At 36.8% G+C, this 57,671-nt stretch carries 52 protein-coding genes (2 of these 52 cut by a window edge); 29 read left to right on the top strand and 23 right to left on the bottom strand.

The window, feature by feature from the left end:
• The 18 genes from IEV85_RS00520 to IEV85_RS00435 form a co-directional block, all read right to left on the bottom strand.
• Positions 1–440, bottom strand: partial view of a bifunctional riboflavin kinase/FAD synthetase gene (locus tag IEV85_RS00520; RefSeq protein ID WP_188459843.1) — the 5' portion only. 490 nt of this gene lie to the left of the window's left edge; 440 of the gene's 930 nt are visible here — the first part of the coding sequence; its start codon is at positions 438–440; its stop codon lies beyond the left edge, outside the window.
• Entirely contained in the window at positions 437–1,126 is a 690-nt protein-coding gene (gene truB / locus IEV85_RS00515) for a tRNA pseudouridine(55) synthase TruB (RefSeq protein WP_188459842.1), read from the bottom strand. Before truB ends, IEV85_RS00520 begins: the two co-directional genes overlap by 4 nt.
• Entirely contained in the window at positions 1,123–1,920 is a 798-nt protein-coding gene (locus tag IEV85_RS00510; protein WP_188459841.1) for an undecaprenyl-diphosphate phosphatase, read from the bottom strand. Before IEV85_RS00510 ends, truB begins: the two co-directional genes overlap by 4 nt.
• 2 nt (positions 1,921–1,922) lie before the next feature.
• Positions 1,923–2,132, bottom strand: a complete 210-nt coding sequence (locus tag IEV85_RS00505) for a DUF3098 domain-containing protein (RefSeq protein WP_188459840.1) — start codon at positions 2,130–2,132, stop codon at positions 1,923–1,925.
• Positions 2,133–2,142: 10 nt separating this feature from the next.
• Positions 2,143–3,039 (bottom strand): cell division protein FtsX, encoded by an 897-nt coding sequence (locus IEV85_RS00500; RefSeq protein WP_188459839.1) that lies wholly within the window; start codon positions 3,037–3,039, stop codon positions 2,143–2,145.
• Positions 3,040–3,178: 139 nt separating this feature from the next.
• Positions 3,179–4,078, bottom strand: coding sequence for a hypothetical protein (locus IEV85_RS00495; protein ID WP_188459838.1), 900 nt, complete (start codon positions 4,076–4,078; stop codon positions 3,179–3,181).
• A gap of 5 nt (positions 4,079–4,083) precedes the next feature.
• Positions 4,084–4,629: an RNA polymerase sigma factor gene (locus IEV85_RS00490; protein WP_345259211.1), complete on the bottom strand. Its 546-nt coding sequence runs from the start codon at positions 4,627–4,629 to the stop codon at positions 4,084–4,086.
• A 212-nt stretch (positions 4,630–4,841) separates the two neighbouring features.
• Entirely contained in the window at positions 4,842–5,498 is a 657-nt protein-coding gene (gene pdeM / locus IEV85_RS00485; RefSeq protein WP_188459837.1) for a ligase-associated DNA damage response endonuclease PdeM, read from the bottom strand.
• A gap of 4 nt (positions 5,499–5,502) precedes the next feature.
• Positions 5,503–5,934 (bottom strand): DUF2147 domain-containing protein, encoded by a 432-nt coding sequence (locus IEV85_RS00480; protein WP_188459836.1) that lies wholly within the window; start codon positions 5,932–5,934, stop codon positions 5,503–5,505.
• Between the two features lie 38 nt (positions 5,935–5,972).
• A complete protein-coding gene (locus IEV85_RS00475; protein ID WP_188459835.1) occupies positions 5,973–8,420 on the bottom strand; it encodes a ligase-associated DNA damage response DEXH box helicase in 2,448 nt (815 codons plus the stop codon).
• Positions 8,413–10,011, bottom strand: a complete 1,599-nt coding sequence (locus IEV85_RS00470) for an ATP-dependent DNA ligase (protein WP_188459834.1) — start codon at positions 10,009–10,011, stop codon at positions 8,413–8,415. The genes IEV85_RS00475 and IEV85_RS00470 overlap by 8 nt, the downstream gene beginning before the upstream one ends.
• A 91-nt stretch (positions 10,012–10,102) precedes the next feature.
• The gene (locus IEV85_RS00465) at positions 10,103–12,088 is read right to left on the bottom strand and encodes a GAF domain-containing protein (RefSeq protein ID WP_188459833.1); all 1,986 of its coding nucleotides are present in this window, start codon (positions 12,086–12,088) and stop codon (positions 10,103–10,105) included.
• 87 nt (positions 12,089–12,175) lie between these two features.
• Positions 12,176–14,389 (bottom strand): sodium-translocating pyrophosphatase, encoded by a 2,214-nt coding sequence (locus IEV85_RS00460; protein WP_188459832.1) that lies wholly within the window; start codon positions 14,387–14,389, stop codon positions 12,176–12,178.
• 476 nt (positions 14,390–14,865) lie between these two features.
• Positions 14,866–16,254, bottom strand: a complete 1,389-nt coding sequence (locus tag IEV85_RS00455) for a TolC family protein (protein ID WP_425562873.1) — start codon at positions 16,252–16,254, stop codon at positions 14,866–14,868.
• 34 nt (positions 16,255–16,288) lie between these two features.
• Entirely contained in the window at positions 16,289–19,453 is a 3,165-nt protein-coding gene (locus tag IEV85_RS00450) for an efflux RND transporter permease subunit (RefSeq protein WP_188459830.1), read from the bottom strand.
• Positions 19,454–19,479: 26 nt separating this feature from the next.
• Positions 19,480–20,562: an efflux RND transporter periplasmic adaptor subunit gene (locus IEV85_RS00445; protein ID WP_188459829.1), complete on the bottom strand. Its 1,083-nt coding sequence runs from the start codon at positions 20,560–20,562 to the stop codon at positions 19,480–19,482.
• A 175-nt stretch (positions 20,563–20,737) separates the two neighbouring features.
• Positions 20,738–21,166 (bottom strand): hypothetical protein, encoded by a 429-nt coding sequence (locus tag IEV85_RS00440; protein ID WP_188459828.1) that lies wholly within the window; start codon positions 21,164–21,166, stop codon positions 20,738–20,740.
• Between the two features lie 174 nt (positions 21,167–21,340).
• Positions 21,341–21,763, bottom strand: coding sequence for a secondary thiamine-phosphate synthase enzyme YjbQ (locus IEV85_RS00435; protein WP_188459827.1), 423 nt, complete (start codon positions 21,761–21,763; stop codon positions 21,341–21,343).
• A 353-nt stretch (positions 21,764–22,116) separates the two neighbouring features.
• Between IEV85_RS00435 and IEV85_RS00430 the strand changes: the two genes are divergently transcribed.
• The 19 genes from IEV85_RS00430 to IEV85_RS00340 all read left to right on the top strand — a co-directional run bounded on the left by IEV85_RS00430 (position 22,117) and on the right by IEV85_RS00340 (position 41,894).
• Positions 22,117–24,261: a penicillin acylase family protein gene (locus tag IEV85_RS00430; protein ID WP_188459826.1), complete on the top strand. Its 2,145-nt coding sequence runs from the start codon at positions 22,117–22,119 to the stop codon at positions 24,259–24,261.
• Between the two features lie 27 nt (positions 24,262–24,288).
• Positions 24,289–25,278 carry a hypothetical protein gene (locus IEV85_RS00425; RefSeq protein WP_188459825.1) on the top strand — a complete coding sequence of 330 codons (990 nt, stop codon included), beginning with the start codon at positions 24,289–24,291 and terminating at the stop codon, positions 25,276–25,278.
• 28 nt (positions 25,279–25,306) lie between these two features.
• Positions 25,307–26,110, top strand: a complete 804-nt coding sequence (locus IEV85_RS00420) for a hypothetical protein (protein WP_188459824.1) — start codon at positions 25,307–25,309, stop codon at positions 26,108–26,110.
• A gap of 314 nt (positions 26,111–26,424) precedes the next feature.
• Complete coding sequence (locus tag IEV85_RS00415) at positions 26,425–26,769, top strand: ArsR/SmtB family transcription factor (RefSeq protein WP_188459823.1); 345 nt, start codon at positions 26,425–26,427, stop codon at positions 26,767–26,769.
• Positions 26,753–27,220 (top strand): SRPBCC family protein, encoded by a 468-nt coding sequence (locus IEV85_RS00410; protein ID WP_188459822.1) that lies wholly within the window; start codon positions 26,753–26,755, stop codon positions 27,218–27,220. Before IEV85_RS00415 ends, IEV85_RS00410 begins: the two co-directional genes overlap by 17 nt.
• Before the next feature lie 6 nt (positions 27,221–27,226).
• Positions 27,227–27,619, top strand: a complete 393-nt coding sequence (locus tag IEV85_RS00405; protein WP_188459821.1) for a DoxX family protein — start codon at positions 27,227–27,229, stop codon at positions 27,617–27,619.
• A gap of 5 nt (positions 27,620–27,624) precedes the next feature.
• Positions 27,625–27,885, top strand: a complete 261-nt coding sequence (locus IEV85_RS00400; protein WP_188459820.1) for a DUF1801 domain-containing protein — start codon at positions 27,625–27,627, stop codon at positions 27,883–27,885.
• Positions 27,886–27,990: 105 nt separating this feature from the next.
• Positions 27,991–28,353: a DUF4180 domain-containing protein gene (locus IEV85_RS00395; protein ID WP_188459819.1), complete on the top strand. Its 363-nt coding sequence runs from the start codon at positions 27,991–27,993 to the stop codon at positions 28,351–28,353.
• A 127-nt stretch (positions 28,354–28,480) separates the two neighbouring features.
• Positions 28,481–28,969, top strand: coding sequence for a DUF4199 domain-containing protein (locus tag IEV85_RS00390; protein WP_188459818.1), 489 nt, complete (start codon positions 28,481–28,483; stop codon positions 28,967–28,969).
• A gap of 247 nt (positions 28,970–29,216) precedes the next feature.
• The gene (locus tag IEV85_RS00385) at positions 29,217–31,061 is read left to right on the top strand and encodes a PLP-dependent transferase (protein WP_188459817.1); all 1,845 of its coding nucleotides are present in this window, start codon (positions 29,217–29,219) and stop codon (positions 31,059–31,061) included.
• A 247-nt stretch (positions 31,062–31,308) separates the two neighbouring features.
• Positions 31,309–32,184: a DUF5694 domain-containing protein gene (locus tag IEV85_RS00380; protein ID WP_188459816.1), complete on the top strand. Its 876-nt coding sequence runs from the start codon at positions 31,309–31,311 to the stop codon at positions 32,182–32,184.
• Between the two features lie 108 nt (positions 32,185–32,292).
• A complete protein-coding gene (locus tag IEV85_RS00375) occupies positions 32,293–32,886 on the top strand; it encodes a Crp/Fnr family transcriptional regulator (protein WP_188459815.1) in 594 nt (197 codons plus the stop codon).
• A gap of 78 nt (positions 32,887–32,964) precedes the next feature.
• Positions 32,965–34,263, top strand: a complete 1,299-nt coding sequence (locus IEV85_RS00370; RefSeq protein ID WP_188459814.1) for a M20 metallopeptidase family protein — start codon at positions 32,965–32,967, stop codon at positions 34,261–34,263.
• Between the two features lie 833 nt (positions 34,264–35,096).
• Positions 35,097–35,660 carry a hypothetical protein gene (locus IEV85_RS00365; protein WP_188459813.1) on the top strand — a complete coding sequence of 188 codons (564 nt, stop codon included), beginning with the start codon at positions 35,097–35,099 and terminating at the stop codon, positions 35,658–35,660.
• 158 nt (positions 35,661–35,818) lie between these two features.
• Positions 35,819–36,676: a hypothetical protein gene (locus tag IEV85_RS00360; RefSeq protein WP_188459812.1), complete on the top strand. Its 858-nt coding sequence runs from the start codon at positions 35,819–35,821 to the stop codon at positions 36,674–36,676.
• 236 nt (positions 36,677–36,912) lie between these two features.
• Positions 36,913–38,046: a helix-turn-helix domain-containing protein gene (locus tag IEV85_RS00355; protein WP_188459811.1), complete on the top strand. Its 1,134-nt coding sequence runs from the start codon at positions 36,913–36,915 to the stop codon at positions 38,044–38,046.
• Between the two features lie 128 nt (positions 38,047–38,174).
• Complete coding sequence (locus IEV85_RS00350) at positions 38,175–39,233, top strand: serine hydrolase (protein WP_188459810.1); 1,059 nt, start codon at positions 38,175–38,177, stop codon at positions 39,231–39,233.
• 261 nt (positions 39,234–39,494) lie between these two features.
• Positions 39,495–40,868 (top strand): carboxylesterase family protein, encoded by a 1,374-nt coding sequence (locus IEV85_RS00345; RefSeq protein ID WP_188459809.1) that lies wholly within the window; start codon positions 39,495–39,497, stop codon positions 40,866–40,868.
• Positions 40,869–40,928: 60 nt separating this feature from the next.
• A complete protein-coding gene (locus tag IEV85_RS00340; RefSeq protein ID WP_188459808.1) occupies positions 40,929–41,894 on the top strand; it encodes an ankyrin repeat domain-containing protein in 966 nt (321 codons plus the stop codon).
• Between the two features lie 119 nt (positions 41,895–42,013).
• Here the strand turns inward: IEV85_RS00340 and IEV85_RS00335 are convergent, their stop codons facing one another.
• The 3 genes from IEV85_RS00335 to IEV85_RS00325 all read right to left on the bottom strand — a co-directional run bounded on the left by IEV85_RS00335 (position 42,014) and on the right by IEV85_RS00325 (position 46,183).
• Entirely contained in the window at positions 42,014–43,399 is a 1,386-nt protein-coding gene (locus tag IEV85_RS00335) for a T9SS type A sorting domain-containing protein (RefSeq protein ID WP_188459807.1), read from the bottom strand.
• Between the two features lie 91 nt (positions 43,400–43,490).
• Complete coding sequence (locus IEV85_RS00330) at positions 43,491–43,988, bottom strand: hypothetical protein (RefSeq protein ID WP_188459806.1); 498 nt, start codon at positions 43,986–43,988, stop codon at positions 43,491–43,493.
• 83 nt (positions 43,989–44,071) lie between these two features.
• On the bottom strand, positions 44,072–46,183 hold the full coding sequence (locus tag IEV85_RS00325) for an ankyrin repeat domain-containing protein (protein ID WP_188459805.1): 2,112 nt from the start codon (positions 46,181–46,183) through the stop codon (positions 44,072–44,074).
• Positions 46,184–46,822: 639 nt separating this feature from the next.
• Here IEV85_RS00325 and IEV85_RS00320 point away from each other — a divergent pair.
• The 10 genes from IEV85_RS00320 (at position 46,823) to IEV85_RS00275 (ending at position 55,752) form a co-directional block, all read left to right on the top strand.
• A complete protein-coding gene (locus tag IEV85_RS00320; RefSeq protein ID WP_188459804.1) occupies positions 46,823–48,196 on the top strand; it encodes an alpha/beta hydrolase-fold protein in 1,374 nt (457 codons plus the stop codon).
• A gap of 184 nt (positions 48,197–48,380) precedes the next feature.
• Complete coding sequence (locus IEV85_RS00315) at positions 48,381–48,770, top strand: hypothetical protein (protein ID WP_188459803.1); 390 nt, start codon at positions 48,381–48,383, stop codon at positions 48,768–48,770.
• 268 nt (positions 48,771–49,038) lie between these two features.
• The gene (locus IEV85_RS00310; protein ID WP_188459802.1) at positions 49,039–50,079 is read left to right on the top strand and encodes a hypothetical protein; all 1,041 of its coding nucleotides are present in this window, start codon (positions 49,039–49,041) and stop codon (positions 50,077–50,079) included.
• A 297-nt stretch (positions 50,080–50,376) separates the two neighbouring features.
• Complete coding sequence (locus IEV85_RS00305; protein WP_188459801.1) at positions 50,377–52,227, top strand: tetratricopeptide repeat-containing sensor histidine kinase; 1,851 nt, start codon at positions 50,377–50,379, stop codon at positions 52,225–52,227.
• A 79-nt stretch (positions 52,228–52,306) separates the two neighbouring features.
• Positions 52,307–52,948, top strand: coding sequence for a response regulator (locus tag IEV85_RS00300; protein ID WP_229712458.1), 642 nt, complete (start codon positions 52,307–52,309; stop codon positions 52,946–52,948).
• 135 nt (positions 52,949–53,083) lie between these two features.
• Positions 53,084–53,335 carry a carboxymuconolactone decarboxylase family protein gene (locus IEV85_RS00295; RefSeq protein WP_188459800.1) on the top strand — a complete coding sequence of 84 codons (252 nt, stop codon included), beginning with the start codon at positions 53,084–53,086 and terminating at the stop codon, positions 53,333–53,335.
• Positions 53,336–53,558: 223 nt separating this feature from the next.
• Entirely contained in the window at positions 53,559–53,870 is a 312-nt protein-coding gene (locus tag IEV85_RS00290; RefSeq protein WP_188459799.1) for an antibiotic biosynthesis monooxygenase family protein, read from the top strand.
• A 57-nt stretch (positions 53,871–53,927) separates the two neighbouring features.
• Positions 53,928–54,254 carry a bleomycin resistance protein gene (locus IEV85_RS00285; RefSeq protein WP_229712457.1) on the top strand — a complete coding sequence of 109 codons (327 nt, stop codon included), beginning with the start codon at positions 53,928–53,930 and terminating at the stop codon, positions 54,252–54,254.
• 163 nt (positions 54,255–54,417) lie between these two features.
• Positions 54,418–55,206 carry a subclass B1 metallo-beta-lactamase gene (gene bla / locus IEV85_RS00280; protein WP_188459797.1) on the top strand — a complete coding sequence of 263 codons (789 nt, stop codon included), beginning with the start codon at positions 54,418–54,420 and terminating at the stop codon, positions 55,204–55,206.
• A 30-nt stretch (positions 55,207–55,236) separates the two neighbouring features.
• Entirely contained in the window at positions 55,237–55,752 is a 516-nt protein-coding gene (locus tag IEV85_RS00275; RefSeq protein WP_188459796.1) for a hypothetical protein, read from the top strand.
• A 403-nt stretch (positions 55,753–56,155) separates the two neighbouring features.
• On the opposite strand, the gene IEV85_RS00270 is transcribed toward IEV85_RS00275, so the two are convergent.
• Positions 56,156–56,740, bottom strand: a complete 585-nt coding sequence (locus IEV85_RS00270; RefSeq protein WP_188459795.1) for a T9SS type A sorting domain-containing protein — start codon at positions 56,738–56,740, stop codon at positions 56,156–56,158.
• A 550-nt stretch (positions 56,741–57,290) separates the two neighbouring features.
• Positions 57,291–57,671, bottom strand: partial view of a purple acid phosphatase family protein gene (locus IEV85_RS00265; protein WP_188459794.1) — the end only. The gene runs 858 nt beyond the window's last position; 381 of the gene's 1,239 nt are visible here — the last part of the coding sequence; its start codon lies off the right edge, out of view — the gene reads right to left on this strand; the stop codon is at positions 57,291–57,293.

The raw sequence follows: 57,671 nt of genomic DNA, 5'->3' as shown, positions 1-57,671 counted from the left end.
CCGTATTTTGCTGAATTTGCTTTCAGGTTTTCAAAACTTCCTTCTCTATCCCTGCCGAAATGGTGGTCGTAGCCAATTACAAGTTTTTGAGTATGTAATGCCCCGATAATTACTTCACGGATAAATTTATCTGAACTCCACTGAGAGAATTCCTTAGTAAATTTAATTTTGATCAAATGATCTATTCCTATAGATTCCAGAATGGTAGCTTTTTCTTCAAAAGTAGAAAGTAATTTTAGGCTATCATCTTCAGGTTTCAAAACGAATCGGGGATGGGGCCAAAAAGTAACTAATGCTGTTTCTCCATCGTTAATTTTTGCTAATTCAATAATTCTCCTTAAGATTTCCTGATGTCCCAAATGTACACCATCGAATGTGCCTATAGTGACAACAGCATTTTTAATGCCTTTTAAAGATTGGATACCATCATGAACGATCATACATTGTCCCTTTTGTTTTTCTCTACTAATTCTAACAAATCTTCAGCGTTTTCAACTGAGAATTCGCCAATTTTTGTTCTTCTAAGGGAAGAAAGGTAGGCACCTACTTTTAGCTTCTCGCCATAATCATTTGCTATACTTCTGATATAAGTCCCTTTAGAGCAGACAATTCTAAAAGAAACTTTTGGAGGATCAAACGCTGTAATATCAAAAGCCTCTATTATTACCTTCCTTTTTTTAAGTTCAAATTTTTCACCAGCTCTTGCCAGCTCATAAGCTCGCTTCCCATCCTTCTTAACGGCTGAATAGATGGGTGGGGTTTGGGTAATTTCACCAATAAATTGCTGAGCTGCTGATAGGCAGTCTTCTTTGGTAATATGATTGATCTCATTTTGAAACTCAGGTTCTGTTTCCAAATCATAAGAAGCTGTGGTATAACCTAAGGTAAAATCACCGGTATACTCTTTTTTTTGAGCCTGAAATTTCTCAATTGATTTGGTCATTTTGCCGGTGCAGAGAATCAGCAGACCGGTAGCAAGTGGGTCTAGTGTGCCTGCATGACCTATTTTTTTTATTTTGAGCGCGTACTTTAATTTTTTTACTACATCAAAAGAAGTCCAGTTTAATGGCTTGTCAATAAGAATTACCTGGCCTTCTAAAGGGGTTTCATTTGGTTTTTCACTCATATTAACTGACTTACAATGGCAATTAGGCCTACTGCGGCACAGTAGATAGCAAAATAGATGAGTTTACCTTTTTTAACAATATTTATCATCAATTTACAGGCAATTAAGCCGGCAATAAATGCCATGAGAAACCCCATAAAAAGTACCAATCCACTGGTTTCATTTTCTACCGCGGGTTGCTCCATATAATCCAGTAGCTTAAGGAGTGATGCACCTAAAATTGGTACAAGCACCATGAGAAAGGAAAACCTGGCAGCTCTTTCTTTATTTACGCCTATAAGTAAGGCTGTGGCAATAGTAGCTCCTGATCGTGAAATACCGGGTAAAATAGCAATAGCCTGAGCTATCCCAATTACAATAGCTTGCCAATATTTTACGGCTGTACCTTCCCGATGCCTTACCAGATGGGTAAAGGCAAGCAGTATAGCTGTTAATAATAACATTGAACCTACAAGCATGAGGTTGCCAGTGAAAAGACGCTCTACTTCTTCCTCAAAAAACACCCCTACAATACCGATAGGAATCATTGAGATGATCACTTTGAGTACGAAATCTACCGATTCATTCCATTTAAATTTAAAAAATTCTGTAATGAGGGAGACCAGATCTTTTCTGAAAACTATAATTGTAGAAAGAGCGGTTGCGGCATGCACTACAACAGTAAATAGAAGACCATCTGAAGTATGGATATTCAAAAGTACACTTCCAATTTCAAGATGCCCACTACTGCTTACAGGCAGAAATTCTGTTAATCCTTGGATAATACCCAGGATTATTGCTTCCAGAAGACCCATGCTTATTTTTTAGATTTAAAAAGGATAGCAACTATTTCAATGATAAAACCAAGCATTACAATAATAGGTCCTAAGGTTAAACCCAAAAACCCAAATCCATACTGTTCCTTATCCAGAGTCATTATTATAAATCCTATGGTTAAGGTAACCATGCCCGCAATCATTAAAATATAATTGGTCCTTCCGAATGCTAACTTACTTTTATCTGACATATGTGTTTTATTAATATAATTCATCTAAAGACATAGCTAAGTACTTTTGCATAGCACGCCATGTACTTAAAACAGCTATAAATATTCCTACAATAACCAGCCCCACGAATATTGAAATAAGCACTTCAGTATTTTGAAGCGCCATTAAATCCTCAACTTTAGTATCTCCATATACCAGAAGACCATATAGCGCAGCTGAAGCGAGTGTGCCTGCAATAATACCGTGGAGAACCGATCTGTAAATAAAAGGCTGGCGAATAAAACTTTTCGTGGCCCCTACTAATTGCATGCTTCTGATCAGAAATCTTTGTGAAAATAAGGCTAATTTGATGGTGTTATTGATGAGTATGCTTATTACTATAAAAAGGATAACAGCTACTCCCAGTAACACGAGGCTTATTCTGGTAATATTCTCATTAATGCTTTGGATCATGTTATTGGTGTACACTACTTCAAAAACGCCTGCCATTTTTTCTATCTCATTTTTAATCTCAAGCATGGCTTCATTAGAATGAAATTCGGGATTTATTTTTATAACAAAGGCGTCTTTCAAAGGATTTTCGCCAAGAAATTTCATAAAATCTTCTCCTGTGTCTTCTATAAAAGCTTTAGCGGCTACTTCCCTGGATATAAAAGTGATGGCTGGAGTCTGCTCATCTTTAAGCATAAACTCTTTGGATGATAAAGATTTGTTAATTCTGGCAACTTCAGGCTCTGAGAGTTCAGCATTTAAATAAACCTGCATCTCTACATTTTTGCGAATGATACTTGTGAGGGTGTTAGTAGTGGAAAGCAACAAAGCAAATAGCCCTAATACAAATAAGGCGAGAGTCATGCTAAAAATGACACTGAAAAAAGGGTAGTTACCCAGTTTCTTCTTTTTACGGTATTTTCTTTCTTTACTCATGGTTTAAAGTTCAAAAATAGTAATTTATTTATGCTTCGCTTATTATTTCGTATATAAAATAAAAGGCTTTCCGTTTTTCAACAGAAAGCCTTTAATAATATTATATTTCAAAATGAGTTTTCTTAAAATCTCATTCTAATTATTTTTCGTCAATAATTAATTTAAGCTCCATAATTAACATTTCGTCTTCCACTTTTTGAAGAGGAGTAATGTTAGTCATATTATTTTTAATGCTGTAGATATCATTTTGATAGCTTAAGAATAATTGTTTATGTCCTTTATTATGCAATTCAATTATTTCATAAGGCTCATTTTCAAATTCACCATACAGGTACAACTTATTGTTAAAATATCTGTAATGATAGCTGTCGGATTTCACACTGCTTAAAAACTCTATTTCCGTCTCAGCAGATACATTTCTACTAATATCTCTTTCAATTGTTTTGCTGAATTCTTTGTCTTTGTAAGGAGCGAAGTTAATATCATCCTTAAAAGTAACTAACTCCTGAGGCTTGGCTTTTGCTGATTTCTCAGTTCTGTTCTCTCGGACATTTTTTGCTACTGTATTAAATTTCTCAGATGAGTCTTCCTTTTTAACTGTATTATTAACAGTAGACTCGGCTAAGGCATCATCATCGGAAGTAACTGTTGGAGTTGGTATGGGTAAAGTAAAAGCTTCTTCCTTAAAAGATACCATGTTCTCAGCACTTAATTCTAATGGTCTGTCTTCCAAATTGCTCATATACCAATAAAGGAAGGTACTGAAAATTGTTACCATAGCTAAAGTACCTGCAAGCCATTTTACACTGGAGCCGAAGAGCATACTTCCTGAACCACTAACATCAACTGATGACAGGCGCGCTTTAAGTTGTTGCCTGCGAATATCACCAATGCCATTAATGATGTTCTGTTGCAAATTGAATTCAGCCTTAAGTAAAGGATCTGTTTCAATTTTGCTTTCAAGCATGAGTTTTTGCTCAGGTTTGATTGAACCATCAAAGTATGCTTCTATTAAGCGAAAATAATTGGTTTCACTCATAATTTTCAATCTAAAAAGTCGCTGGAAGTATACCTTGACCTAATTAATTCATCCAGCCTTTTTTTACATTTATATCTTTTTGTCTTTGCCGTATCACTGTTAGCTAAGCCCATCTTTTCTGCTATCTTCTCCATTGACATCCCATCAAAGTAGTGATAAGTAAGAATTTGCTTACATGATTCACCTAATTCATTGATGCAGTCATGAATAATTTTAATCATTTCCTGCTGCTCAAAGTTGTTTTCTTCACTATCTTCTTTGTCGCTTTCCTCAAACTTTCTCTTTCTATCCAACTCTTTTCGCCAGAGGTTTTGACATACACTAAATAAATAAGTGCTTATTTTAGAGGTTAGTTTAAAGTCATCACTTTTAGCTTTCTGCCAGAATACGATTAGTGCATCCTGAAATATGTCCAGTGCCTCTTGCTCTGTACCGTTATTTCTTAAAATCATGCTTACCATCATCCTGTAATGTTTCTTATATAGGAAATCAAGGGCGGTTTCATCGCCATTCCTGATTTTTTCAATGATGTCAGCATCGCTCAGCTTCATGGGTATATACTTTAAAACTTAAATAAGTAACCCTTACTCATATAAATAGTCATATAAAAATACTAAAAAATATCAATAAATAGAGGAATTGTATCTTCTATGTATGTTTATTCTAGCTTTTAATGTTTTCTAAATTCTAATAGGTAAGGGTAAATAAACTAAAATAGTAACTTTAAAGTGTTTCACTTTAGTATCTGAAGTAGCAATCTATTTTATTGTTTTATTTCAATCACCTTATCGTTTGCGATAGCATAAATAGCATCGCTCTTTTTAGGCCGGATTTTAGCCAGTCCGGTAAATCTACCAAAAGCTGGCAGAATAAGTTGATTGGCAGATACGGCAAAGCATGGTAGCGATAAATTGTTTCTTCCTTTTCCTGAGATATGGATTCCCGGATGTAGGTGTCCTGCTAAATTGGTTGTATCAGGGTATTTCTTTAATTCATCAGGTATAAGCGGATGGTGCGAAAGGAGGAACTTTTCTAATAGATAAGGTTCCTTTTCACATGTAAAGTTTTGGATTTGATAACTGGATTCAGGAAGTATATCGTGATTGCCTTTTATCAATATGAAATTGTGAGAGGGGTAACTTTTGACAAAATTCACAAACAGCTGCCACTCAACATTTAAATGGCTATGAAATAAATCTCCTAAAAAGTAGATGTGCTGAGGGCGAAATTCATCAATTAATGCTTTCAACCTATCTATTTCTGAAAAAACCAGCCTGCTAGGAACAGCGATTCCTGCTTTTCTGAAATGTGTGGATTTTCCTAAATGGGCATCTGCAAGAAAAAGAGCTGATTTGCTTTCCCAAAAGATTATTTTCTCAGAGGAAAGCAAAAGCTTTTCATTTTGAATAGTTATTTGCAATGATTTAATCTGCTTTTTCCCAGGTTTGGGTACGGTAAAAGAAAGCTACATAGCCTCTTACTTTCAACTTGTCACCTTCTTTCCATATAACACAATCGTAAATTTTACCGCTTTGCGGATCAAGTATTTCACCGTCATCCCATTCATTATCAGCTTTGTCCAGCTCCATTCCTCTAATAATTTCCAGACCTATGATTTTTTTGTTCTTTCTATCTCCGGGGCATACTTCACAAATAGGATCCTGCTCTTCACCGGCAGCGCGAAATATTTTAACTACTTTACCGTAAGCCTTTCCATCTTTCTGATAGATTTCAACTATACTTTTTACTTTTCCGGTTTCATCATCAATAGTTTTCCATTTACCGAAAATATCTGTTTGAGCCAATAAGCTAAATTGAATACTAAGTAATAGTAATAGAATAAATGCTTTCTTCATCTCTTAATTAAATGTTGGTTTCAAATGTAAAGTTAAAATTATAAACTTTCTAGCTGAGCCTGAATTTTTGCAACTCTTTCCTCTAATGTTTCTGTTGAGAAGCTTTGCCTGTTAAGCCTGTCCACCATGATGGGAAACGAGAAGGGGGTAGGCTTGCTTATTTTTCTTAATATAATTTCTTGTTTGCTAATGTTTTCCATAGCAGATAGCAGTCTTTCCTGCTCCAATTGCTGTTGGATTACTTCATTGTGTGCCTGCACTAATAATAGGTTTTCCGGTTCATATTCCTCAAAAACACCAAACATGATGCCAGCAGAAGATTGTAAATGTCTTTCTTTGATGGGTTTGCCCGGAAATCCCCTGAATGTGAGACCGGAAATAGCAGCAATGTCCCGGAATTTCCGTTTAGCCATTTCCGTTTCATTTAGGGCTTTCATCATGTCTTCCTCCAGGTTTTGGGCGGATAACAAATCCATGGATAATAGTTCTTCTATATCCACAGGTTCATCTGTAAGAAGCTCAAAACCATAATCGTTCATGGCTATATTAAAGCTGATGGGTTGAGACATACTTATTCTATAAGCAATTAAACCTGCTAAAACTTCATGAATGAACCTTCCTTCAAATGGGTAAAAGTAAATATGAAAACCTTCCTTACTCTGCAAGTATTCTACCAGGAGTTGATTTTTTCCAGGCAATAGGGAAAGCCTCTGCTGCCTTTCCAACAAGGGTTTGATAGTTTCAATTTCTATATCCTCAATGTTACCGTTAATAAAGTCGTCCAGTTTTTGGCGAATATGTGTTGCCAACTGAGAAGAAAGAGGCATTCTTCCACCCATCCATTGAGGTACTACTCCGCTTTTTTTCTTACTTAGCTTCACCTGAACTGTCATATCCTTCAGGCGAACAAATTCCAGGTTTCTACCTGAAAACCAGAATACGTCACCGGGTTTTAGTTTGCTGATAAAATATTCTTCAATAGTACCGAGGTGGCCACCTTTTACATACTTTACACTTAATACCTGATCTCCCACAATAGTACCTATAGATAGTCTGTGCCGCATGGCTATTTTTCTATTCACTACCTTCCAGACTTCATTCTCTGCTATCACCTTATGGTATTCATCATAAGCGGATAAGCTTTTTCCTCCCAGCTGAATGAAATTTAATAGCCATTGCCATTCCTCCATTGTAATGTTTCTGTAGCAGTAGGTGCTCTTGATTTGCTTGAATAGTATATCAGGAAGAAAGCCGTCTCCTACAGCTAAAGTAACCATAAACTGTATAAGCACATCAAAAGCTTTTTGTACTGGAATTCTTGCTTCAAAACTTTTATCAGCAATGGCCTGCCGAAGTGCAGCACCTTCAATTAGTTCAAGCGAGTGAGTGGGAAGAAAATAAATCTTACTCTTTTCTCCCGGTCGGTGCCCGCTTCTTCCTGCCCGCTGGGCAAAACGAGAAACCCCTTTGGGGCCACCCACCTGGATGATGGTATCTACAGGACGGAAGTCAACTCCCAGATCCAGGCTGGAGGTACAAACAACTACTTTCACCTGCCCGGAATGCAAGGCTTCTTCTACCCAAATGCGAATTTGATTGTTAAGTGAACCGTGATGCATAGCAATAGCTCCTGCCAGGTCAGGAGAAGTTTCCAATATTTTTTGGTACCAAATCTCTGTTTGCGATCTGGTATTAGTAAAGATGAGGGTGGTTTTATTTTGCTGGATGATGGGGATTACCTTATCTATTAGCTTTATTCCTAAATGCCCTGCCCACGGATATTTTTCCACCTCATCTGGTAAAATAGATTCTATGTCTATGAATTTGTCAATATTGGCTTTAATAAAATCACCTTCTTCCGCATCTGCGCCTAGTAGAACCTTCCTGGCTTCGTCCAGGTTGCCAATGGTAGCCGAGATAGCCCAGATTTTAAGTTTTTGTAGAGATAAATCCTTGAGAATGGCAAGTGCCAATTCTACCTGAACCCCTCTTTTACTGCCTAATAGTTCATGCCACTCATCAATAATAATAGCTTCTAAGTTTTTAAAATATTCACCACTTTTTTTCTGACTGAGTAATAAATGCAAGCTTTCAGGTGTGGTGATTAAGCAATCCGGTGGACTCTTCTTTTGTTTTTGTCTCTCTGCAGTAGATGTATCTCCCGTTCGGGTTTCTATTCTCCAGTTTAAACCAAAATCATCTACGGCTGTTTGCATAGCTGACTGGATATCTTTTGACAAGGCACGAAGAGGTAAAATCCAAAGGAATTTTAAACCTTTCTTAGCTTTTAGAGGCTTTTTGCTTTGCGAAAAATGATCCAACATGCAGGCCATCCATAAAGCATAGGTTTTACCACTTCCCGTGGGGGCATTTAGCAATCCGGAGTTTCCGGATAGGTAGCTATTCCAGGTTTCAATTTGAAAGGAAAAAGCTTTCCAGCCTTTTTGCTGAAACCACTTTTCGGCAAGAACAGTCCGCTTATCCATATTTTTCAAGCAGTTCCTGTAATTCTTGTAAGGTATTGGCTTCTTCCATTTTTTTATCTTTTCGCCACCGGTTAATTCTTGGAAACCTTAGTGCAATGCCGGATTTATGTCTTTTAGATTCCTGTATGCCTTCAAAGGCAATTTCGAAAACTAATTGAGGGGTCACAGTTCTTACCGGGCCAAAACGTTCTTTCGTGTTCTTTTTCACGAATGCATCCACCTTCCTGATTTCAGCATCTGTAAGTCCTGAATACGCTTTAGCAAACGGAATCAGCTCTTTATTTTGCCAAACGCCAAGAGTGTAATCAGAGTACAAATCGGCTCGCCTTCCATGGCCTTTTTGTGCATAAATCAATACGCCATCAATGGTCAGTGGATCTACTTTCCATTTCCACCAATTTCCTCTTTTTCTTCCTACTTCATATGGTGAATCAGCTTTTTTAAGCATAAATCCTTCAGTTTTTAAGCTTCTTGCCTTCTTTCTAATTTCTGCTAGTTCGTCCCAACTAGTAAAGCTTTCAGACTGCGAATATTGTAGCGCGTGGTGGTGTTGCCCCATAATTAATTTCTTTAGCTTTCCATTTCTTTCCTGCAGGCTTTCCGTTCTTATGTCCATCCCTTCTTGCTCCAGGAGGTCATATGCTTTGAAAATTACCGGAGCAGATTTTAAGATAGCTTTCGTTACATTTTTTCTTCCAATTCTGGTTTGAAGCAGTGCAAATGGGAGAGGTTCTCCATTTTGAAATGGTAATATTTCCCCGTCCAGTACTGTTCCATCTGGCAAATTTTCTGCCATTTCTACTAATTCAGGAAATTTCTCAGTAATTAATTCTTCCCCGCGGCTCCATATAAATACCTCATTTTTTCTTTTCACAATCTGTCCCCGAATACCGTCCCACTTCCATTCGGCCTGCCACTCACTGGGTGAACCTAGCTCCTTTACCTCTTCATCTGTAATAGGATGTGCTAAAAAGAAAGGGTAGGGGCGGGCAATGAGATCGTCTTTTCCTTCTTCCAAAATTAAATCAGAAAAACTGGTGCTTTGCGGTGTCCAGTTACCCATCAGCCGATGAGCAACGAGCGTTTTATCAATTTCATAAGCCTGGCTAATGGCACGAGTTACCAAATTTTGTGAAACCCCTAAACGCCAACCACCTGTCATTAATTTAGTGAATACAAACCTTTCCTGCTTATTTAATTCAAGGTAAATGCTTCTTAAAAGCTTTTCTTTATCCTCGTTTTCTAATGGTCCTAGCGCAATAAGCTGCTCAATATAATGATGTAAAGGATGATCAATGGAGTTTATAGGCTCAGGAAAAGGCAATATAAGCGCTATAGTTTCTGCTAAATCACCTACTACCTGGTACGATTCCTGGAAGAGCCACTCCGGAATATTGGCCCACTGAATTACCCATTCTTTTAGTAAAGAGCTATTTACTTTTCTTGGAGGCCTGCGATGGGTAAATAAAGCGAGTGTCCATATTTTATCTGCGCTGTCTGCTTCTAAAAAGTATTGTTTTAAAGCAGCAACCTTGTCATTGGTTTTGTTGCTCTGATCTATCGTTGTAATAAGTTCAGCAAAATCTTTCAAATGTAGAGCTTAGTAAGTTAGTTTAATGAACTTAGGGCTCGGTATAATGTTTCGCTCAACCTATTTAACTTTTGTATTTATATTTGAAATGTTAATTGACTTTTAATCCTGTTAATTCAAAGCAGAGGCATTCAATTTTTCTGATTTTACCGGATTCTTCTTTAATAGGGAAGAAATCTGCGTAAAGCTGTATCTCTTCTCCATTTCTTTTCTCACAGTTAATTATCTTTTGCACTGAAATACCCGATTGCAGTTTAGCAAGGATGGATTCAAATTCAGTACCTGCTTCTTGTTTGTTTTTCCAGATGAAAGAATGATTTTTTCCAAGGATTTCATCAGACATGTAGCCCAGTGCTTTTTCAAATTTTCTATTTACATTGGATATACTTCCATTCACTTCCATTTCTATCAAAATGGCTGATTCTTTCACCGCCAGGTTAAAAGCTCCCATTTCCCTGCTTTGCCTTTCCATTTCCTCCTGTGTGGCTTCCAGTTCTTCTGCATTTTGTCGCATCTCTTCTTCCTGAGCCTGTAGTTGTTCAGCGCGCATCTGTGATTCTTCCAAAAGGCTTCTTGTTTCCAAAGAAACTTGCAGTCCCTGAATAGTGGAAGCAATATTTTCACCTACCTTATCAATAAACTCAATATGGTGATCCTCAAACGGATGGAAAGAGGCTAGTTCGATGATTCCAAGAATCTCTTCATTGACTTTCATCGGGCTAATTAATAAATAAGTAGGCGTGGCTTCTCCCAACCCGGATCTGATGGCAACATAATTGCCGGGAATTTCAGAAAGATAAATGTATTCCTTTTCCAAATAGCACTGTCCAACAAGTCCCTGACCTGGTGCAAGCTCTTTTTCAATGAATTTTTGTCTTTCATAAGCATATGCACCTTTCAATTGGATTTTTATGTCATTAGGATCCTCATCATTTACCACAAAAAGAGAACCCTGATTAGCATTACTATAGTTTACAAGTTCTGAAATAAGTTTTCCTGACAATACTTCTATGCTATCATTATTTGTTCGTAGAATATCTCCGAATTTGGCAACACCTTTATTAAACCAATCTCTTTTTTTATCTTGTTCAGCTACATTTTGCAGCTTGGTTCTCATTTCTGCCAGCGATTCACCTAAGATTCCTTTGTTTTCAAATACGCTAATATTAGAATCGAAATGACCTTTACCTACGTCATCTGCAAAATTGGTGATTCCTTTTAGATTGATAATCAAACCATTAAGAGCCTTGATTATAGAATTCATTTCATCCTTTGAATGTTCCATTTGCTCAGGGATGTTGCCTTCTGAAATCTCTCTGATTTTTACCCTCACAAACTTAATTCTTGTTAAAACTGACCTGATGATGTATAAGGCTAGCAATGTGCTAACAATGAAAGCAATAATAAATTCAATGGTGAGCAAAATCGGAATATTTCGTTCTGCCTGTTTGATAGCTGCCAGCGTTTCATGTTCTCGTTCCTGCAATGCTGATTTAATACTTTCTACTAAATATGACAGGTGAACAATGTCATCTATTAAAGCTTCATCATTTAATTCTTCAAGAGAGCCATTAGAGATAGCTGCACTTTGTTGTGTTTTAATTTTCGGAAGATGTTCCTTTAGATTATTTCGAAAAACAATAATTTTCTCATTTTCTATATTTCTTGTAAGGCTATCCAATTCGCCCACGGCAGGGTAGATGCTTGTTGTCCAGCGTGATTCAAAACCTGTTTTGTAGGCCTCTTCATTTGTGGTGAGGTATCTGAAGGCTAAAATATTGGTTAAATCTACAAGTTGTAAAATTTCCGAAGCTTTGATGCTGCTATTCTTATCTTCTTTAATTACTTGTTTAGCATTTTCAATCTGGCTTTTCCATGACCAGTGACTAGTGAGAATCATTATGATAGAGAAAAGCCCCATTAATAAGAACCCTATGGTAATTCTTCCCTGAAGGGTTTTAAAATCTACTTTTACCTGCCTGAATAGTGAACGTTTTCTTTTTAGAGAGTTAGCTTCCTGATGAGATTCGTTTTTGGCCATTACCTGAAATTGAGAAGTATTAATATTATGCGGCAAAATAGAAATGATTTATTGTAAAAACAATAAAAAAGGCTGTGCCACATTACACGGCACAGCCTTTCTTTCATTAAGAAAGTGTATTAATTATTTTTCACCTTTTACGAACCCTTGGTCATCCACTACTAATTCTTTTGCCTCCTGCTTAAGATCATCTGCCTGAATAGCATGATCTTTAACAGCTATATGAGGAGCAATTACCAAAGCAACAATAGACATTAACTTGATCAAAATATTCATTGAAGGGCCGGAAGTGTCTTTAAAAGGATCTCCTACTGTATCTCCTGTTACGGAAGCTTTGTGAGGCTCAGAGCCCTTGAATTCCATTTTTCCGTTTATTAACACACCCTTTTCAAAGGATTTTTTAGCATTATCCCATGCGCCACCGGCATTATTTTGAAAAATACCCATTAGTACACCTGAAACAGTAACTCCTGCTAGCAGGCCTCCTAAAATTTCCGCTGAGGAGGTGTCTTCAAATACACCTTTAAAACCAAATCCTACAAGAATTGGAACTATTAAAGCAATGGCACCCGGCAGGATCATTTCTCTGATAGAAGCTTTTGTTGAAATGTCAACGCATTTTTCATATTCAGGCTTGGTAGTTCCCTCCATAATGCCAGGCAGTTCTTTGAATTGTCTTCTTACTTCCTGCACCATATCCATAGCAGCACGTCCCACAGCTGCTATTGCCAATGATGAAAATATATAAGGAATCATACCGCCAATAAATAAAGCGGCCAGAACAGGTGCTTTATAAATATCGATAGAATCGATTCCTGAGATACCGACAAAAGCAGCAAATAGTGCCAAAGCTGTGAGTGCGGCAGAGGCAATGGCAAAACCTTTTCCTGCAGCTGCAGTGGTATTTCCTACCGCATCTAAATTATCAGTTCTTCCTCTCACCTCATCAGGCAATCCACTCATTTCGGCAATTCCACCCGCATTATCTGCAATAGGCCCAAAGGCATCAATGGCTAATTGCATAGCTGTAGTAGCCATCATTCCCGCAGCGGCAATGGCTACACCATACAGACCTGCAAAAGTATAAGAAACCACAATACCTGTTGCCAAAACTAAAATAGGTAAAACTGTGGATTGCATACCTACTGCTAAACCTGCAATGATATTAGTGGCAGCACCTGTACTGGATTGTTTAACAATTGAGAGTACAGGCTTTTTGCCCATAGCAGTATAGTACTCAGTAATAATACTCATTAAAGCACCAACGATTAACCCAGTAAGAATTGCCCAGAACACATCCATGCTGGTAAAAGCATATTCTCTGATTACCATTGTTTCCGGTAGCATGTATGCCACAAGGAAATATGCAGCAATACCGGTAAAAATGATGGAGGACCAGTTTCCAAGATTTAAAGCTTTTTGAACACTGTCTGTTTCTTTGGAGATTCTGACGAATAAGGTTCCCACAATTGAAAATATTAAACCAATTCCGGCAATAATCATTGGAAGAAGTACCGGAGCGATGCCTCCAAATTGATCTGCAGAAACAATCTCCCTTCCTAAAACCATGGAAGCTAAGATAGTTGCTACGTAAGAGCCAAAGAGATCAGCGCCCATTCCTGCTACATCTCCTACATTATCTCCCACATTATCAGCGATAGTTGCCGGATTACGGGGGTCGTCTTCCGGAATTCCTGCTTCCACTTTACCTACTAAGTCGGCTCCTACATCTGCTGCTTTTGTATAAATACCACCGCCAACACGTGCAAAAAGTGCAATGGACTCAGCTCCTAATGAAAAACCTGCTAAAACTTCCAGTGCGGTAATCATTTCCAAACCATTCACATCACCTCCGGTTTGGATTACATACATATTGTAAAAGAATATGAACAATATTCCCATCCCGAAAACTGCTAATCCAGCCACACCTAAGCCCATTACTGTTCCTCCTGAAAAGGAAACTTTTAATGCTTTAGCAAGACTTGTTTTAGCTGCCTGGGTTGTGCGAACGTTTGCTTTAGTGGCAATATTCATTCCGATCCAGCCAGCGAAGGCAGAGAAAAATGCTCCTATTACAAAAGAAATGGCAATTACCGGAGATGAAGTTTCCACCAAAGTACCAGAATAAGCTAACAATATTCCGGCAATTAGCACGAAGTAAAACATTACCCTCCACTCAGCTTTCAAAAATGCCATGGCACCTTTGGCAATATAACCCGCCAGTTCATTCATTCCTGAGTCACCAGCATCCTGTTTATTTACCCAGGAAGATTTTACGGCCATAATAATGAGCCCTACGATACCCAGTATAGGTACAATCCATATAATATTATTCATAGTTGTATTTAAATTTTAGAAACCCTGCAAATATAGGAGTCTACCTGACAAATGGAAATGAAATACCATGAAAGATGAATTTCACCTGATTTATATTTTATGAAATATTGGATTAGTAGATGTTTCGGTAAGGAATGTGGTTAATAGTAAAATATTATAATTTTTGAATATGATTGGATTTATATATAATCTAAAATTAGATTACACAATGGTTATTCATTTGTTGCTGACTTTCAGATATATATCGTTGATTCTTGTAGAATTGCCTAGTAGGCTCTATTTAATAAACTCAATTGATAAGTCCAACCAGGATTAGGAATGCTGTCGGTTGATAAAAACACTGATACCCATAAAAAGCGAAAGGCACCTCCCCAGATGCCTTTCTATTTCAACCAAAACCTTACAAGTCATTGACTTAGATAAGATGTTGTAAAAGTAATATTTAGTTTTTAAAACCGCAACAACTTATCGATGAACTATTGCCAGCCACCGCCCAATGACCGATAAATTCCTACTTTTGCTTGTAACTGTTTCATTTTAGTTTCCACTAATTCAAATTTTGATTCCAGTGCTTCTCTTTGAGTAAGTAGAACCTCCATGTAATCTGCCCTGGCCGAACTGAATAAATCGTTTGATATATCAGTGGAGCGTACTAAAGCCTGTACTTCCTGTTGTTTCAATTCATAGCTTTTATTCATATTGCTAATCATTGCCAGCTGATTGGCTACCTCAATGTAAGCATTCAGGATTGTCTGCTCGTATTTATAAACAGCCTGAATTTGCTGTGCATTAGCACTTTTATAAGCAGCTTTAATGGCATTTCTGTTTATTAAGGGAGCTGCCAGATCACCTGCTACAGAGTATAAAAGTGATTCAGGTTTAAGGAAAAAAGCAGGATTGAAAGCTTGTAGACCTACCCCAGCGGAGATATCCAGACTTGGGTAAAATCTCGCCTTCGCTACTTTTACATCCAGCTTAGCAGCCGAAAGTTCTAGCTCAGCCTGTCTGATATCTGGTCTATTCTGCAATAGCTGCGAAGGGATACCTGCAAAACTGCTATCAGGTTTAAAGTCAACAAAGCTTTCAGAACTTCTCTTGATAGGTTGAGGGTATCTTCCCAGCAGGTAGTTAATTCTGTTTTCTGTTTCTGTAATCTCTTGCTGAATGGAGTACTGCAGGCCTTTTGTCTTAAGTACCTGTGCCTCAAACCTCCGAACAGCTAACTCAGTAACACGGGCTGCTTGCTTTTGCTGTTTAACTATTTCAAAAGCATTGCTCTGAATTTCAATATTCCTTTTTACTATCTCCAACTCGTTGTCTAAAGCCAGAAGTTCGTAGTAGGAACTGGCTATTTCAGCTACAATGTTTGTTTGCATGAAATTTTTACCTTCTACGGAAGCAAGATATCGCATTACTGCCGATTTTTTTGCGTTTCGGAGTTTATGCCAGATATCCACTTCCCAATTGGCAAATGCGCCCAGCATAAAGTCAGGTACCGGATCAGGCATTTCTCTTCCTGGCTCAATATCTGTAGTAGCTTCATTAGCTCCTAAAGGTGTATATCGTGCAGTTTTTTCTACACCTAAGCCCCCTCTGATACCTACAAACGGCAGGTATTCCCCTTTCCTTGCACTGATTTCATTTTGAGAGATCTGGATTTCCTGCAAGGTGATATTGAGTTCCTGGTTGTTTTGCAGGGCGGTGTCTATCAGCGCAATCATATAGGGATCGGAAAAATAGTCCGCCCAATTAATAGTTGCTGAATTCACCGTGTCCTGCGAACTTCCAAAGCTTTCAGGAACTTCAGTATTAGCTGTTTTTTCAACTATTGAAGGAGTTTTACATGCCGTAAATAATGACGGCATGCAAATTATTCCTAAACATATATATTTAATTTGTCTATTCATTGTATTTATAATCTTCAGTTAATGGAAGTTCATCTTCATCTTTAATAAGGTGTCGACCGTCTGCCAGGTTAGCAAAAATATAGTACAGGCCAGGCACTATTATTACTCCGAAAATAGTTCCGAAGAGCATTCCTCCAAGAGCTGATGCACCAATGGTTCGGTTTCCAATAGCACCAGCACCATGTGCCAGAATTAGCGGAATTAAACCTGCAATAAATGCGAAGGAAGTCATTAAAATGGGTCTGAAACGTACTTTTGCTCCCTCTATGGCGGCATCTTTTATGGACATTCCCTCTTGTCGTTTCTGAATAGCAAATTCCACTATTAATACTGCGTTTTTTCCCAGCAAACCTACCAGCATGATGAGTCCGATTTGAGCATAAATATCATTATCTAATCCCATCATTTTCAGTACCATAAAAGAACCAAAAACCCCCACAGGCAGAGAGAAAATTACTGCCAGCGGAATAATGAAACTTTCGTATTGAGCGGCTAAAACAAAGTAGACGAAAACCAATACAATAATGAATACATACAATGCTTCATTTCCTCGATTAGATTCATCGTAGGAAAGACCTTCCCAACCTATATCATACCCTTTTGGCAATGATTGGGCTGCTACTTCTCTAATAGCCTGAATGGCATCTGCTGTAGTATAGCCTGGTGCCGGAAGCCCACGAATAGCTGCGGAATTGTACATATTAAATCGTGTAACTTCATTAGGTCCCTGTTTCTTTTCCAGCTTCATAAATGCTGAATAAGGCACCATTTCACCCTCATCATTCTTTACAAAAAGCTTTAACACATCGGAAGGTAATTGTCTGAATTTCGGATCGGATTGAACATACACTTTGAAGAACCTTCCAAAACGGATAAAACCTTGCTCATAGGTACTTCCTATCAAAATATTAAGGTTTTCCATTGCTTTACCAATACTTACACCCTTTTGCATTGCCAATTCATTATCAATTACCAACTCATATTGAGGGTAATTAGCTGCGAAAAAGGTAAATAGACCTGTAATTTCTTTACGAGCACGTAAATCATCCATGAATTTTTGATTGATTTTATCAAATTCATGGTAGTCTGTATTAGTGGTTTTATCTAATAAACGCATTGAGAAACCACCTGAAGATCCGAAACCAGGAATTGCCGGTGGCTCAAAAAATTCCACTACAGCACCTAAACCTTTAGATTTCTCTTCCAGTTCTTCCATGATCTCTTTAACTGAGTGTTCTCTATCTGACCAGTTTTTGAGGTTGATCAAACAAGTACCTGCATTGGAACCTCTACCTTCTGTCATTATTTCATAACCTGCCAATGATGAAACAGACTCCACTCCATCAATTTCTTCACAGATTTTTTGAAGTTTTTGAGATACAGCATTGGTTCTTTCCAGGGTTGCTCCCGGAGGCGTTTGAATAATAGCGTAAATTGTGCCCTGATCTTCACTTGGAATAAAGCCTGATGGTAAGATTTGGTTTTCGAAAAATATTCCTGCCCCAAAGGCAATCAAAATAGCAAAAGTAAGCCATCTTCTTGTAACAATCTTTCCTAATAAACCAGTATACCTTCCTGTAATCTTATCAAATCCTCTGTTGAAGCCATCCAAAGATTTAGTAAGTAAATTTTTCTTCTTCGGTTTTCCATGATGGTTTTTTAACAACATGGCACAAAGTACAGGAGTAAGTGTTAGAGCGATAATAGCTGAAATTACAATTGAACTTGCCATTGTAATTGAAAACTGGCGGTAAAAAGTACCCACCGGACCACTCATGAAAGAAATAGGTAAGAATACTGATACCATTACAGCGGTAATGGCAATAATAGCCCCACTTATTTCACCCAATACTTTTTGTACAGCTTTATAAGGTGTTATTTTTGGGTTTTCATCAAATTTAGCATGCACTGCTTCCACCACCACAATGGCATCATCCACCACAATCCCAATGGCGAGCACCAGAGCGAAAAGCGTTACCAGGTTAATGGAAAGCCCAAAAAATTGGATTACAAAGAAAGCTCCTATCAGTGATACTGGTACTGCCAGAATAGGAATTAAAGTTGAACGCCAGTCGCCAAGAAATATAAAAACTACGATAGCAACCAGTATAAAAGCATCTCTCAAAGTATGAATTACCTGCTCAATTGAAGCATCCAGGAATTGAGAAACATCATAGCTGATTTTATAATCCATTCCGGGAGGAAAAGATTCTTTCATTATTTCAAGCTCGTTCTTTACCTCTTCAATTACCTCACTGGCATTACTTCCGTAGTTTTGCTTTAGTACTATGGCGGCTGATGGGTGTCCATCTAAGTTTGAATAAATATCGAAAAATTCACTACCTAATTCAGCTCTCCCTATATCCTTAAGGTGAATACTTTCTCCTTCTGAATTAGCACGAATAATGATGTTTTCATATTCTTCCGCCTTATTAAACCTTCCTTTGTAAGTTAAAACATATTCCAAGGATTGAGCGGCAATTCCGGAACTTTGACCAATACGACCAGGACGCCCAACAATACTTTGTTCACCAAGCGCTTCCATCACTTCATCAATAGAAATGTTGTAGGCTCTCATTCTGTCAGGGTTGAGCCAAATACGCATAGCATAAGTACGGCTACCTAAGATTTGTGCCCTGGCCACCCCTTTAATCCTGTTAATTTCAGGAATCATCTGTACGTTGGCATAATTGTACAGAAATTTTTCATCCATACTTTCATTCTTAGAGTAGAGGTTCACATACATCAACATACTTGGTTGAATAGGTGTAATAATTACCCCTTCACGTTGAACCAGTTCAGGAAGCAAAGGCATCACCTGATCCACCCGGGTTTTTACCCGTATAACCGCCTGGTTAGGATCCGTACCCGGTTCAAAAATAATGTTTATAGTGGCCTCACCTGCACTGGTTGCATCGGTAGCCATATAACGCATGCCTTGCACACCGTTAATAGAGTTTTCAAGTGTAATCAAGGTAGACTGCACAAGTACATCAGCACTTGAACCCGGGTAAGCAATAAAAATACTTACCGTAGTAGGCGCAATCTGTGGGTACTGAGAAATAGGTAGCTGCTTTATGGCCAGCGAACCTACGAATACAATAATTACCGATATAACAATTGCCAGTACCGGTCTGTGTATAAATCTTTTAAACATGAATTTTCAGTTTTTAAGGATTTGAATTACTCTGCGTATAATTCCAGATGAGAGATGGCAGAGGCTGGTTCTTCATATTCAGCGACTATTTTGTCGTTTTCCCTTACCAATCTTAAACCTTCCAGCATAAATTTATCATCCTCAGAAAGGCCAGCGGTTACCGCGTACAAGTGAGGTATTTCGGCACCAATGGTAATTTCGCGAGATTTAACGGTATTGTCTTTATCAATTACATATACATATTTCTTATCTAATACCTCGAAAGTGGCTTTCTGAGGAATGAGCAATGCATTTTTCAATGGAACATGCATTAAAATATTTCCTGTTTCTCCGTGTCGTAAAAGGCCGTCAGGATTAGGAAATGTAGCTCTGAATGGAATATTACCAGTTTCCGGATTAAAGTCTGCTTCAATGGTTTCTACAATTCCGGGGAATTTAAATAGCTTATTATTAGCCATGAGTAAAGATACTTTTACCTTTTCATCACTTTGAATTTCACTTTTATATTCCAGGTACTCAGCTTCAGGAACATTGTAGTAAACCCACATTTTACTGTTGTCTGAAAGATTAGTCAGTAATTCTCCTTCATCAATTAAACTTCCTAATCGCACGTGAAATCGGTCTATAATACCATCAAAAGGAGCTCTGATTTGGGTAAAGTCCAAGTGTACTTTAGCAAGAGCAAGTTCAGCTTTAGCCTGTTGTAACTTGGTCTGGGCCATTGCTAACTCATTGGGAGCTACAATGTTACTGTCAGCTAGTTTTTTGGTGTTCTGGTATTCAATTTCGGCAAAATTTACTTCAGCCTGTACTCTTTGAAGTTCTGCTTCATAAAGTCTGGGCATAATTTGAAATAATAATTGGCCTTTTTTAACAAAATCTCCTTCATCCACATAAATATTCTGCAAGTAGCCCTTTTCCTGAGCTCTTAATTCAATATGCTGGATGGAATGAATTTGACAAACAAACTCTTCAGTTATGGTAGTATCCATTCTTAGAGCGCTGGTTACAGGAAATGTTGTTTCTTCTTCCTTGTGTTCTTTGTGTGATTCACAGCTTGTATTGCAAAGTATTGCAAACGCGCTGATTACTATGAGAATTCTCTTCATCAGTTTAATTAATTATTTATTATTTGGGTTTTTGGAATGCTTTTTAGAATGAGGTCAATTGATTTGCCAAAGTAAAAGGCAAACTATAACCTGATAGAAAAAAATATTCAGTTGTGATTAAGGTAAATTGCTTATTACCTAATACTTACCGCAAAGGATAAGATGTGAGTGGGTACTATATTCTAAATACCTGAAATAGTAAATAACTGCTTTCAGGAGAAATATAAGGGCATAATTTAACCGAACTTAATCGATTATCTGCGCAAAGAAAATATTGCTTAAGAAGTTCAGTGTAAAAAAGAGAAGTAAAGTAATTAACCTCATCGAATGATTTTTTGAAAGTTCTTGATTCGTTCTCTTCCTCCACTTCATCAATTTCGGCAATATCTTTAGAGGGGTTGCCTTTTTTCTGCTCGGTAGGTGCAGAAGTAATATTAAAGCTTGCAAAATCATTAAGTGTGGTAAAAGAGGTAGAGATTACTTCTATGTCACTTTTGGACGTGATTTGGTCGTGTTGCTCATCAGAGAAATGAGCATTAGCTTTTGCATTGTTGCCAGCCACTAAGATAATGACTGCCAGAAGAAATTTTAGATAAAACTTCATATTAATGAGGCAAATGTAGATAAGTATTTACGACCACCAAATAGTTAACTAGATTATTTTTGTATGAAGTAATTTTTTTAATGAAATTAATAAATTTCTCATTCTCCGCTGGTTATCTGTAAAAATTTTAAAGAATTTGATCTTCAACGTGAACTGTTGAGAAAAAGTTTATTTTTAGTTTCCAACCACTGTAATAGTTAATTTTCTTCCCGAAGCGCTATCACGGTGTTCGCAAAGGTAAACCCCCTGCCATGTGCCGGTGAGTAACTTACCATGAGCAATAGGTAGGCTTACAGAACTGCCTAATAAAGAAGCTTTAATGTGTGCGGGCATGTCATCCGGACCTTCCTGAGTATGTTGATAATAAGAGGCATTTTCCGGTACCATTTTATTGAAATGGCGTTCAAAATCTCCTCTTACAGTAGGATCAGCATTTTCATTAAGAGTAAGTCCTGCAGAAGTATGGTGGATAAAGATATGTACAATTCCGGCTTCAAAGTTCCTGAGTTCTGGCATGTTTTGTTCAATTTCATGCTCTATTAGATGAAAGCCACGTGGGTATGGATTTAATCGAAAAGTAGCTTGCTCTGTACGCATATTGTTTTTATTTAAAGTTAAGCAGATTTTTTATTCCGTCAGGTTTACTAATAAGCATGTTTTACCTATTATCTATTTTCTTTACGGAAAAAAACAGATGTTGGTACACTTTCCAAATCGTTAAGATGTACTTTTAAATAATTGACTTGTTATTCTAAGGTTAAAGAGATTCTATAACATTTACGGATAAAGACAAAAAGCATTCGCAAGTGACCATCTACGAACTTCATAGCTTTCGTTTTTACTATTATACACTTTTAAACTATATCATAATCTCTTAGATTGCCGGATGTTACTTAACTAAAATTTACGTTGAAGTAATTGTTTTAAATTCTCCAGAAACCTACTCACCTATGAATGTTAAAATTAAGTATCTCTTATTCAGTTTATGGGTAGCTATAAGCTGTGCGTGTAATCGAATAAATTCTGAACTTTCTGAGACTGAAAAACTGGCAAATGCAGTGACCATTTACAGGGATACCTATGGCATTCCGCATGTAAAGGGCGAAACGGATGAAAGTACCATTTTCGGTTTTGCCTATGCCCGGGCAGAAGATCATTTTGAGAGAATTGAAAACTCACTCATTGAATCTATTGGAAGATTGGCGGAAGTGAGGGGAGAAGCGGGTAAGGCCAATGATGTACGGGTAAAAGCATTTGAAATTGAACGACTTTCAAAGGAAGAATACAAAATCTTAGATCCGAAAGTCAAAAAACTATGTGACGCTTATGCCATGGGTTTAAATTACTATATGGAAAATAATCCTGAAGTAAAGCCCCAACTACTCACTCACATTGAACCCTGGTTTATATTGGCAGAATATAGAGGCAATGCATTTCCTGCATTAGGACAGGTACGCCTAAATGACGACATGATTGTCGAGTACCTTATGGATGATATAAAAAGTATTGGATCCAATGCTTTTGCATTGAGTGGGAAGAAAACAAAATCAAACAATGCTATGCTGGTCATTAACCCTCACCACAATTATGAGGGACTCTATGAAGCACACTTGATGAGCGAGGAAGGCTTGAACTTTTATGGAATGGTAGGCAATGGAGGAGGAATTCTTCCCGTTATGGGCAATAATGAGCACTTAGGCTGGTCGTGGACAGTTAATAGGCCAGATGTAGCGGATACCTACGAAATTAAGTTCGACCATCCTGAAGACTCTTCCTTATACCAATTAGGAGAAGATTATGCAAAGGTGGAAACATATCAGGACAGTATCAAAATTAAAACTGATTCAGGTTTCATTCAGCAGAAAGTCAACTTTCGCAAAACCATTCACGGTCCTATTTTAACTGAATCAGAAACAGGGAAACCTATAAGTGTAAAAATAGCCGGACTAGAAAAAGGTGGCATGCTGAATCAGCTTTACCGTATGGCGTTATCGAAAGACCTTGCCTCGTTCAAGGATGCTTTGCGTCTTAATTCATTGATTATCCATAATATCACTTATGCTGATGATCAGGGAAATATCCTTTATTTATACAATGGAATTATTCCCAGAAGAGACACTTCTTTAAATTGGCAGGCTCCGGTGGATGGCAGTTTAAAGAAAAGCCAATGGCAAGGATACCATGCTTTAGAAGAGTTGCCACAGCTATTGAATCCGGATTGTGGCTATGTACAAAACTGTAATAATAGTCCATTTAACACCACCATTAACGAGAACCCTGATCCTGCCAATTATCCTGACTATATGACTTATTATCAGCCTAATACCAACAGAGGTCTGAGAGCTATGATTATGTTAGATACTTTAGAAGATGTAACAATAGCATCTCTTGAAGCTGCTAAATTTGATACCTACGTTCAGAATGCTAATGAAAATCTGCAAGATTTAATGAAAGAAGTGATGGAGGTTAATGAGACAGATCCGGAAAGAATTGCTAAAATTGAAGAGCCTTTGAAATTGCTTCAATCATGGGATAAATATAGTAGCAGTGAGTCAGTGGAAACTTCTTTATATTATATATGGACTTTCAAAAGTTATCATCAAAGAAGAATAGGAACTAAACTCTACAATCTGGTTGCTTTTGAAGAAGCTATAGAAAAACTTAAAAATGAAAAAGGATCGTGGAAAGTACCTTGGGGTGAAATTTACAGGCATCAACGCACCCTGAATTCTGAACAATACAGTTTTGATTCGCTTGAGACCAGCTATCCTATTAACGGAGGAATCTCAATGACAGGGATCATGTTTGCCTCTTCCGGTATATTTGAAGGGTATTTACCTGATGTAGGTCTGAAAGGTTTAAATATACGAGCTCACTCAGGTGATTCCTATGTATCAATTGTGGAGTTTGGAGATGAGGTAAAAGCCAAATCTATTATCCCATATGGCCAGAGTGATCATCCTGATTCTGATCATTATGATGATCAGGCAGAATTATATGCAAAAGGTAAACTTAAGCCGGTATTTTTTACTGAAAAGGAGATTCAGGAAAATTTGAAAGTGAAATATCACCCAGGAAGTATTAAATGGAAATAAAGAGAGCAATTATTTAAATAGATACCTATGTGGTTTAAAGAATTAATGGGTTTTGATGAAATTTCTTCTAAAAATGTGAATGATAACATTGTTATTGAAGGAACTAGTATGAAGTCAAAAGCAAACGGAAAATCTTATCAGTTTGGCTATTTGCAAATTCCAACCTTATTAGAGCTCAAGCAGCATGCCCCTGCATGGGAAACATTCACTGGTAAAATTGTTGTAAAAGAAGAGGTTGCTGATGTGCAGGATTTGCATTGTGATCCATCAAATATTAATGCCCTATTTCAAGCAGCCTCACAGTTTAATTTGCTGGAGATGGTAGGCCCACATATAACTCCTGAAAAAGGAATTGATATTTACGAGCATGACCATACCCAGGGCCCTGCCTGTGCTATTGCCTGTGGAGCTGGAACAATTTATAGAAATTATTTTGTACCTCTTAATGATCAGAGAGGTCAAAGTGTTGATAACCAAATTGATTGCCTGGAGCTAATAGGGAAAAAATTAAACAATGAAGAGTTACGCTTATGGGAAATGACTAATGGATATGCTTTACTAAATCAGGAAGGTTTGTTAAATATAAATGCCCAACTGAGTAAGCTAACAACCAGTGAAAGAGAGGCACTCAAGGACGCCTTAAAGATAGGACTTCAGTGGGAAACAGAGGTGACTTTAGCTAATTCTAAACAAATAGTTTCTCAGGCATATTGCTCAGCTTTGCCTGTGGCTTACTTACAAATTGAAGCTATTTACTGGGAGCGATTTGCCAGGTTAATTCTAGAAGCCACTTATGAAGCTACTTTTTATGCTGCCCTGAAGAATTTAGAAAAAACAGGTTGTAATAAAGTATTCCTTACTTTGGTAGGAGGGGGTGCATTTGGTAATGATCTTGAATGGATTCTGGATTCTTTGTTGCTGACTATTAGAAAATTTAAAAATGTTCCTTTGGATGTTGCAATTGTCAGCTACGGAAATTCAAATAGCAAAGTACAGGAGTTAATAGAAAAGGTTTAAGCAGATGATTTTATCCTAATTTATAGTTTTGAAAAACATACTCAAGTATATTCTTCATTTTCTTGTTATCTGCATGCTAACAATTATTACGCAGGTGGGGGGAGTGCTTTATTTTCTCACATTGCTGACTGCCAAGGCTTTCAAACTCAATCAACTAAAGGGATTAGCAATGTTCGGAGTGCTTTATCTTATTACTTCCTTTGCTATTTTACCGGCAATGGCACCTGTTTTTGGTAGGACAGCTTTACCTTTTACCGGCAACTTAAAACCTCTTAATTTTGGTACTTGTCTACTTAACAGGCATTATGTTACTCCAGAACTGAAGTATCAGTTGGTGGAAATAGCCGATGAAATGAACAAGCAATTTGCAGGTTCTGTCACTCATTATCTTGATGGCAATTTCCCTTTTTTCAATGGGTTTCCCCTAATTCCACATTTAAGCCATAATGATGGCAAAAAGCTTGATCTGGCTTTCTTTTATACCAAAAAAGATGGTTCGATTAATTCTGCTCCCGGTTTTATTGGCTATGGCATTTATGAAAGTCCTGCTGAGGGAGAAGTGGATTATCCTGCAAGGTGTAGAGAGCAAGGCTATTGGCAATACGGAATTCTTTCCTCATTCGTCATCAATTTAGGAAATGGTGATTATCAGCTGGATGTTGACAGAACAAGAACATTGATCAAATTAATGGCTGAGCACCGTCTGACTTCTAAAATATTTATTGAGCCACACCTGAAACAGAGGTGGGAACTGGATCAATACAAAAACATCAGGTTTCAGGGGTGTCGAGCAGTTAGACATGATGATCATATCCATACACAGGTAAGGTAGTTAATTTGAACAATCCTTATACTGTAATGGTGATTTGTAAGCATCAAGTCATCGCAGTTATTGGAACTGAACTTCAAATGAGATAACAGGACTTTTGCTATATTAGAAAATAGGGCTAAAGCTGATTAGTTTTTTGCTTACTTACATCTGTGAGGCTATCCCCTTGAGGGGATTATAGGGGTGTTTTGGAGCAACATAGAAATGGCATTAGTTGAGAAGATAGAATCTTGTTATATAGTAGATAAAAAATAATTCCAGAAAAAAAAATGCGCAGTCATTTAGTTGCATTATATTTGCTGTCAAATGACTGCGTAATGAAATTAAGAAGAGATGTATTTCAAGCCATAGCCGATCCTACAAGGCGGGCAATTATTACTTTGGTAGCGGCAAGTGCCATCACGCCTTCTGCTATAGCTGAAAATTTCGATTCATCCCGGCAAACTATTTCGAAGCATATCCAAATTCTTACAGAATGTGAAATACTTGAGCAGACTAAGAAGGGAAGGGAGATTTATTATAAGTTAAATCCGGAGGGGATGAAGGTAATAGCTGACTTTATTGAACCTTTCCGCCAGATGTGGGATGATCGATTCAATAAACTGGAAGCACTTATGAAGAAACAACAATCTAATAAAAAAACTTATGGAACAGAAAACTAAAGTGGCAGCTGAAGAAGGTAAACAGGAAATAATAATTACAAGAATGTTTGATTTACCTGTGGAATTAGTCTTTAAGGCGTATACAACTGCTGACCTGATAGAACAGTGGATGGGCAACAAAGTGCTAAAAATGGAAAATAAGGCTCATGGGAGTTATCAATTTGAAACTAAAGATGCAAGTGGAAACATACTTTTTCGTGCAAATGGAGTAATCCATGAGTATATACCTAATGAGCAAATTACAAGAACTTTCGAGATGGAAAATACGGGATTTCCGGTACAGCTGGAATATTTAAGTTTTACACAGGAAGGCGAAGAGCAAAGTAAACTAACTATGCAAATTATATTCAAGTCTGTTGCTGATCGAGACAATCTTCTTAAAATGCCTTTTGCTTCAGGGATAAATATGGCGCATAACCAACTTCAAAAAGTAATGATACAACTAAACTGAATAACTATGTCTAAAACGAAAAAAATTACATATTGGGTAGCTACTATATGGTTAGCCCTGGGTATGGTATCTACGGGAATCGTTCAACTTATTAAGATGCCTGAAGAAGTAGAGGCATTTCACCAGCTGGGCTATCCGGAATATCTGCTTTTAATATTAGGAACAGCGAAGTTATTAGGAGTACTCGCCATACTTATACCTAAATTTCCTGTCTTGAAAGAGTGGGCTTATGCTGGCTTCTTTTTTATGATGTTAGGCGCTATTGCTTCACATTTAATATCTCAAGATGCAATTACCGATGTACTACCAGCGCTATTACTTTTGGTACTTACGGCCATTTCATGGTACACCAGGCCCAAGAACAGAAAACTGGTTGCTACCAATAGCTATTTGGATTAAAGTCTATGAAGAAGGTATCTACAATTGAGGAATATGTTAATAATGCTCTGGAATCTGGTACTGTTATTATGAGCAAACTAAAACCATCAATAGAAGCCACTGTGGTAGAGGTGGAAGGTGCAATTAGCTGGAATGTTCCTCTATACAAATATAATGGAATTCTTGTAGGTTTTTCCCTGGATAAGTATCATATTAGTTTTGGTATTGATTGCCTTAATAGAGGAAGACAGGAAGATACTAAAGCAAAAAGGCTACAAAACAGGTAAGAAGACAATACAGATTCAATTTGATCAGGGAAGTTTCTAAGGCCGAAATTGTTAAGCTCATTGGTGAGCAAGCTAGTCTAAATAACCATTCATTATAAGCAATATATGGAAATTGTAAACCATCAAATAAATGATATTGAAATTGCTGAATTGATTTCAAATAATTTGATTATTAATACTATCGATGATGGTGCTGATTTAGTAGGTAATTTATTTTATGGAGGCTTTAACCGAGTTGTCATCTATGAAAAAAATATTGCACCTGAATTTTTTGATCTCAAAAGTGGTCTTGCAGGAGAAATTCTGCAAAAATTTACTAATTATCGTGTATATCTGATTATTGTAGGTGATTTTTCCAAATACCATAGCAAGAGTTTGAAGGCATTTATATATGAAAGCAATAATAGCAGACATGTAAACTTTGTTGCTTCTCAAGCTGAAGCATTAAAAATTTTGTCTACTAAATGATCATCTACAGATAATGATTTGCCTTAACAATCAGTAGAATAAAACCACTTCTAAAGCTTGCAGCGAATTTTTCAATTGCGTAAATTAATCACGATTTTTGACAAAGAAAAAGCTAAAAAATACAACAATGAAAAACGTAACTATAGAAATTAAATGGGCCATTATTTTTACAGTAGTTACACTACTCTGGATGCTGCTCGAAAAATTGGTGGGTTTGCACGATCAATATCTTGATTACCATATCTATTTGACTAATCTTTTTGCTATCCCTGCCATTATTATGATGGTATTAGCCCTCAAGGACAAGAAGAAAAATTTTTATGATGGGCAAATGAGCTATAAAGAAGGGTTTATAGCCGGCTTACTCTTATCTTTATTTATTGCATTGCTAAGCCCCTTGTCGCAATGGATAACTACATACATCATTACCCCGGATTATTTCCCTAATGTAATTAAGCACTCTGTGGAAATGGGCTACTTTGAAACAAGGGAGGAGGCTGCAGCTAATTTTAATTATAAAAGTTATGCCATTCAAAGTGCCGTGGGAGCACTGGTGATGGGCGTTTTAACTACAGCCATTGCGATGATCTTTATAAGAAGTAAAAGTAAGATATAAGATAGTGTCATAATACTATCTATCTCACCATAAGGTTGAAAGATTACGTGGTCTTAAGCTAAGTTATAGGCCAACTTCCTTGTATGAAATGCACAAATTGGGGCTTCTAAAACACACTTAAAAATCCCTATTCCTCAACCTTCACTCATACTTTTCTACCTTCCGAACAAGGCCACAAAAGCTCCGTTACATTTACACAATAAATCTAATTAATCTATATTGCCGGCCCGATAGAAAAGTGAAAAATATGCAAGAAGAAAAAGTGCTTAATTATAGTAGAAAAGTAGTAGAAAATGTACCAACTGATTGGGTAAAACTCACCACCCATCGCCTGGATATTTACCATGAAAAACTGGCTAAAAGTGAGTTTCTAGAGCAATTTGAAAATTTGTATGAAGAGGGGAATGCTGAAACATCTGTCCTTGGCAATTTACCTACTGCCTATGATTACATCCGCTTAGGGCATCCCTTATCTTCCGTATTGGAATGGACTATAGCTAAGCTGAAGGGGATAGATCCTGCACAGGTAATCAGCTTTTCATCCAGATCCATGCCTGTTTTAGCTGTGTTAAGGAAGAATTTATTTGAAAAGAAAAGTACTCAAATCAGCTATGTTGGAGAATTACCAGCTTTTTTTGATGCTAACGCTTTAAAGCAAGTGTATGGGTATCAGTTTGAGCTAAAGCAGGTTCAGCATGCAGAAGAGGTTTCAGAGTTTGATGGTAGTACGATTTTCATTTCACAGCAGGGTTTTATGGCTGATGAAGCACTTAATCCAAACATTGATTTTTATCTTACTGTAAATGCGCAGTTGGGAAGTGTATTAACTATCAATGGTAGTAAAAATGAAAGTTATATCTCTGAAATTCAGCATGTAAGAAGGAGGGAGTCTATAGCGATGACGCCAGCTGATAGCTTTACTGCTTTAAAGCAACTACTTGGCGAGTCTTACTCAGAGCAGCCTAAAAGTGCTACTGAAAACAGCCATGCCAAAGTAGTGGAGGAAATTAAGGAAATTACAGGCACAAGTACTGAAGCACTGCTGGGTTCGTCCGGTCTTTCTATTCAATATGCTATTATGATGGGGCTGATTGATGCTGCTCAAGTGGAACATCAGGGAAAGGCCATTAAAATTATTGTACCTCCCAATTGCTACGGAGGTACAAACGACCAGGCCAGAAGGGTGGCAGCTTGTCTTCCTAATGTTGAAATAGTAGATCTATTGGTAGATGGCGACAATGATATGGTGCAAAGTATAGCTACAGTTTTGGCAAAGATTGCGACTGAAGATGCGGTACCCTACATTATTGCTGAAATCCCTACCAACCCCAGAGTGGAGGTGCCGGATCTTCAAAAGCTGAAAGAAGCATTAGGGAAGGTGCGTAAAACAGCCAATGGGGGAAAAGCGATAGACCCTGTATTTATCCTGGATCAAACTTTCTGCCCTAATGTACAATTTTTAAGTGAGGAAGGGATTTTATCGGAAACCAGAACCATCTCTTATGTGAGTGGGTCAAAATTTCCTAGTGGAGGTAAATGTACTGCTGGCTATTGTGTGGCTAATCAAAAAGCCGAAGCTTTAATGGGGAAAATTGAAAAGCACCTTAAGCTTTGCGACAATGAAGCAACTAAGCTTCAGATAGAAATATTGGCTGAACAGCTGCCTTCAATGAACCAAAGGATTGAGGAGGCCTATAAAAACACACGGGAGTTTGTCAGTTTTATCAAAGAGGAGCTGCCCACAGCAAAAATCAATTTTGTTTCGGAAGACTTAGCCGATCAGGGATTTATGCCGTCCGTGTTTTCATTAGATCTTCCTACCAAAGGCAATACTGCCGAAGAGAGGGAAGCTTATAAACGAGCGCTTAACCAAAAACTGATTGACATGATGATCAGCAAAATCCCTAATGAAAGTAAATACTGTGTGAGTTACGGTCAATTGAAAGGATGCTACTGGACTATTCCGGCCACTTCCACTCAAGGTACTACCAAGGAGGCTGACAAAGATTATATTGCAAGGGTTTCAGTTTCTCCTGATTTAGACCTCGAACTGCATAAAAAAGTGTTTTCCGAGTTTGTTGAGCAGCTTTAAATAGCCAAGGAGAAATCAGGAAGACCTAAAGCTTATAATGAGGGAATTAACTTCCCTCATTTGCTTATTTTATTTCATACTAAGTGCTGCTTCTTTTCGGGAAGGAAATGCTAGAATAAATCACAGGGATTTTGCTCGACCCTGCTTACTATCAAAAAATAAATTGATATATTCAGGCAGTCAAAAGGAGGGTGATATAAAAAAATTACATATAGCTCGACTCACACCATTTTATGTATTTCAAAGTATGTTATTAAAAATAAAAACAGCATCAGCATTATTTTTAATGCTCCTAATCTTTAGTTGTGGCAGTAGCGACAAACAGCATCAACATTCTGAGGCAGTAAACTCAGCGTCCTCCAAAATAAAAGTTCTGAATGTAGGTACTTTCCATTTTGGTTATTCCTCAGATGCACATACCACTGAATTTGATGAAAAAAGTGAGTCAGCCCAAAAAGAGGTGAGGCAGATTGCTGAAATGATGGCCAGGTTTAAACCTACTATTGTTTGTGTTGAGTCTGTTCCTGAAAAACATGTAGCACTTAATACTTTATACCGGGAATTTTTGAAAAACCCCGCCACTTTAATTACTGAGCTCGGGGAAACGAGCATGCTTGCTTTTGAAGTGGCTCGTTTGAATGGAATAGATTCTATTTATGGTATTGATAATCATATGGGCTATAATTATAGTGTAGGAGATTTTATCGAGAATAGTCCTGATTTAGAGAACTCCATAGACCCGGAAACATACCTTGAACTGACGAATCATCCGTTTAAAGATTATCCTGAGTTGGCAGAAAAAGAAAAACATTTCGATGATTTGCCTTTGCCGGAAAAATTCAGGTTAATGAACGACCCCAGGTACCTTGATAATTCCATTATCAGCAATGCAGATAAATTACTTTATGTGGGAATAGGAGATGAATTTCAGGGAGCAGAAAATGCCGCTATTTTTTACAATCGGAATATGCGGATTTTCTCCAATCTCAACAGAATCAAAATGAGTAAAGAAGATAGGGTTTTCATTTTGATGGGCTCTGCACACACCGCATTTTTAAGAGAATTTATTGAAAGAAGCCCTAAGTTTGAGATGGTGAATACTTTAGAATATTTGCGGGATTGATATTTTAATATGTCACATATGGTTTCTTGTACTTCTGAAATTTAGGATAGCATTTTGAAAATTATTATTTTAGAAGCTTAACCCAATGTAAATCAGAAACAAGGAGCCTTGAAAGAAAAAGATTATCAACACTATTTTGATTCCTACCTCCAATTGTTCTCTCATGCTACCGCTGAAGAGTTGGCCATTATAAGCTCACAACTCAGCATTAAGGCCTACAGCAAAAAAGAGTGCTTTTTTAAGAGTGGAGAAATCCAAACCCATATGGGTTATGTGTGTGAAGGACTATTGAGAAGGTACTACATCAATGAAAAAGGTAATAAAATCACTACAGGTTTTGTAAAGGAGAATGAGTACGCAACAGATTACCCTGCCTTCATCAGGCAGAAGCCTACCAAATACTTTATGGAGTGCCTGGAACCCTCAGTAATCATTCACTTATCCTATCAGGATATTCAGAAAGGTTACCAAAAATTTAAGAACAATGAAAAATATGGCCGGCTAATAGCTGAAAAAGTGTTAACCATTCAAACAGACAGGGTGGAAAGCTTCCTATTTGAAAGTGCTGAAGAAAGGTATTTAAGGTTCCTTGATGAAAATCCTGACCTTATCAACAGGGTAAGTCTTTCGCATTTATGTACTTATTTAGGCATTGAGCGTCAATCACTCAGCAGAATCAGGAGTAAAATGGCAAAGCAATAGTTTTTTGTCACATATGTGTCAGGTAAAGCAGCAAGTATCACCTCATCTTTACAATATGAACCAACAAATAGTGTAAACATGATTTCAAAAAGCAAATTTATCCGGGTAGTATTCAGCGTAGTATTCTTATTCCTTTCCTCTCAATTACTGGTAGCCGGGCAGAAGGCTGATTCTACCATTCATCAATTAGTACAGCAGCGTACCAATCAGATTTTTGATAGCCTTGTAAAAATCCGAAGAGACTTCCATATGTACCCTGAAGTATCAGGAGAAGAAAAAATGACTTCAGGCAAGGTTGCAGAATACCTCAAAGCACTGGGCCTGGAAGTCCACACCAATATTGGTGGATATGGCGTAGTAGGCATTTTAGAAACCAATAGAAAAGGGAAGAAGATAGCCTGGCGGGCAGATATGGATGCCATGCCATCTGACCAACAAGACCCTGTGGCTTATCACTCTGAAATAGAAGGCGTAAGACATATCTGTGGGCACGATGTACACACCACCATTGGCCTGGGAATTGCCAATGTGCTTACCAGCCTAAAAGATCAGTTGAGCGGAACTGTTTATTTTCTGTTTCAACCATCTGAAGAAAATTGGAAAGGAGCCAGGGCTATGTTGGATGATGGTATACTTGAAATGATTCAGCCGGATGAGATTTATGCACTGCACGTAGCACCCATGCCGGAAGGAACTATTGCTACCAGAGGCAACAACCTATATGCAGATTATAAAATAATGGAAATTTTATTTGATAATATTATAGAGAAAGATGCGCTTACTGCTTATGTTAAATCGCTGCTGGAAGATTTACAAAATGTGGCTCCTGATAGCAAGTTTTGGGATAACAGAAGTTTGATGGATCCTACTATTGGTTTGGGTAATCCTAACACCATTTTTAAAGATTATATCACTACCACTGAGTACTTTAGAGTAGAGGAGAAGAAGGGTCAACTCTCTATAAAAGCAAACCTATGTACCAGTGAAAAAGATCAGATCAACTCTATTGTGATGGAAATCAAAGAAAAAATCAAAGCCTCAGAATATGCGAAAAGCTTTGCTGGTATTAATACTTTGTTTGAAGTGGATTTGGTTTTAAACGATGAGGAATTAGCTGATCAGACGATCAAAAGTATCTCTTCCATTTATGGTCCACAGCATGCTATTCCCTTATATGGAGTGATCCCTGACGGTCGGAGCGATGACTTCGCTTTCTTTCAACAGGAGGTTCCCGGAGTATATTTCCTGATTGGTGCTTCTGATTATCAGAAAGGAATTATTTCAATGCCTCATTCGCCCAACTTTGTGGTGGATGAAAACTGCATAAGAACAGGGGCTCAATTCTTTTCTTCTATGATTGTTGAGAGGTTGAAGTAAGTGTAGCATACTTTTAAGCTATGCTATTTTTAGGGAATCATATAAACCTCGGGTTCGGTGGATTCGAGGTTTTTGCTTTAAAGATGAAGGCAGGACAAAGCTTTTTTCTTTTACCTCGCTGGGACACTCATATTATTTATAATATATATAAATGCGGTAGAATCATTAAAAAATCGTTAAAAACTAGATAAATGGGGTTAATAAAGCTAGCTATAAACGTTTACTTCCATTAATAGCTAATTCCCCCAATTTCGCTTTAAGCGAAAAAGCGGGTGGGAGGGTAAAATGGCGGGCCAGCGATGGTATTTGCGGGTTGTAGCATCATTTTACCTAATCCCGATGGCTATCGGGATTGTATACTTTTTCATCAATGGAAAAAGTATGAAGAATGAAAACATGACATTTGACAATTTTATGCATATTTCTGTCTACTGGGACACTCACCTTAATTAAAATATTACTTACAGAGCAGTTAAACGGATATATGAAAATTTACCGAGGAAAAGAGAAAGATGAAGATTAAGGCAGAATCAAGCTGTTTCATTCAACCTCTTTAATCTTAAAATCCCCGTGGTTTTTGCACTTTACTCATTATTCTATCATTATTCCGTAAAAGCTACTACCTACATGTAGGTATTTTACTATGCTTTTCGATGAATGATTTGGATATGATGAGGAGAGGAGTTATGTTCATTTCTTTGAATAGAGTAACCTACAGAAAGTGATTGTAAATGTTTGTGAGCTTTTACAGTAGTTTGTTGTCGGTTAGTAAAATTATAAGATAAATGCACCTTTGGGTGTATTTAGCGAATTGTTGTGCATAATATTTGTTAATGAAAATCATTTTATATTTACAGATTTTATTGTTACTAATTGGTTGTAAAGTAGATAGTTCACAAAAAACAAAAATAATTGATACAGGTAAATTTGAAATCGAATTACCTGTCGATTGGAATTATGAAACCATACAGGGTGACGATAGCTTCTTAGGAAAACTTACAGGACCAAACATGGCTTTATTTTTCGATTGGAGCGAATTTGGATATGCAGGTTTTTCTATCAACAATGATAGCACTATCAATTTTGAAGAAATAGAATTACCGCATATAGGTTCTCAAGGTATAATAGATAATCATAATAATCAGCTTCAATCTAAAAGTGTTAAAAAATTAAAACACAAAAAAGAATACACTAGATATCAATTAAAAGTTGATACGGTTGATAATTATATCAGGACATACATTCAGCCTAAAAAAGGTAAGGACGGATTAACAGCAGTTCTTATTGAAGATTTAAATTCTTCTTTCAATTTTAACATTATTGGAGAGAGGGTAAAATCCGAAAACCAGGATGTTTTGATTAAATCTTTTAAATCAATTAAAATAAAAAGAGAATAAACTAAGCACAACAACGCATATAGCGAGTGAACGGCTAACAGCAAGGCTTCTGCTCCGTAGTCAGCTTTGGTTTCGGTGGAAAGAAAAGTGCTTCGAAACCGCAAAGAAATAACTATATTTAAACCGTTATCAGTAATCTGAAAATACGAGATATAAAAATGAACAGAACCTTAATCATTATTTTGTCACTAATCACAATTAGTGCATTTGGACAAAAAAATCCAACAGCAGAAGCACAGCCAATAGTGGCAGAAGGTAAACTTCTCTACAAATCGGAAATGGCTTCATGGTATGGAACTGACTTATTTTTGGAGAACTATAAAGACAGAGAAAATATTGGCGGTTATTTTTCCTACTCTGAAAATGACACAGCAAAATGTGTTTTCTTCTCAATAGCAGAAAAACCAAAAGTAATAGGGACAGTTTCATTTGACAGTACTTATGATGTGGAAAAAGCTACAACAGACTTGACCGAAAGAGATTTTACAATTACAGAAAGCGACCTTTATGAAATCAGAAATATTGCTTTGACAGAACTACAAACAAATGAAGATGGATTTTTTGAGTTTTACCAAAACACCAATCCTAATATGATTCCGCTTATTAATGGAAAAGAAAAGAAGGTGTACATATTGACAGGTCCACAGCAAAGTGGTGTCGTGATTTTTGGAAATGACTACTTATTAACGTTTGATAAAAACAACAAGCTCGCAACTAAAAAACAACTACATAAGAATATTATTCCGATTGAATACGGCAATTTTGAAGAAGGACAAGAAATAGAAGGAGCTATGCATAGTCACCTGCCAGAAACAGGAGAATTTATCACAGCAACAGATATTTGTACTCTAATGCTTTATTCAAAATTCGCAAATTGGAAAACTCACAATGTTGTGTCAAAGAAATATCTCAACATATGGAATTGTGAAACTAATATGCTGACGGTAATTCCAATGGATACCATAGAGAAAATAAATAAAAACCAAGAGAAACGGAAAAAGAAAAAGAAAAATTAAAAAGTATACCGCTAACATTGGCTGCTATGAAAAGTCATAAGAATGGCAACCAGCTATAAATGGCAGGTTTGTTCTATGAATTTATGCTGTTTAATTCAAAACACTACTTTCAAGGGTTTTGCTCTGTGCCTTTTAAAAAGAGGTAATACATCCTTTCCCACCAAAATAAAAAGCTTTTCTAGTTTTTATCAGCAACTATTAACAACTTAGCTTCTGCTTTTTTAGAAAATTAATTCATGTATTCCAACTTGCTTTTTGTTGTTGCTATTATTTCCATTTTTGTTTCACTGCTTTTAGCAGTATTTCTCTTTACACTAAAATCACCCAATAAACTTAGCAATTATCTATTTGCTACTTTTCTTTTGCTTACCAGTATAGATACAAGTGGTTATTTTTATACTCCAGCGCAGGGTATCATCTCTAACCTGGCCATGTTCAGAAGCCAGGTTATTTTTCTACAGCTGCCCACCTTATATCTATATGTGTTGTCAGCCTGCTATTCTAATTTCACATTAAAGCCTAAGCACCTTTTTCATGCTATTCCTTTTGTAGTAGTCAACCTTATTTTTCTTCCCCGTTTTTACTCGCAAGATGATGAAGGGAAAATACAATTCTTCTCCCATTTCAAAGAGGTTTTTGAAGTGCAAATTAATCATGTATTGCTTCACCTTCAGGTAATCATATACCTCATCCTTATTTTTTTAGTAATCAGTAAGGCCAAAAACTTATACCTGGAAAATAATGCTGGAAAGAAACTACAGGCTTACCAATGGTTATTTCAGCTGGCAGTAGCTATATCACTTTTCTATACGTTGGCGCTGCTCAAAAATATCTTTAAGTTTTCTATGTACGACCATATCTCAGATCTTCTTCGTGCCGGGCTGTATGTATTTCAATTAGTCATCATCTGTTGGTATCTCATGAAATCATTGAAAAATCCGGAATTGTTTAGAAGTATAGATTCTAAATTGAAGCTGGTTGCCAATATGGTGAGAGAAAACCAACCTAAACTTAACCCAACACCAGTTCCTAATGATGAGCGGATAGATAGACTTCATCAGTACATGGTAGCCGAGGAGCCTTATCTCGATCCTTCTATTAGCATTCAGGATCTATCTGATAAAATAGATATGCCCGCAAGGGAATTATCGGTATTGATTAACCACAAAATAGGACTTCATTTTTTTGATTACATCAATTCTTACAGAATCAAGAAAGCAACAGCACTTTTAAAAGATCCGGATAAGAAAGCTTTTACTGTGCTTGAAATATTATATGAAGTAGGCTTTAATTCAAAGTCTTCCTTCAATACAGCTTTTAAAAAGCATACAGGTACCACACCAACCCAGTACCGTAAAAACCACTCATAATCAGGCGCTTGTAAAAAGGCGAACGTTTTACTTTTTCACTAATGCGTCCGACTTTAGGAAGTCGGTCGATTAGAGCAGTACTTTCATGCAGCTTTGTGTCATCTTTTAATCAAAAAACTAAAAACGCAATGAAAACTGTAAGCACATTTATTTCAATCTTATTATTGATGAACACATTCATTTTTGCACAAAGCATTACCCAACGCATCGACTCTGCGGTCAATAGCTTCCATGAGGCTAATCCTGAAGTAAGTATAAGCGTAGGCTTTTTACAAAATGGAGAAGAATTCTATACGGCCTATGGCCATTTAAGCCGGGAGGATAAAACAAAGATCAATAAGCATACGGTATTTGAAATTGCCTCAATTACCAAAATCATGACTGGCAACCTAATTGCCCAAGCCGCACTGGAAGGTAGGCTAAAGGTGGATGATTATATCGATGATTACCTGCCGGCAGCATATCAGCTCGATGATAACATCCAGGGTAAAATAACAATAGCAGACTTAGCTTCTCATCAATCGGGATTGCCTGATGTGGATTTCAGTGCACTTATAGAGAAAGATGCACAACAGCCAACCGCTATAGTAGACGAGGAACTTCTTGTGAGTATGATCAACAGCTGCGATACACTTAAAAACTATGGGAGCTATAGGTATTCTACAGTAGGCTATACCTTAATTGGTCAGATATTAGAAAAACTATATGAAACCACTTATGCTCAACTAATCAGAGAGAAAATTACTAAGCCGCTGAACATGACACGCACTTATACTACCGAGTTTGATGTTGATAATGTAGCGACAGGTTACAATGGGGAAGGCGGTGAGCAGGAACTTTTCAACTGGAATATTGTGGGGCCAGCGGGCTTGGTGAAATCTACTACTGCAGATATGATGAAGTATATGAATGCCTTATTGGGTGAAAACAGCACCCTGGCCAAAGCAGCTCTGTTAACGGAAATTCCTTATTTTAAGGAGGAAAATGAGGCGATTGGTTTAGGTACTAAAATTATCCGGGATAGTGGGAATACAGTGTATCTCAAGTCAGGAGATTCTATGGGGCAATCTTCCATGCTTTGCTACAACAGAGCGGCAAATTGGGGTATCCTGATTTTCATCAACCAAAACAACTCTAAAATGCGAAACGATATGCTTAATACACTTTATGAAAGTATATTGAAGTAACTAATAAATTGAGGATGAAAGCCACTTACACTACGTTCGGTGTTTTCATTCTTTTTCTCCAAAGTTAGGCGTTGTTATCAACCCATTAAACTAATGAGCGTAAAAGAGGTTTTAATCCCTCATAGTTTAGCTTTTTCAGAAAAACAATCTAATACCATCAAACTTTAGTTAATTTTGAGTTGTGCAAAAATTCAGGTACAGTGTATTCAGGCCTAACTTATATATTCAACATTAGTCAAAATTTTAGCAGCATGCGTATCAATGAAAAATTTACTAGTCATTGTAATTATACTTTCTATGCATAGTAATTCTTACGCTCAAAGCAATACTGTCACAACTCCAGCCGGACAAATCCACCTTTTTGAGGATAATGGTGTGATGAGAGCAACCAATGTTCCCTATGCCCGGGCCGGACGGTTCGAAAAGCCAGTACCTATTGAAAAATATGATTCGCCCCTAAATGCATATGAGCCTTCTCCAGCTTGCCCTCAAACTGAAAAACCACTGTTTTCCATGATGTTCGGTATTGAACCACTGGATATGCAGGAGCAGTCGGAAGATTGCTTAAACTTGTCAGTAACCCGGCCCAATAATGATTTAGATAAGCTTCCTGTAATGATCTGGATACACGGAGGGAGTTATATCTCCGGAGCTGGTGATGCAGTGATTTTTGATCCTAAGCTTTTAGTGAAAGAACAGGATGTAATTGTAGTTAATGTTACCTATCGATTAGGATTATTAGGTTTCCTGGGGGGATACAATAATATACCAGCTAATCTAGGTTATTTGGATATTCTGGAGTCAATCAAATGGGTCAACAATAATATTTCAGCTTTCGGAGGAGATCCTAAGAATATCACCCTTTTTGGGCAGTCCGCTGGGGGAGAGGCCATTGCTCAAATGATGTTAATTGAAGAGTCAAAAGGTTTGTTTCAAAATGTAATTATACAAAGTGCCCCGTTAGGGTTAATATTTGAAAGAGGCGATATGATCAATGACATGGTTAAGGTAGCCAGGGAAATACCTGCTCAAGCCGAAATCGACACCATTCTGAAAAGGCAGGAAGAAGTTCTGGCAGCGGCCAAAGAGTATGGTTTAAAGGCAGGAATGCCATTTGGCAATCAATATGGTGTATATCCCTTTCCTGAAGAATCTCAAGTGCAAGCCATTTGGAAAGAAAGAGCAAGAGAAGTAAACATCCTTATTGGGTATACTCAAGAGGAAACCTCTTTTTTTATACCTCATATGCCTGCTTTAAGAAAATATACAGAATTTCCCATTATTGGAGGTTTACTCAATAAGATTCTTATAAGTAGTACATCTAAAAAAGTATATAAAAAGGCAGCTAATGAGTTTGCCAAAAACTGTGCTGTAGAGGGAAATAATGTTTATCGGTATGAAATTACCTGGGGATCTGATACAAATGGATATGGGGCTACGCATACCATAGATTTACCACTTTTATTCGGTGATAGCGCACTTTGGAAAGATGCCAAATTGGTGGAGGGCATTTCTGCGGAAGAAATTTCCAGAAGCCAGAAAGAAGTGAGAGCACTCTGGGCTCGATTTGCCACTACGGGTACAATTGACCAAAAAGGAGCGGTCAGGGATGTGCTGAAATATAAAAAAATATAAGAGGGTTTAGCTTGCAGATTGCTTTGTATGCCTCAAATAATCTAAAATGATAATATTGTAATGCTTAAGAAAAACTTAATTATACTTTTAATACTTTTAACGGCTACTCTAACGTATGGACAGAATGATAGCCTTTCCAACACTTACTTAAAGCTCACTCAAATAATTGAAAAGCAGGATTTAGATGCTTTAAAAAAAACTATTGGAGATGAAAATGTGCAATCATTCGAGCCAGCTGACGAGATGCCTTTGTTATTTTATGCCTGCTCTGTGGGAGACATTGATATAGTTCTTTTTTTAATTTCCCGTGGCTCCAATCCCAATAGTATTTCTAAATATGGGACGGTTGCAAATTGGGCGGCAGAAAAAAAGTATTTACATGTTATTGAAGCCTTATTGAAGAATGGCTTTAACCCGAAAATTGAAGAAATGAGCTATTGGGTTAACAGATATCAGGAAGGAGAGGAGATTTTACCTGAATGGATGTCCAGGCTAGTGGAAGCTTTGCTTGAGAAGAAATTCAGCTATGAGCACTTACCCTATATGGAATTTACTGATCCTGCTGATCCACTGATATTGACTGCAGCCATTGCATTTGATACAACAAAGACTTTTACTTTGGCAAAGTCACTAATAGCAAAAGGTGTAGATGTAGATTTGGTTGATAAGAGAGGATTGACGGCACTACACTGGGCAATAAAAGCACTTAATGTGGAGGCAACCTCCTTACTGATTAAAGAAGGTGCTGATGTAAACAAACCTATGTATAGCAAGCGATTTGCGGAGCTCTTTTCTAATGTGATTTTCGATAATAATTTAACGCCATTACATTTACTCTTTTACTTAATTGATGAAAAACCACAAACAATGCATGATAACAGGAAAGAGATACTCAAAATAATTAAGATATTAATGAAAGCAGGAGCAGACCCTACCATTAAAACTAAACATGATCCTAAAACAGTTTATGAAATAGCTGAAAAATTGAATGATCCTAAAATAATGAAGCTGTTAAACAAATATTAGAATAGGTAGAAGCATTGAAATGCTTATTAAAAAGCTTCAATTGCCTACTTACTTCTCAATGCATCAAACAGTAAAAAACCTATGAGGATTTCCTCACAGGTTTATTTGCAAAATAAAAATCAGTGCTTCATCAATACAATTTTTCCACTAGAAACATATTCTTTTTCTCCTGACACCTTTATTTCAGCTTTGTATAAATAGTTTCCATTTGGAAGGCCTTTAGGTTTCCAGGTTATCCGGTCATTAGGAAAATCTTTTTCAATAGACTCTATCAATTCACCAGTTGAATTATAAAATGTAATAGAGATTTTTTCGATTCGGTCGGAATCTAATTTGAAATGAACGGTATTGACCGCTGGGTTTGGATAAACAGCCAACTTGTTGGGTTTCTCATGACTCTCTTTAACATCTAAAATATTTGATGTGAGTAAATACCCGTTTTCATTTACCTGACCTGAAGCGTCAGTAACATATAAGTATAAACTCTCTAAGGAAGAGGTTTTCTGGCTTTTCAAGGTAAAGGCTATTCTATCATCGGACCAGCTGGTAGGAATCTGTATGTCCAATGTTCTGCATTCAGCATAGGTTGCTGCATCGCCAATTTCAATACGAGCACGTGCCGCATCACCTGTGGCAATATAAACATCGTCATATAGAGCTCTTACATTCTCACCACCACTTCTGTACCATCCAGGCAGGTTAAATCTATTCCACTGGCTAATATTGTCATCTTCAAACTTATAGCCATCAGGAGTATCGTCACCATCAAATAGCACTTGTGTATTGTCAGAGAATGTCTTCTGACCAAATTCTTTACTTATGCCTTGCGCCCAAAGAATGCCTGGGTCTTCTGTAGGTTTGTTTCCGCTTTTTAAATAGGTAGAAAATCTGTTCCACTGCTCAAAAGAAAACCAATTACTGTCAGAACCAGGTTTTCCCACCTCAAACTTAATCACATTGTCATTACCAGCATATGAAAAATAAGTGCCATTTCCCCAGGTGGGCAAGCATACGTCATCATTACCCATATAGCCTCTTTCTCCATCCATTAGCCAAGATAGTTTCCAATTGCTTCCTTCAGGAAAAGTACCAGGTACAGAGGTCATAGGAAAACAATGACCAGCAGGTATTTTAACTCCGTAAGAAATAAAAATTTCCTGCACGGGATCAAAATTGACATTTAGCTGTCCTCCACGCTCCATGTCTATAAGCAGAGCTGCCATATTATCTTCACTATCTGTAATATAAACAGCCGGATGGTGAATATTTAAACCACTCCAGCCCCCAACTTCAGACGACTGCAAGGCAACTGTATCGCCATCATGTCCATCAAAGATATCGTAGAGGATCACATTTGGGCCTTTTGAACCAAAACCCTCTCCTAAAATAGACCTGTTCTCCTTTTCTCCTTCAACATGTTTGATGCCTGGTTGGGAAAAGGCTGAGAAATTGTAAGTAACCATTACAACAGCCATGGCTACTTTTATTTTGTGTTTGAATTCCATTTGCTCTTTTTAAGTATTTGTCCTGTTTAAATGTGTATACCAATTCATATTAACCAAACCCGAAAAATAGTTCAGTAGATAAGTTTTGCGGTTATTTTAAGGTGAAGTAATGTTCCGCTATTTTAGCTGAATCTTCCTTTGAAACAGGAGGTACCTGGATCCGCTGAGATTTGAGATGCAGCGTACTATCTGATTGCCCAACTATGTTATATTTGGTAAGCCCTCCTATAATTGTAGCATGTAGCACATCGTTGATGTGTTGATATTTACCAATGTATTTCTGTGCCGGTGTCTCAGCTGTCATTGAGGTTTCTTTTTGTGTGCCATCTTCTTCCATTGAAAGCTTATATGAATTTTCCTGTATACTTACCACATACTGTCCGTCTTCAGTAAAAGTCCATGTAGTAGCACTAAAAGGTATTTGTGGTTTTTTTCTGAAAGTACCATCAGTAAATACAGTCGAATCAAGCTTCCATTCGCCTACTAGCGTAGAAATAACAGGTTTGGATTGCTCTGGTTCTATCTGCGTATATTCGTACGTTGCTGCATTGTTTAATTTCCTATTGGTACAACTTTTAAATACAAGCATCAGTAAGAATAAATAAACTACTTGACTGACTTTTAGGTACTTGTTTTGTCTATAAATCATATCGTATAAAAATATAAATTGGTTTATTTTAGTAGATTTTTAATCTCATTGCTTGTAGCAAGGTCTATAGGCCTTTTATTTTTTTTCTCTCTTAAAGAAGGATCAGCTCCTGAACTTAAGAGTAGTTTTATGATCACTGCATCCCCTCTCACAGCAGCTGTGTGTAAAGCTGTATATCCATTGTTTGCGGGAAAATTGACCTTTGCTCCCGCAGCGATCAGGTAATTCAAAATCTCAGCCTCACCATAGTCAGCAGCTAAGTAAAGTGGCGTTTTACCGTAGTGGAACCTCCCTTTATTCACATCAATTCCTAGATCGATGAGCCTTTTTGCGATTTCAACATGCCCTGAAATAACTGCCCTAAATAAAGCAGTGGATCCATCGTACTTCGTAGCATTTATATCCGCACCCGCTTCGTACAAAAGATTGACTAATTCCAAATTGCCTGTAGCGGATGCTGCAAATAAAGGTGTCTCAGTATTGGCGTTGGTTTGATTGACATTTGCACCCAATGCCAGCATTTTTTTTGCGATATCTATATACCCCTTTTTTACTGCTTCGTAGATTGGGCTTATCCCTTGATTGCACGTTTTATTTACATCCGCACCTGCATCGATCAGTACATTGGCAATTTCTAAGTTGTCCATTAACAGGGCTGTATAGAGGGGAGTATTGCCCTCAAATGTGGATAGGTTTAAGTCTGCCCCAGAGGCAATCAGATATTTGACCAATGCTAGGTTCCCGGCCAAAGTAGCCAAATAGAGGGCCGTTTCACCACGGTAGGTTGTGGTATCTATCTCTGCTCCAGTATCTATCAGTAATTTGGCAATCGAAATTTGATCAGCATGAACAGTCAGCTGCAAAAGAGTTTTTCCATTCATTTGCAGATTAGGATCAGCGCCCGCTTTAAGGAAATAGTCAACTATCTCGTCTTCCTTATTTATGACTGCCCAAAAGAGAGGGGTTCTCCCGAATGCATCGACTTCTTGATCAAGATTATAACCAGATGCTACCAATTGCTTTACGATATCATACCTTTTATCAAATAGCGCTTTCGTGAGTGGCATTTCATCATCATTTCCTGTTCTTTTTTGAGCTCCTGCATCAAGCAACAATTGATGTAATACGGGTTGGCTTGATTGATCCGCTAGGTCTAAAGGGGTATGCGCTTTAGCACTGATTGTATTTACATCTGCCCCAGCTGCTATGAGCAGTTTAACGATTTCTTCATGCTCGTTTTGAACAGCAATATGAAGTGGTGTTTCTCCTTCTTGATTTGCCAGATTCACTCTTGCATGAGAATCCATGAGTAGTTTCACAACTTCTATCTGCCCATTTTTTGAACTTAGAAAAAGAGGTGTTTCTCCATAACTTGTGTGTGCATCAATTTTTGCTCCCAAGGCAATCAGTTCTCTTACAATGGCTATATGACCATTCATTGAGGCTCTGTGCAAGGCTGTTTGACCCTTTGAATCTATCAGATTAATATCAGCTCCCAAGGCAACCAATTGTTTCATCATATCGAGTTGTCCTAAAATTGAAGTGATGATAAGCGGTGTCATTTTGCTAAAGTTGACAGCATTGACATCTGCACCAGCTGCCATCAAAAATGTAACAATATCTAAGGAATTGCCTTGGGTTGCAATATGGATTGCTTTCAAAGCATCTTTGACTGATATATTGACATCTGCACCAGATTGAATCAGCAGTTTGACTATATCTGCACTCCCTATATGACATGCCATTATAATCGGAGTCAATCCTTTGCTTGTCCTTGTATTCACATTGGCTCCTGCTGCTATCAATTGACGAACCAGTTCCGTATAACCCTTTTCTGAAGCCAATATTAACGGCCCGATCCCTTGATTATCAGTCTTGTTGACATCAACTCCTTTTTTGATTAATTCAGAGGCTATTTCGGCTTGTTCTTTTTCTATGGAAATATATAACAGCGTTTTCCCTTTTAAATATATCTGATTAAGGTCATCTACTTTTTGGATCAGCTTTTTCATGGCTTTCACATCAGGGTTTTCCTGTTGGATCGCATAGACTAAGGTCTCAAAGCTAGTTTGCTGTCCCAAACTCGAGGTACAAAAATAAAGTAAGAAGATAATAGTGGAGAGTGTAGTTCTCATATCCGAGAATTAGTTTTAATCAGAAAATAAATTATTTAAATAGCTTTTTAAGTTTACTGCATTTTTCCTCATCAAAGGCAGTATTACCGTCATTGTCTCTTATATCTGGATTAGCTCCTGAGGAAAGAAAGTATTTTACTATTTCTTCATTCGGTCTAATCGTAGTAATATATAGAGTAGTAATCCGGTTTTCAACAGAAAAATAACCTTATTACAATATCTATTAATTGCCATTGCAAATAAATGAAAATTCAACTTAAGAAAAGTTGCCTCCAGATAACTCCAGTGTTTTTTAGAGGAAATCCCCTTTACTATTCTTTTTTTTACTAAATGGTTTGGTAATCATGATTAAATACGCAGCAATGTATTTATGCTGGGGTAGAGGTTCCTGTTACACTTAGACAGGTTTTTTCAATATAAGTATTACTTTTTTTTCATAACTTAGAATATACTGTCACTGATAATTACCAAAATGAAAAAGCAAGAACCAACTATCTTTTTTCAAGTAATGGTGGGGAAGCGCTAAATACAAGATTTGTAATCTGATTAAGCTGACTTTCTAACAGTAGGTTATTCTGGTAATATGATACTACACTTTATGATACTACACTTTAACATTGAAAAAAACGATAGATTATAATGAAACATGTCCCACTATTTTTATTTCTTTTAATTGGAACAGCGTCCTTTGCTCAGGAAGCAAAACTTGAAAAACAAGTATTAGAATACACAGTCGACTCAATATTTTCAAAGTATATCCAAGATTATAGAACAGTAAAAATACACCTGCCCAAAGATTATGCTGAAGGAGAAAAATATCCAACTATCTACACTTTAGATGGGGAATGGATGTTTGAACCGGGCTTTATGACTACTAAAATATTATCAGATTTTGATGTCATTCCAAAATCTATTGTTGTAGGCATATTTCATAAAAATAGAAATGAGGATTTAGAGATTAATTGGGAAACAGGAGAATTTGTCAAAGGAAGTTCTAATTTTTTTAGTTTTTTAACTAAAGAACTTGTTCCTAAAATAGACTCAATTTATTCTACCTCTGGATTTAACGTGTTAATTGGCCACTCGAACTCAGCCACTTTCAGCCACAAGGTTTTAACCCAAAAGGTTCAGCCATTTAATGGTGTAATTGCTTTAAGTCAAAATTTATTCGGACAACAATTACAAGAGTATATTGAATTTACTAAAACGGTTAACAAACCAACTTTCTACTTTGTCGCCTCAGGAAAAAGAGATGCCACACCCAGGCTGGAATCAGGAATGAAATTAGATAGCGAATTTAAAATAAATAAAAATTCATCAATCAATTCATTACATATAGTTTACGATGCTGACCATAATGGTATAGCCGCTAAGGGAATCAGTAACGGTATTGCTCATGTATTCTCAGAGTATAAACACTATAATGATTGGGATGACAATCTCATTGATTCATTAATTGATAAAAACATTGGACCAATAGACTTCATTGACCAACATTCTGAAAAAATGAAGAATATTTATGGTGTTAATTTTAAGGTTAATCAAGATGACTTGAGTTTAATGTCAGCTTTAACAGAAAATACTTCAGATGTTGAAAAACTGGAAGAGTTTGAGATAGAGCATTTTGGGAAAAGTAGTGAGTTTTATGCTATGTATGCTCAATCGTATGAATACATTAATGATTTTGAAAAAGCATTAGAGTATTGGAGTATTCATCTTGAAGAGAATAGTGAAAATATCAGCAACTTTTTTTACTACCGCAGACCTATTGAGTTACTGAATAAAAAAATGAAACAACCAAAGAGGGCGATTGAATTTGCCGTAAAATGGAAAAAGCAAGCTCCTGAATATTCTCTATTTTTCAATTATTATATTGCTACCATAGCTTTAGAAAACAACATCAAAAAGAAGGTTGGTTTAGATGCTATCAAAGAATTTATTGAAAACTATAACAAAGAATCAGGATTAGATTTTGAAGAAGCAAAAGAAATAGAAAGAAGACTAAAACAGTGAAAACTAAAATGAGACATGGAGAGTAATTAATATTTTATGAAAAATATTAATTTGACTCTAATTCCTTTACTTTTTTAATAATTATTTTTAAATTGAGTTGTTTGATAATCAGTGATTTATGAAGTTAGTGGTGCTCTCTTATTAGCTTTACATGAAATAATAGTAAATTTTAAATTTACAGCAGATGAAATATAGATTTTTAATTTTCATAGCAATCTTGTTTGGGTGTTCTGAAACTGAATCCATTACAAAGCAAATACCCTTGGAAGGAAAATGGGTAGAAGTCAATACGCAAACTGACACTTTAACATTTGGTAATTTTGAGGGGCAGGAACTGATGAATTTAGGTCGTGGAAAAGAAATGAGTGATGGTGCTTTAATTCCTAAAAGACGTTCCGGCTTTTACGAATACCAATTGTTGAGTAATGATCAAATATCTCTGCATTGGGTGTTTTCTGCTAATAGTGCTTTTAATAATTACTATTTTAAGCAATCCGGGGACAGCTTGCTGTTAGAGAATTTTTATGACAATTTCACGAGCAGTAGCCTCTTGACATTTAAGAAGATAAATTAATCACTTACTTACTTCTTCCAGCTTAAAAGCCTTTCTCAATTTATTAAATTATTGGTTATAAATGGTTTAAACACTTTGGGTTTACATTGCCATTATTGAATAATCTTTTATGAACACAGGCTATTTGCTTGTGCATTCTTGCTTAATAGCTATCATTTCAAATCCAGTCTACAGCTTCACTAAGTGTTTTACAAAAATAGGGCAAATGCCTTATTGAACGATAGGCTATTTCGAGACAATTTTGTGCTATAACTATTCGATAATTATTATGAAAAAAATTAGCATACTTGTTTTGACCTTGCTTTCATTTTACACCCTTAGCGCACAGGATTTAGGCAAATTTGAACCTAAAGACGATGGCTTTAAGAGTAAAAAACTGAGTGATGGCACTAAAAAATTATATATAGCAAGTTTTAACATCAACTTCGAAATCTATAAAGAAGCAGTTGATAAAAAAGAAGCAGGAGGTTTTGGCCGAAGTGTGAAAAATGCCGCTAAAGCCAAAGCAGCAGTCGGTCTGGCTACTTTAGATAAGGAAGCCATTCAGGCCAAAGCAGACCAGCTTTACAATGAGTTTGTTTCTGACATGAAAGCCAAAGGCTATGAAATTATTTCAGCCGAAGAAGCAGGTAAAACAGACACCTACAAAGGGTGGAATAAAGGTGTGGGGCCAAGCGTTTTTGAAACCGACATGACAGGGATTCTTTCAGTTATACCCACTGGCTACAATTATTTTTATAAGGATAGAAATGCTTTTTCTTCCAAATTGGCGGGTTTCGATAAAACACCTCAAAACCTGTCCCGGGAGCTTGACGATGCTTTGGTGGCAGATGTTTCTTTAGTGTATGTGTTTACTGCCATAGGAAACGACTGGAACGTGGGTAACCAGGCAAAAGTGAAATTGTTTATCAATTACAGGTTGGCCAACATGTATTATGTTACAGACGAAAAGACTTCTGCGGGACTTACAAGTTTGGTAGATAAAAGTAAGCAGGCAGTAGCCTTAAACAGCTACGTAACCTTTACACGTGGTAAATTAAAAGTAGGAGGGAGCGCAGAGTCACAATACACAGGCTACATGAAATCCGATTTGGAAATTTTAGGGGTACTGGAAAAAGACAAAGTGGTGGCCTATTCCACACAAACACAAGCAACAGCCACTTTATTGAATCCGGTAGTGAGCATCAGGGGCGATAATTACAGTGAAACCACTAAGTGGCTGGAACCGGATGGTGAAAAATATGCCGAGGGAATGTATTTAGCCGGTAGCGAATTCATTAAATATCATGTAAATGAGGTGCTTGAATAAATTCCAAAGACAATAACTGCAGAGTTCTTTTTGCCAGGTCATCGCAGTGAAGTCGCGTTAAAAGTTTCTACCGGTTTACGTCTGTACGGCTGTACCTATAAGAGAATCATAGGGGAGTTTTGGAGCAATGTAGAAATGGTATCATTTGAGAAAATCAAATCTTGATAGATTAGTTTTAGCATTCAAAATCTTAGTGCCAATACGCAATTAATTCCTGAACTGAATTTTCGGTTCAGGATTTTTTATGGAAGGAAATGCTTTTTTCTTTATCTTAGTTGCTGTTCTTAACTAATTTCTATGCGATTCTTTTTGATTTTATCCTTTCTGTCGATTACTTTTTCTGCCTTTTCTCAATCAAAAATCACTTATTTAGATAGTCTGGCGCAATCAATAAAAAAGCTTCCGGTCAAAAAACAGCTCGAACTCATTACTACCATTCCTTATGGAAATTTTGTAGCTGAAGTGGAAAAGGCAGATAGCCTGTTTAGGAAAGCAGAGCAGATAGCTTTGCAACTTGAAGATAGTACTTCCCTTGGCGATGTTGTTTTTAAGCAGGGCCAATTGAAAGCCTACCAAAACAGAATGGATGAAAGCCTGGCCTTATCATTAAGAGCTATCAAAATTTTTGAAGAAAGCGGTAATTTAGAAAAAGCAGGCATTGCCTACGGTGGACTTGGTTATAACTTAAAGTCCAACAACCTGGAAAAAGCCAAGCAGTATATGCAGAAAAGTATAAAGCTGCTACAGCAGGCCAATGATTCGGTGGGCATTAACCCCGTTTATGATAATTATGGTGTTGTGCTTAATAGGGATGGACAAAACGATAGTGCTCTACTATATCAGCAAAAGTCTTTAAGGATTAAAAAAGCGCTGAAAGACAGCACCGGGCTGGGCTACAGTTATGCCAATATAGCCAATACTTATGCCGAAATGGAAGATTTTCGTAAAGCAAAAGCCTATCTGGATACTTCATTAGTCATCCGAAATGGCATTGCGGATAATTATGGAATTACGGTCAACTATGTGCAAAAAGCAGAAATTCTGGTGCTTGAAAAAAAGTACATGGAAGCATTAGAGAATTTTAAGCGCTGTGCCAGTCTGGCAAAACAATATAAATACCTGCATCTGGAGCAATATTGCTATGAACAGATGGAAAATACCTACCTCAAATTATCGGATTTCGAAAATGCCTATTTCTGGAAAGAGAAATTTCAAAGCCTGAAGGATAGCAGCAACAGTTTAAAAGTAAATAGCCGAATTGAGGAACTGCAAATTCAGTTTGAAACAGAGAAGAAGGAAAAACTTCTGGCCGAAGCGCAAACGGACATCCTTACGAAAGAAGTGGAAATTAAAAGCAGGACTAACTGGCTTATTTCTGCCATTGGTCTGTCATTTATTCTGGCTCTTTTTGGTTTTGTAGTATATAAACAACAGAAGCAACGCAATAAGCAAATCATTAAGGAAAATCAGTTAAAGCAGGCGTTGATCAAAATAGAAAACCAGAATAATTTGCAGGAGCAACGGCTGGCCATTTCGAAGGATTTGCATGATAATATCGGCTCTCAATTAACATTTATCATTTCATCGCTGGATAGTTTGAAATATTTTGAGTTCAACAAAGCGCTGATCTATCCAAAGTTTGAAAGCATTGCGGCCTTTACCAGGAGCACCATTACCGATTTACGCGATACCATTTGGGCCATGAACAAAGATGAAATCACCTTTGAAGATTTGAAATTGCGTATTATTAATTTCATAGAAGCTGCCAAAGCTTCTTTATTGGGGATTCAGCTTGAAGTTAATTTTGTGAATAGCAAGGAAGACCTTGCCCTCAATTCAGTTCAGGGCATTGATGTATACCGGATTATCCAGGAGGCCGTGCATAATGCCATAAAGCATGCAAAGCCTCAAAAGATTGTAGTCAATTTTATGCAAAATGCCAATGAAGTAGTAGTGGAGATTATAGATAATGGTGTTGGCTTTTATTCTAATGGTTTTGTAACTGTTGACAGGGGAAATGGGGAAGGAGGAACAGGTAACGGGTTGCATTTTATGCAAAAAAGGGCTGAGGAAATAAAAGGCAAGCTGTTAATTATAAAACAGAATCCCGGCACAAAAGTGCAATTGAATGTGCCCTTAAGGGAATAGGGCATTTGCCTTATTTTAATGAAATGTTAATGAAGTTATCTTTACAATTAAGGTTCCGGAAACTAAAAAATATCATAAAGTGAAAATTGCTATAGTAGACGATAACAGCTTTTTAATTCAATCCCTGAAAGAGAAGCTATCTTTTTTTGAAGAGATTCAGATCAAATTTACAGCCCAAAGTGGTAAAGAATTATTGTATAAATTAGAAGAGATAGTTCATGTGGAATTGATTTTAATGGACATAGAAATGCCGGACATGAATGGTATAGAGGCCACCCGGGCAGTGAAACAAAAGTACCCTCATATTAAAATCGTTATGCTCACTGTTTTCGATAATGATGAGCATATATTTAATGCCATTAAAGCCGGAGCAGATGGTTATTTGTTAAAAGATATTAATCCTCACATGCTTTTCAATGGGATTGTGGAAACTTTAAATGGTGGGGCAGCCATGAACCCTTCTATTGCCTTAAAAACCCTCAAATTATTGCGCAACCCTATTAATTTTGATGAAAAAAGTGCAGAACAAGTCAACCTCTCAGCACGGGAGGTGATTGTGCTGGAGCAGTTGGCGCGAGGCCTTAGCTACACGGTGATAGCCGAAAACCTGTTTTTGTCGCCCTCTACAGTACGGAAGCATATTGAAAATATCTACACAAAGCTGCAGGTGCATTCCAAGCTGGAGGCGGTGCAAAAAGCACAGAGAAATAATCTGATATAGCTATTCCCAGTTATGTTATTTTCGGACAAAGCACAGAATCATTTAGATATTACTGTTTATTTTAGCCTCTCTATTTTCTTAAGCTAACAATAAAGAAGATGTGGAGCTTATAAGCGTGCCATTGAGTAGATTGATATGCATACAAAACAAGCTATGCAAGATGGTGAGAGCTTTCAGCGGATTTTTTTACTGATTGCATGGAGAGAAACTGATTTGTTTACTGAAGAGGTAACTTTAATTCATGAAAACGGACTCACACCTGAAACTTATAATAAAGCAATTTCAATCTTTAATGAGAAATATTTTGCTCAAATCATCATAGCTATTACCACAATTAATGCGTGGAACAGAATTGCAATAAGCACAAATAAACCTATAGGTAATTGACCATAATTTAATTAAAAACCCATTTAAAAAGCGATTTAGAAATTTTTATAAGTCGCTTTTGCGTTCCGGGGGCTTAAATAATGCTAATTAGATCCTAAAAGCTTTAAGGTAAAACTTTTCCTGTTTTTTTAAAGCAAGTTTATGATATAACAAAAATGCATTAAATTGCTACAAATTAGCATGAATTCCACCAAGGAGTTCAATTAGTTGAATAATTGTTGCAATGATCGCTGAAACTCCACAACCACCTTATTATGCAGTAATCTTTAGCTCTATCAGAACGGAAGTAGATAATGGTTATTCCGAGATGGCAGACTTAATGGTGGAGCTCGCTAGCGAGCAGGATGGTTTTTTAGGAATTGAAAGCGCAAGGGAAGGAGTTGGCATCACAGTTTCTTATTGGAAAGACCTTGAATCGATCAGGAAATGGAAACAGCACTCCGAGCATATTGTAGCACAGCAAAAGGGTAGAGGTGAGTGGTACAAACACTATAAAGTAAGAATCTCAAAAGTAGAGAGGGATTATGAGTTTTAGAAATAGAATTAAAACACCAATGAATTTATGCTAATCGATATAAATCCAAAATTACCGATGAGTAATAAGGCAATCACAAGAGAATATTATATTAACAAATTAGGCTTTAAGCAATATGGAAATACCGACTATGATGGCTACCTAATGTTAGAAAAGGATCATATTCAAATTCACTTCTTTGAGTTTAAAGCACTCGATCTTAAAGAGAATTATGGTCAGGTTTATATTAGAACTAATTCCATTGACCAATTGTACCAATCTTTACTTGACAATAATGTACCTATTCATCCGAATGGGAAATTGCACACCAAGCCCTGGGGACAAAAGGAATTTGCACTGCTGGATACGGATAATAATTTACTGACTTTTGGTGAGGCTGTATAGGCCTTAATACTTTTTTTAGCTTTATTGTCCGGAGAATTTCCAAGCAAAAAACATACTATTATTAAATTTAAAAATGGGTTAGATTGCTTCCTTAAATGATGAGCAGAACTTTTGCTCCCTAGCTTCTAAGGTGTCAGTAAAACCCCATCTCAAACAAAAATTCATGATCGCACGGTTAATAGTCCTCTTCGTTATTTTAGTTTTCACACTCAATTTTAATAGGGAAGCATTCTCTACACCTTTGGAAGGGAAACCAAAAGCTTGTTTTATTGATAGCTTAACAGTTTACGAATCAGAAAATCTTATCATCAAACAATTAACAGATCATGTGTATGTACATATTTCTTTTCTGGATACTAATGATTTTGGAAAGGTAGCCTGTAATGGAATGCTGGTGGTAGATACCATGGAAGGAGTTATTTTTGATACCCCAACAGACAGTATAAGCTCTGAAGAATTGTTGAACTTTGTATCAGAAGAGCTAAAAAGTAAAGTTGTAGCCCTTGTACCCACTCACTTTCACAGCGACTGTTTAGGGGGAATCACAGCATTTGAATATCATGACATACCTGTTTACGTTCATAGCCTTACAATGGAATTGCTTACTCAAGGTGAAATAGGCTTCTCAAAACCTGTAAAGGAATTTAATGATAAGCTTTCTTTAAATATTGGAGGTAGAAAAGTACATGCAGAGTATTTTGGGGAAGGCCACACCAAAGATAATATAATCGGATATTTTCCAGAAGATAAAGCAGTATTTGGAGGATGTTTGATTAAAGAAGACGGGGCTAAAAAAGGTTACCTTGGAGATGCCAATTTAGCCGAATGGTCTGCCACTGTTCTTAAAATCAAAACCAAATATCCGAAAGCCCAAATTGTAGTTCCTGGCCACGGACAGTGGGGAGATTCCGACTTATTTGATTATACTATCGAATTATTTAACATAAAGTAAAAGTAAGGGTTAGTACTCCAATCATTGAATATGAATTATTTTGATTTTAAAAAACGTAACTTAATATCTGGCCCGCACCTACTTGGAGTAATACTTATTTTTGCAGGTTTAGTGGCTTTGATAAGTCCTGCATTTATAAAAAGTGAGCCTGATTTAGCGCGTATATTAGGTGTGGGATTTGGGGCTATTATAATTGGGTTCGTGATCATTTTCTCATATACCGGAACATATATTGACTTTTCTGAAAAAAGATTCAAAGAGTATACTTCAATTGGTGGATATAAAATGGGTGAGTGGGATGTATTACCTGCTATTAATACAGTTCAAGTAACTTCATCTACCTTTAAAGTGACGAATACCCCAAATGGAATAAGCCCAACCCTTTCGGGAAAAGTAACTGATTTCAAGGTGCGGTTATTTTCAAATAAATCCCAGGCTGATTTTTGTTTTGTTTATTCCAGCAGGAAAAGGGCAATTAAATCTGCAGAGGTCTTAGTGTCTCATTTAAATGCTGATTTATTGGTGCATCTTCCTAATGAATACTGAAAATTGGAAGTGTATTCCTAGTGAATATGATAAAATAAGCCTGCCTGATCCATTAGCTAATTGAATGTTTTAAATAGAGTAGTCTCAATAGCCAAATAACCTTAAAGCTAGGCAAATACAAAATGAACTATTAAACAAATAGAAGGAAAAGGAGATATTCGATCCTTGGTTTAGAGATGATTAGAGAAATTGGATTAGGCATGACCTATGCGCAATTTGGAATTCTTCAGTCTTTGGACTATCAAGATTTTTTGTTAGTCTTTAATTTTATAGCTAATTGATGATGAATTTACTATTCATTTGAGGCTAATGTTTAAAGAAGTGACTTTCAACGCTCTTTAGAAACCAAAAAGCCCGCTTTCGCGGGCCTCCTTGTAAACCTAAACTTATCTTTTAATTGAAATTATAGTGCAATTGTCTTTACTACATTTCCGGCTTTTACTTCAAAGTATAATTCACCGCTTATTTGTTGAACGTTAAATTTCTGGATGAAGCTTACCATTTCAGTTACTGTAGCATTGTAAAGGATGTTGCCACGCAGATCTTTCATAGTTACGAAAACAGGAGTTGCAGCATTTTGTAATACTTTAAGCTCAATTTTGTTGTCAATTCTGTTAGCAGTAGCTACTAAAACATTAGATGTAGCTGTTAATTCAGTTGTTCCGATAGAGATTTTTTCTTCATAAGTATTATTTCCCTCTTTTACAACAATAGTGTATTCAGCACCATTTAACTGGCTTAAGTTATAAGGTCTGCTAAACCCATCTTTATTCAGGATTGACTCCTGAAAAATTACGTTTCCTTTTTCATCTAAAATTTTTACTGTTACTTTTTCAGAAGTAGTAGGAATAAAAGTAAGGTTAGCCATTTTATCCACTTTATTGGTGGTTACCTTAAATTTTGCAACAACTGTTTTATCCTCGTTATCATTTGCTATGGCAGATACACTTGAAAATAAAATACACGCAGCTACTAATAATTTTTTCATTGTCTTTTTTTGTTTTGTTTCTTTTGACGATGCAAAGATGAAACAAGAATTCCGAATTAGAACTATCCAAGATATGATGTAATTATTACGTAAATGTAATATTTCGCTAAGAATTTTTACTATTTATGAACAAATTATTGTTCTGATAAGGTTTTATTATTAACCTGTAACAGAATATAATTTTGAATTTTTATAATTTACTTATCGGCTAGATATTGCCAGATAAGGTCGAACGAATTCTCTTTGTAGCTATTCCCTTCTGGAAGTATAAAAGAGGTTACTTAACATTCACTTAATAATATTCACATAAATAATTGAATATTACACTTTTTCTGGTACTATTATTTTAATATTCTTCTGAATTAGATAAAAAAAAAGCCTATTTATTTTTAAATAATGAAAAAATAGACTTTTTACTTCCTGAATATTTGGTGATAGGTTGAGGGTTAAATGTTTTCCTGAATAGAAAGAAATACATAAGGATACTACCAAATTACTAGTTCACAGAAGATGGCTGTAGAAGTAAATCGAAATTTTTTAGTGAATGAGGTTATTTTTCAATAGAAAAGCTATCCAGTACTTTATGGTTTTCTGTGGAGATAGCTTCAGCTTTTAGTTGATTTCCCTCAATTGTTAAGAATAAGAAAGCCCATTTATGTGCATAAGCAGCTACCAGGCCTTTGTATTCGCAATTTTCAGGATCTGGTGAAAAAGGAGTAGGGTCTGTGCCTACACCGCGTAATTTGCCTCCGGAGCCCACAGTAATGCTCACAAATCCTTTAGGTGAACTGTACTTGATAGAGTTGGATGATGATGTAACATTCCCTTTTCCATCCATTGGGTTCAATCTTTCATAAGTATGTGCATGGCCATTTAGCACTAAATCCACATTGTATTTTTCAAATAGAGGATATAAGCTCATCACTGCTTC

This window comes from Marivirga lumbricoides, from assembly GCF_014636295.1.
Lineage (GTDB): Bacteria > Bacteroidota > Bacteroidia > Cytophagales > Cyclobacteriaceae > Marivirga > Marivirga lumbricoides.
The sequence above is the reverse complement of the archived record's forward strand: the minus strand, read 5'-3'. Positions and strand labels throughout refer to the sequence as shown.

Coding starts and splice junctions, on each gene's coding strand:
- IEV85_RS00350 (WP_188459810.1), top strand. CDS start 38,175: ATGAAAACTGTAAGCACATTTATTTCAATCTTATTATTGATGAACACA.
- IEV85_RS00320 (WP_188459804.1), top strand. CDS start 46,823: ATGAAACATGTCCCACTATTTTTATTTCTTTTAATTGGAACAGCGTCC.
- IEV85_RS00430 (WP_188459826.1), top strand. CDS start 22,117: ATGAATGTTAAAATTAAGTATCTCTTATTCAGTTTATGGGTAGCTATA.
- IEV85_RS00435 (WP_188459827.1), bottom strand. CDS start 21,763: ATGCGTACAGAGCAAGCTACTTTTCGATTAAATCCATACCCACGTGGC.
- IEV85_RS00510 (WP_188459841.1), bottom strand. CDS start 1,920: ATGGGTCTTCTGGAAGCAATAATCCTGGGTATTATCCAAGGATTAACA.
- IEV85_RS00360 (WP_188459812.1), top strand. CDS start 35,819: ATGAACAGAACCTTAATCATTATTTTGTCACTAATCACAATTAGTGCA.
- IEV85_RS00460 (WP_188459832.1), bottom strand. CDS start 14,389: ATGAATAATATTATATGGATTGTACCTATACTGGGTATCGTAGGGCTC.
- IEV85_RS00305 (WP_188459801.1), top strand. CDS start 50,377: ATGCGATTCTTTTTGATTTTATCCTTTCTGTCGATTACTTTTTCTGCC.
- IEV85_RS00455 (WP_425562873.1), bottom strand. CDS start 16,254: ATGCCGTCATTATTTACGGCATGTAAAACTCCTTCAATAGTTGAAAAA.
- IEV85_RS00450 (WP_188459830.1), bottom strand. CDS start 19,453: ATGTTTAAAAGATTTATACACAGACCGGTACTGGCAATTGTTATATCG.
- IEV85_RS00495 (WP_188459838.1), bottom strand. CDS start 4,078: ATGAGTGAAACCAATTATTTTCGCTTAATAGAAGCATACTTTGATGGT.
- IEV85_RS00490 (WP_345259211.1), bottom strand. CDS start 4,629: ATGAAGCTGAGCGATGCTGACATCATTGAAAAAATCAGGAATGGCGAT.
- IEV85_RS00440 (WP_188459828.1), bottom strand. CDS start 21,166: ATGAAGTTTTATCTAAAATTTCTTCTGGCAGTCATTATCTTAGTGGCT.
- IEV85_RS00285 (WP_229712457.1), top strand. CDS start 53,928: ATGAGTAATAAGGCAATCACAAGAGAATATTATATTAACAAATTAGGC.
- IEV85_RS00325 (WP_188459805.1), bottom strand. CDS start 46,183: ATGAGAACTACACTCTCCACTATTATCTTCTTACTTTATTTTTGTACC.
- IEV85_RS00315 (WP_188459803.1), top strand. CDS start 48,381: ATGAAATATAGATTTTTAATTTTCATAGCAATCTTGTTTGGGTGTTCT.
- IEV85_RS00355 (WP_188459811.1), top strand. CDS start 36,913: ATGTATTCCAACTTGCTTTTTGTTGTTGCTATTATTTCCATTTTTGTT.
- IEV85_RS00480 (WP_188459836.1), bottom strand. CDS start 5,934: ATGAAGAAAGCATTTATTCTATTACTATTACTTAGTATTCAATTTAGC.
- IEV85_RS00330 (WP_188459806.1), bottom strand. CDS start 43,988: ATGCTTGTATTTAAAAGTTGTACCAATAGGAAATTAAACAATGCAGCA.
- IEV85_RS00475 (WP_188459835.1), bottom strand. CDS start 8,420: ATGGATAAGCGGACTGTTCTTGCCGAAAAGTGGTTTCAGCAAAAAGGC.
- IEV85_RS00270 (WP_188459795.1), bottom strand. CDS start 56,740: ATGAAAAAATTATTAGTAGCTGCGTGTATTTTATTTTCAAGTGTATCT.
- IEV85_RS00385 (WP_188459817.1), top strand. CDS start 29,217: ATGCAAGAAGAAAAAGTGCTTAATTATAGTAGAAAAGTAGTAGAAAAT.
- IEV85_RS00275 (WP_188459796.1), top strand. CDS start 55,237: ATGAATTATTTTGATTTTAAAAAACGTAACTTAATATCTGGCCCGCAC.
- IEV85_RS00425 (WP_188459825.1), top strand. CDS start 24,289: ATGTGGTTTAAAGAATTAATGGGTTTTGATGAAATTTCTTCTAAAAAT.
- IEV85_RS00370 (WP_188459814.1), top strand. CDS start 32,965: ATGATTTCAAAAAGCAAATTTATCCGGGTAGTATTCAGCGTAGTATTC.
- IEV85_RS00410 (WP_188459822.1), top strand. CDS start 26,753: ATGGAACAGAAAACTAAAGTGGCAGCTGAAGAAGGTAAACAGGAAATA.
- IEV85_RS00500 (WP_188459839.1), bottom strand. CDS start 3,039: ATGAGTAAAGAAAGAAAATACCGTAAAAAGAAGAAACTGGGTAACTAC.
- IEV85_RS00505 (WP_188459840.1), bottom strand. CDS start 2,132: ATGTCAGATAAAAGTAAGTTAGCATTCGGAAGGACCAATTATATTTTA.
- IEV85_RS00295 (WP_188459800.1), top strand. CDS start 53,084: ATGCATACAAAACAAGCTATGCAAGATGGTGAGAGCTTTCAGCGGATT.
- IEV85_RS00365 (WP_188459813.1), top strand. CDS start 35,097: ATGAAAATCATTTTATATTTACAGATTTTATTGTTACTAATTGGTTGT.
- IEV85_RS00380 (WP_188459816.1), top strand. CDS start 31,309: ATGTTATTAAAAATAAAAACAGCATCAGCATTATTTTTAATGCTCCTA.
- IEV85_RS00405 (WP_188459821.1), top strand. CDS start 27,227: ATGTCTAAAACGAAAAAAATTACATATTGGGTAGCTACTATATGGTTA.
- IEV85_RS00335 (WP_188459807.1), bottom strand. CDS start 43,399: ATGGAATTCAAACACAAAATAAAAGTAGCCATGGCTGTTGTAATGGTT.
- IEV85_RS00400 (WP_188459820.1), top strand. CDS start 27,625: ATGAAGAAGGTATCTACAATTGAGGAATATGTTAATAATGCTCTGGAA.
- truB (WP_188459842.1), bottom strand. CDS start 1,126: ATGAGTGAAAAACCAAATGAAACCCCTTTAGAAGGCCAGGTAATTCTT.
- IEV85_RS00340 (WP_188459808.1), top strand. CDS start 40,929: ATGCTTAAGAAAAACTTAATTATACTTTTAATACTTTTAACGGCTACT.
- IEV85_RS00290 (WP_188459799.1), top strand. CDS start 53,559: ATGATCGCTGAAACTCCACAACCACCTTATTATGCAGTAATCTTTAGC.
- IEV85_RS00415 (WP_188459823.1), top strand. CDS start 26,425: ATGAAATTAAGAAGAGATGTATTTCAAGCCATAGCCGATCCTACAAGG.
- IEV85_RS00395 (WP_188459819.1), top strand. CDS start 27,991: ATGGAAATTGTAAACCATCAAATAAATGATATTGAAATTGCTGAATTG.
- IEV85_RS00445 (WP_188459829.1), bottom strand. CDS start 20,562: ATGAAGAGAATTCTCATAGTAATCAGCGCGTTTGCAATACTTTGCAAT.
- IEV85_RS00310 (WP_188459802.1), top strand. CDS start 49,039: ATGAAAAAAATTAGCATACTTGTTTTGACCTTGCTTTCATTTTACACC.
- IEV85_RS00345 (WP_188459809.1), top strand. CDS start 39,495: ATGAAAAATTTACTAGTCATTGTAATTATACTTTCTATGCATAGTAAT.
- bla (WP_188459797.1), top strand. CDS start 54,418: ATGATCGCACGGTTAATAGTCCTCTTCGTTATTTTAGTTTTCACACTC.
- IEV85_RS00390 (WP_188459818.1), top strand. CDS start 28,481: ATGAAAAACGTAACTATAGAAATTAAATGGGCCATTATTTTTACAGTA.